Origin of the sequence: Nocardia sp. NPDC058518 (assembly GCF_042719655.1) — a bacterium.
Taxonomy (GTDB): Bacteria; Actinomycetota; Actinomycetes; order Mycobacteriales; family Mycobacteriaceae; genus Nocardia.
In genome coordinates, this window is the sequence record NZ_JBHXNJ010000003.1 from 53,090 (window position 1) to 108,202 (window position 55,113).

Genomic DNA, 55,113 nt, shown 5'->3' on the forward strand with positions numbered 1-55,113 from the left:
CCCACATTGGCGTTCGAGACTTTAGCTCCTCACCAAAAACGCACGCGGGGGGGCCAACCCGCCGCCCGCGCGAGCCTCTTACCGTCGAACCCCTACTCGCACTTGACGACCGGGATCGGGTCGTACTTCACCGTCCGCGTATGCCGCGACACCTGGGTGCCGGACTTGGCATCGGTGATCACCCTGGTGTCGGAGATGGTGAAGCCGGGCGCACCCTCGGAGGCGATGCAGTCCTTGCCCTTGGGCAATACGACCTCATTGGGCTCGGTCGGCTTCGACTTCTCACCCGTAATCGATTCCACGTTCACGGTCTTGGTGCCCCACAACCGAACGGTGATGTCGGATCCGGTGGCAACCGCCTGAATGTAGACACCGGTCGTACCGGTATTACGGAACGCCAGGTCGATCGCGCCGTCGAACACGGTCGCTTCCCGGGCGGCCGGGTAGCGCGAGATGTAATAGCTGTGCTCGGTGTGTCCGCCGTCTTCCATCCCGGCGAAGTAGGCCGCGTTGTAGAGCGTGGTGGCGAACTGGCTGATGCCGCCGCCGACCGCGGTACTCGGCCTGCCCTTGTCGATGATGCCCGACTCCACGTAGCCCTCCGCGGCGGTGCGCGGACCGGTGAACCCGTTGAGCGAGAACGTATCTCCCGGCTTGATCACGGCACCGTCGACCTTGGCGGCGACCGTGCGGATGTTCACCCCGGAGGGACCGCTGAAGCCGCCGGTGGTGAACTCGCCGATCTTCTCGTTGATCCCGAGCGCGCTCGCGGCCTCGGTGGTGAGCTTGGGCTCGATGCGCTGATACACCACCGGGCTGGTGCGCGGACCCGGCTGCGTGAGCAGGGCGGGTAGCTTCTCCAGCGTCTTGGGCCAGTCGACCTTCTCGCCGACCACGGCGGGCACGACGGTCGGCTTACCCGCACCGACGGTGAAGGTGGCGTCCTTGGGCTCTACCTCGGACTTCGCCAATTGCGGTGCGAGCAGGGCGATTACGGCGTCGTTATTCAGCTGGGGTGCCAGCCCACCGTTGCCGTCGGGCACGAAACCGAGCACCTCGGCGATCTGATCGGTGGTCAGCACGCCCTGAACGTCCTTGCCGGACACAGCGATCGGTGACGCGACAGCCGGTGTCGCGATGTCACGCAACGCCGCCTGCACGGCATCGGTCCGCACAGCTACGGGTGCGGCGACCACGGGCAGATCCAGTTCGCTGCTCGCGGCCCAGCGCTCGGTGATGGTGGCTCGCGCGCCGTCGGTGTCGAGCACCCGGCCCGGTACCGGCGCGACCGCGACGGGCCTGCCGTTCTCGAACCGCACCGTGCCTTCGACGGTCGGATTGTCGTGGACGCGGAAGTTCGCGAGCTGGGCGTCGAGAGCCGCGGTGTCGACGATGCTCGCCACCGGCACCTCGCGGGTGCCGAACAGGGAGATCAGCCGGCTCACCGGGTTCAGCGGCTGGCTGCCGACGGCGGCCCAGGTGCGGTCGTAGTCCACCGACAGACCGGCTGCGGCGGGCACCATGCTCGCCTGCACATCACCGATCTTCACGGGTAGCGGTCGTTCGGCCTTGGGTCCGAGCTCGGTGTGCAGCAGAGCGTCGGCTTCGGCCTGATCCATCCCGCCGATCTCGATACCGGCGACGACGACGCCGCGCGCCACCTCACCGGTGCTCAACGCGAGGTCGGCCAGGTAGGCGGCGGTGCCGACGGCCAGCACGGCGCCGACCGCGATCCCGATCCGCTTGACCAGCTGCTGGTTGTCCGGCGGGGTCGGCGGCGGTGTGCCTGCCGGGCCGGGGGTGGGTGACCAGCGATCGCGGGTCACGGTGTTCAAAGGCTGCGTGAGGGCGGTGGTGTCCGGATCGAAAGTGCGATTTGAATCGAGCAGCTTGCGTAATCCGACCTCGCCCCTTCGGTCGGCCGGTTGTCCGGCGGTCGACTCGCTGGGCACGGAGGTCCTTCCGTTAGGTTGGCCCCGATGTTTGCGGGGTCCGGCCCGAGGGTAACGCGCTTCGGCGCGCTCGGCAGCTCGGCAACCGGGTGAGAGGAAGCAGAAGGCTCCGCGTAGTTGCCGGGTCGGGGGTCTGGCAACTACACGGAGCCGATCTGTTTATCGTGCCCCGGAGCGGGGCGTTACAGCCCGTTCGGAAGAATTTCGGCGGGTGGGGCGACGCCGCCCTCCGGCGCGACGCGACCGCGCGAGACAATCGACGTGAGAATCGACACCACGGGGCCGGACAACGAGGAGAACTGATGCAGCTGGGAATGATCGGCCTCGGCCGGATGGGCGCCAATATCGTGCGCCGTATCGTGCGCGACGGGCACACCGCCGTCGGCTACGAGCGCCACCTGGGCCCCATTCCCGAGCTGGAAGCCGAGCTCGGCGACAAGTTCAGCGGCACGACCGACCTGGCCGAGTTCATCGGCAGGCTCGAGGTGCCCCGCGTGGTGTGGGTGATGATCCCCGCCGGTGCCACCGGTGCGGTGATCGAGAAGGTCGCCGAACTGCTCGAGCCGGGCGACATCATCATCGATGGTGGTAACAGCCGCTATCACGAGGACATCAAGCGCGCGAAGGCATTGGAGCCCAAGGGCATTCACTACCTCGACATCGGTACCTCGGGTGGCGTGTTCGGCCTACAGCGCGGCTACTGCCTGATGATCGGCGGGAACCAGGCCCAGGTCGACTACCTCGAGCCGCTGTTGGAGACCATCGCACCCGGCTACGAGTCGGCCCCGCGCACCCCTGGTCGTACCGGTGAGCCGTCGCAGGCGGAGAAGGGGTACCTGCTGTGCGGTCCGCACGGTGCGGGCCACTTCGTGAAGATGGTGCACAACGGCATCGAATACGGCGCGATGGGCGCCTACGCCGAGGGCCTGAACATCCTGAAGCACGCCAACGCGGGCTCGGAGTACCTGCACGGTGAGCACTCCGCCGAGGAGACGCCGATGGAGCACCCCGAGTACTACATGTACGACCTGGACATCCCGGCCATCACCGAGGTGTGGCGCCGTGGTTCGGTCGTCGCCTCCTGGCTCCTCGATCTCACCGCATCGGCCCTGGTCGCCGACCCCGACCTGGACTCCTACGGTGGCCGCGTCTCCGACTCGGGCGAAGGCCGCTGGACCGTCGACGCGGCCATCGACACCGCGGTCCCCGTCCCGATCCTCTCCGCCGCCCTCTACCAGCGCTTCTCCTCCCGCGGTCAGGCCCTGTACGCGGACAAGATGCTCTCGGCCATGAGAAAGGCCTTCGGCGGCCACAACGAGCTGCCGCAGAAGTAGCCCGCTGTACGCCCGCAACCGGCTTTCGTCGCGAGACGGAGGCCGGTTGTCGCGTTTTCGGGTGGATCGAAATCCTCGGATGTTACCCGTCCCGGAGAGTAAAACAACGATGTTCCACAAAATAGGAACACGTTCCTGTTTCTCAGGACAAGCGTCCAGTCCGACCTATACCTTGTGGTCAGAGGGGGGAATCCCACCTGATGAGGAATTCGCCCCGGCCGTCTCGGCTGGGGCTTTGGAGGAAAATCATGTTCCGGACTTCGCGTATCGCCGCGGGCGTCGCCACCACCGCTCTGGTCGTCGCCGGTGTCGGTGTCGGCCTTGGATCCGGCGTTGCCGCCGCCGATGCTGACTGTGCGGTGAGCAGTCACGCGCAGAAGAGAGATGCGAGCACCGTCGGCGTCACCCACGTCTACGACAAGGTCGCCAGCGCCGAGCAGATCGGCGTCGGCACGTCGGTCACCTACAAGGTGATCGTCGGGACCACCGGGATCGGCAACCCGTACGTCAACACCATCACCGACTTCCCGCCGGTCGGCTTCGGGGCGCCGACCAAGACCACCATCACCGCCTATCACGCGGTCGGCGGCCAGGTCACCGAGGACGTCACCGCCACGCCCAACGCGGGCGGCTGGAAGGTCACGAGCACCGGCTGGTTCGTCAACTCCGGCAACCCGGTCACCATGACCATCACCTACCCGGTGCCGAGCGGCATCAAGGCGGGCCAGATGGTCACCAGTGGTGGCGTCGGGGTGGCGGGCACCGTGGGTGTCAGCAATGAAATGCCCGGCCTCACCGCCTGTTTCACCGCGCGCGGCGCCAACGCGGGCGAGACCGTGATCGGCAGCCTCGGTGACAACGGGCTCGGTTCCGATGATGGCCAGCTGAGCTCAACCGGCTCGCTGAGCGACATCATCTCCGACGTGCTGCGCAATCTGATCGGTAGCTGATCGCGTAGCGCGTGGTGCGCCGGGACGTCTCTCGCGCTGCCGTCCCGGCGCACCATTTTCCCTGTAGCCCAAACTGTTTCGAACTCTGTGAGGACTCGTGTTCACCTGTATGCGGACGGTGCTGACCGCGCTCGCTGTCATCGCGCTGTCGGTCGCTTCGATCGGGACCGCCGGTGCCGACGGATCGAAACTGGACCGGATCGAACGGCCCGGCCAGCGGCAACAGACGCTGCACGTGTACTCCGCGTCGATGGACCGGGTGATCCCGCTGCAGGTCATCACCCCGCACGACACCAGCGAGCCACGGCCGACCCTGTATCTGCTCAACGGCGCGGGCGGCGGCGAGGACATCGCGAACTGGTACAACCAGACCGACATCGTGCAGTTCTTCGGCGACAAGAACGTCAACGTCGTCACGCCCGCGGCGGGCGCCTTCTCGTATTACACCGACTGGCAGCGTGACGATCCGAAGCTCGGCCGCAACAAGTGGCAGACCTTCCTCACCGAGGAACTCCCACCGATCATCGACGCCACCCTGAACACGACTGGCGTGAATGCCATCGCGGGCCTGTCGATGTCGGCTACCGCGGTGCTCAATCTGGCCATCGCCGCCCCGGATCGCTACCGCGCGGTCGGGGCCTACAGCGGTTGCGCCGCGGTCGACGACCCGATGGGCCGCGCCTACATCGACCTGGTCCTCGCCCGTGGCGGAGCCGACCCGGCCAATATGTGGGGCCCACCCGGCGACCCGGCCTGGCGCGCGAACGACGCCTATCTCAACGCGGAACGGCTGCGCGGCAAGGCAATCTATCTATCCAGCGCGAACGGCCTGCCCGGCCCCGCCGAAACTCTCCCGCCCGGTGCGACGCCGGGAAAGGTCATCGGCATGACCGACCAGATCCTCCTCGGCGGCGCCATCGAAGCCGCCGCCAACCTGTGCACCCAGCGCCTGGCCGCCCGCCTCGCGGAACTGAACATCCCCGCCCACACCGAATTTCGTTCGGCGGGCACCCATACCTGGCGGTACTGGGAACAAGACCTACACAAATCCTGGCCACTTCTCGCCGCGGCTATCGGTGCGAGCTGACATCCGAATAGCTTCTAACACTGGGCAATTCACGTAGTCAAGCCCCTGGAAGCTATGGATAACGCTCGGATCGAGGCACCCGATGTGGTTATTAGCTTTGCTCAGATTTACCCCCGAAAGGCTTGCTATGCATCGTCGAATGATCCGAGTCCTCGTCGCGACCGCGGCTGTCGCCGGTATCGCGGCGGGCGCGTCCCCTGCGCTCGCCGCCCCCGCCCAACCGGCCGTCGTCGCCGAATCGGGATCCGCCGGAACCGGTTCCGCTCTGGTCGACATTCCGCTCGGCTTCCTCAAGCTCATCATCTGCGGTCCGTGGGCGTCGCCGGAGCCGCATCCGAACGCGATGTGCCGCTGAGCGCTGACAACGAACGGCGGGTGGTCTCCGGATAACCGGAAACCACCCGCCGTCGCTGTGATCAGTGCGGACTAGCGCTCGATGATCGCCACCACACCCTGGCCGCCCGCGGCGCAGATGGAGACCAGCGCGCGGCCGGAGCCCTTCTCCGCCAGCATCTTCGCGGTCGAGGCGACGATGCGGCCGCCGGTCGCGGCGAACGGGTGGCCCGCGGCGAGCGAGGAACCGTTGACGTTGAGCTTGCTGCGGTCGATGGAGCCGAGCGCGGCGTCGAGGCCGAGGCGCTCCTTGCAGTAGGCGTCGGACTCCCACGCGGCCAGGGTGGCCAGCACCACGGAGGCGAAGGCCTCGTGGATCTCGTAGTAGTCGAAGTCCTGCAGGGTCAGGCCGTTGCGGGCCAGCAGGCGCGCGACCGCGTAGGTGGGCGCCATCAGCAGGCCGTCGGGGCCGTGGATGTAATCCACCGCGGCGACCTCGGAGTCCACCAGGTGCGCGAGCACCGGCAGTTTGTGCTCGGCGGCCCACTCGTCGGTGGACAGCAGCACCGCCGACGCGCCGTCGGTGAGCGGGGTCGAGTTGCCCGCGGTCATGGTGGCGTCGCCTGCCTTCACGCCGAACACCGGCTTCAGGGTCGACAGCTTCTCCACGGTCGAGCCGGGACGCAGGTTGTCGTCGCGGGTCAGGCCGAGGAACGGGGTGATCAGGTCGTCGAAGAAGCCACGGTCGTAGGCGGCCGCCATGTTCTTGTGCGAGAGGTAGGCCAGCTCGTCCTGCGCCTCGCGGGCGACACCGAATTCCTTGGCGGTGATGGCAGCGTGCTCACCCATCGACAGCCCGGTGCGCGGCTCGGCGTTCTTCGGGATCTCGATGCCGAGCATCGAGGGACGCAGCTGGCCGACCAGCTTGAGCTTGTCCTTGGTGGTCCTGGCGCGGTTGGCGGTGAGCATCCACTCGCGCATGTCCTCGCTCACACCGATCGGCGCGTCGGAGGTGGTGTCGGCGCCGCCGCCGATGCCGGACTCGATGCGGCCGAGGGCGATCGCGTCACCGACGGTGACGATCGACTGCAGGCCGGTGCCACAGGCGAGCTGCAGGTCGTGGGCCGGGGTGTAGGGCGAGAGCTTCGAGCCGAGCACGCTCTCGCGGACCAGGCTGTGCTCGCCGACGCGCTTGAGTACCGCGCCGCCGACGACCATGCCGAGCCGTTCGCCCTGCAGGCCGAACCGGCTGACCAGCCCGTCGATGGCGGCGGTGAACATGTCCTGGTTGGACGCCTTCGCGTACGCCTTGTCGGAGCGCGCGAACGGGATGCGGTTGCCGCCAACGATGGCAACCGGGCGCTGGGTCTTGGCGGCCTTGGCAGTGTTAGCTGCAGCCTTGGCCGTCGCCGAACGGGCTTTGCTTGTCACTCGAGTTCTCCATGGTCTCGTCGGTTCCGGGTAACGCCGGCCGTGGAATAGGCCCCCGTGCGGGTACAGCGTCGTATCGGTTTACATTAAACTTACTCCGGAGTAAGTTCGTTGTCGACACCGTACCCGCAAGTGTGCGCTCACACGGGGGACACTGGGCGGAGCACGGTCACACAACTCGTCGACCACAGAGAAGGTAGGAACAGTGGCAGCCAAGAGCAAGGGTGCACCGAACCTCTACGGATCTTTCATCCACTCCGCCCCCGGCGCGTTCCTCGCGAGCAAGCTGGGCCTCCCGCAGCCTGCTGAGCTGCGCCGCTACAAGGCGGGCGAGCCCGCCCTGCCGGGCCCGGTACTGCTCGGCGGCAAGGGTCGCCTGGCCGAGCCGGTCCGCGCGCTGCTGTCGGATTACACCGTCGCGGACTCGCTCGACTCGGGCACCAAGTACGGCGCGCTGGTATTCGACGCCACCGGCATCGACTCGATCGACAAGCTCGCGCAGCTGTTCGAGTTCTTCCAGCCCGCCATGCGCAACCTCGCCCCTTCGGGCCGTGTCGTGGTTCTCGGCACCACCCCCGAACTGGTCGGCTCGGTCGACGAGCAGATCGCCCAGCGCGCGCTCGAGGGCTTCACCCGTTCGGTCGCCAAGGAGCTGCTGCGCGGCGCCACCGGCCAGCTCGTCTACGTGCACCCCGAAGCGGGCGCCGCCGCGACCGGCCTCGAGTCGACCCTGCGCTTCCTGCTCTCGGGCAAGTCCGCCTTCGTCGACGGCCAGGTCATCCGGGTCGGTTCCGGCGACTCCGTCGCGCCGGCCAGCTGGGACAAGCCCCTCGCGGGCAAGGTCGCCGTGGTCACCGGTGCCGCGCGCGGTATCGGCGCCACCATCGCCGAGGTGTTCGCCCGTGACGGCGCCACCGTGATCGTCGCCGACATCCCCGCCGCGGGCGAGGCGCTGTCCGACACCGCGAACAAGATCGGCGCCACCGCGCTGGCCCTCGACGTCACCGCCGCCGACGCCGCCGAGCGGCTGGCCGAGTTCGCCGTCGAGCGTTTCGGCGGCATCGACATCGTCGTGCACAACGCCGGCATCACCCGCGACAAGCTGCTCGCCAACATGGACGAGGGTCGCTGGAGCTCGGTCATCAACGTGAATCTCGCCGCACCGCACCGGATCACCTCCGGCCTCGTCGCCAAGGGTGTGCTCAAGGAAGGCGGCCGCGTGATCGACGTGTCCTCCATCGCGGGCATCGCGGGCAACCGTGGCCAGACCAACTACGGCACCTCCAAGGCGGGCGTCATCGGCATGGTCGACGCCGAGTCCCCGCTGCTGACCGCGAAGGGCATCACCATCAACGCGGTGGCGCCTGGCTTCATCGAGACCGCGATGACCGCCGCGATCCCGGTCGGCACCCGTGAGGCGGGCCGCCTGATGAGCTCGCTGCTGCAGGGTGGCCAGACGATCGACGTCGCCGAGACCATCGCCTACTTCGCGAGCCCCGCGTCGAACGCGGTGAGCGGCAACGTGGTTCGCGTCTGCGGTCAGAGCCTGATCGGCGCCTGATGACCCAGACCATCACCCTCACCGAGGTTCCCAAGAACGGCGGCCTGTACGCCAAGGCGGCGCTGGGCGCCATCCCGCTGCCGTCTCCGCTGTCGGCTCGCAGGCCGACTCTGCCCGACCGTCGAGTAATCCTCGAAGGCGTGCGGGTCGACCCCGACCACCTGGCCGCCTACTGCCATGCCACCGGCCTGCGGTTCAGCGACACCCTGCCGCTGACGTACCCGTTCATCCTGGCGTTCCCGCTGGCGATGCAACTGGTGGTTGCACGGGATTTCCCGTTCAGCGCGATCGGTTCGGTGCACGCCGCGAACGTCATCGAACGCACCCGCGAGATCTCGGTCGCCGAGCCCCTCGATTTCTCCACCCACATCGAGAACCTCCGCGAACACCCGAAAGGCCTTCTGGTGGACGCGATCACGGAGATCCGCGTCGGCCGGGAACTCGTCTGGCGCCAGGTGACCACCTTCCTGCACCAGCAGCGCACCTCGCTCTCGGGCGGCCCGAAGCCGGTACCTCCCGCCGACGAGGTTCCGCCGCCCCCGCTGCGCGTGCAGCGCGTCGATCAGAAGATGATCAACCGCTACGCCGCCGCCTCCGGTGACCACAACCCGATCCACGTCTCCGGAATCGGCGCCAAGGCAATGGGTTTCCCGCAGCCCATCGCCCATGGCATGTGGTCCGCCGCCGCGATCCTCAGCACCATCGAGGGCCGCGTCCCCGAAAAGGCCACCTACGCGGTCAAATTCGGCAAGCCGATCTTCCTTCCGTCCTCGGTGAACATCTATGCCGACCAGGTCGGATCCGGCTGGGACCTCTCCATCCTGCACGCCAAAAAGGGCTACCCTCACCTCACCGCCACCTTGCGCTGAGGTCTCCACCGACAAGGTCCGCACACTCCAGGGGGGTGTGCGGGCCTTTGTCGTATTCGGGCATGGCACCACTGCGGATTATGTTCGGGGCCTTGCACTTTCGGGCCCGCCGATCGCAATCCCGACAGGTGTCGTTACGTAGAATTGCTGTGACTTTACTCATCGCCCCGAATAGGTTCGCTGTGCAATTGCCATCGAGTGTTCGCATCGCCATTCTGGTCTACCGTCCGGTGTTTTCTTCTGCTTGCTAAGAAATTGCTCGAGGTACGTTGGGCTGACTTTGTGGTGTTGCCAGGCTGCCAATATCAAGGGCTCGTGTTGCCGGGCAACTATCCGGCATCTGAACACTGTGATGGCCGAATTTCGAGCATTTCCGATCCTCTGAAACGCGTGTAGAACTTCTCTTGCCCAGCGATCGTTCGGTCGCTTCGGCGGCTTCACCTGATCCAGATCCGTGGCGAGAAGTGTTGTGGAGGAAGCGTTGTGAACAAGATCAGTCTTTCGAATCGGGGGATTCTTCGGGCGGTGGCTGTCGCGGGGGCGGTGCTCTCGCTAGCCGCGTGCGCCGGGACGGCCGGCGCGGACACCGGTAGTGGCGAGACCGGGAGCGGGGTAATCGACACGGGCAGTGGGATTCTCGGGGATCTTCTCGATGCCGGCAGCGGAATCCTCGGCGGTAGCGCGAGCGGCGGCTCTTCGGAGACCGTGCAGCCGTGCAACCGGTCGACCAAGTCGGGTGGGGCGGGCGTCACCAACACCACGCACCAGCTCGGCGTCACCGGACCCACCTCGTTCGTCCTCGCCTACGAAACCCTCAACATCCCCGACCGTATCCAGGTCTTCTACGAAGGCGGACAGGTGCTCGACACCGGCTACGTCGGCGACAACACCAACCAGGGCACCGGATCTCGGGTGGTTTCGCTGCCCGCAGGGTCATCGTCCACGGTGAGCGTCCGGGTCACGGGTCCGAACGACACCCAATGGGAGTACACGGTCAACTGCCCGTCGTAGCGATCCGTCCACCCGAGGAGTGGGGCCGCACGCTGGAAAAGGTGTGCGGCCCTGCGTGACAGCTATCCGGCAGGGAACCGGCAGCACATATCCAGGCAGCCGCTCCCTGGAGCGGGAAGCCATGAATGGCGATGCGCCGCAATCGGTTACACACGGGACTCTGTTACATGTTTTCCTGGTGATATCAATCATGGATTAAGCCGTGTATTAACTGGGTATACAGCAAGGTTCGGCACAAGCGTGCAGCTTCGCCCTCGGCCTTTCCCCACGGATGTCTCCATGTGGTGCGTGCGATTGATCGATTGTCCAGCGGTAATGATCTTGTTCGAGGCCGCGCCTTCGGTGCTGAACGAGGATCCTCGAGCAATCGATATGAGATCCCCGAAGCGGAGCTTGCCCAATTCCACGCCGATGGCAACCATGTGGCAATCGATCCGCGAATGCCCCGAATGTCTCGGGCTAGGGCAGCGCCGCTGACGCGTGTTAGAAACTTTCAGTCGGCAACAAAGTCGACAATCATGGTTAATACCAAGGGGTTTCACTTCATGAAGAAGATTCGCACGCTCAGCTTCGGCATCGTCATCGCAGCCGGGATGGCCATGTTCGGCACGGGCATCGCCGCCGCGGAGGAAACCCCGCCGGCAACCACCCCGCCGGCAGCCGGTGGCACCGAGGACGAGGCCACCACCGGTTCGGCCGCGGGTCTTGCCGCGCTGATCAAGGCGCTGACCACCGGTTCGGCCGCGGCCGAGGATCCGGCGGACACGGACGTCGACGCGGTCGCTGACGAAGTTCCGCCGGCAACCGGTGGCACGGAGGACGAGGCCACCACCGGTTCGGCCGACAGCCTTGCCGCGATCCTGAAGGCGCTGACCACCGGTTCGGCCGCGGCCGAGGAAGAGCCGGTCGAGACGACTCCGGCTGCCTGACCCATGACCCAACGACAAATGCCCCGCCATGAGCGGGGCATTTGTCGTTTGGCTCAGCTGTGCCTGGCCGCCCGAAGCCCGTTGACGTAAGCGGCGACAATCCGCAGATCCCCTTCGGATAACCCGGAGAGATCGACGATTCCCTCGGCAGGTTGCGGCCGAGCCGGCTCCGTTTCGACCGGGTCCAGACCGGCCTGTGTCAGCAGTGGCTCGGCATCGAGCCCGACTGCTTCCGCCATGGCCTGCAATGTTTCGGCCGTGGTGCTGGCCTGGACCTTCCGGCCGCGCTTGTACTGGGTTCCGTTCTCGACCTGCGTCCACAGACTCGTACTGATCCGTGCTGCTTTCGCGGCGCGGTCCATCGACATCTCGCGCTCCTTGCGAGCAAGCCGCAGGGTGGCGCTGACCTCGGACGGGACCACCGCGCTCCGTTGTCTCACCATGCATCGAGGGTAGCAGATTGTTTGCACTGATGCATGAAGTGCATGTAGTCACCAGCTGCGAAGTTGCGAATCCGACTGCGTCGCAGATTGTAAATCGTAACAGGGATGGATGAGATTGTTTGTGCGAACTGGTGACTGGGTAGGGCGGCCTGCCGACTCGGCTTGACAGGCTGGTTGCAACAACGTTGCATACAACGTGTGTCCGATTGTGGGTCCCAGTAGGAGCCACTCGTCGACACCGCCCCGGGCGCGCCACCCATTTTCGGCCGCGTAGCAGGGTACGACCGGGGCTCCGGCCCGCTATCGACCGAAGGAGCAAGTACATGGGCACAAACGATGCCGTGCCGGCGTCGAACCGCATACGTGAGGATTCATGCGGTGTGACCCCGTTGGACAGGTGGGCCGACGACCACCACCTGTACCTGGATCGAGAAGCCGCGCGGGATCTGGCCAGGATGCTCGGTGACATCCCCGACCTGGCAGAGGATCTATCGGATGCGCGCACGCGCCAGACCCGATTCGGCACGGTGGACTACCGCACGCGCAATGGCGCACGGGAACAACGACTTCCGTTCAATCCGGCGGCCGCTCGCGCGGCCGACCATCTCCAGTCGGTCTTGGTGGCCTGGGTTCGGTTGGTCTGCGAACAGCGCGGTGTCGATTACACCGGGGTCGCGAGCATCAGCGGCATGGCGGAGTGGTTGCAGCGCAACATCATCGCGCTGGCGATGACGGAAGGTGTGGAGACCGCACCCGCTGAGATCGCCGCGGCGATCGAGGCCGCAGAAGCGGTGGTGTGTCCGCCAGTCGATCTCGCTCCCGCCGACGCGGCTCTGGTCTTGCGCGCCAGGGCTGTTCGCCTTCATGCGGCCGCGATCGGCAAACTCGCCGAGGAGCTGGGTGACGGATTCCGGAACCTCACTACTCGGCGTGTGCGCACACTCCGCAAGGCCGGTCTGATCAGCCCGGTCCCAGGGCCCTGGTCGCCGGACTGGCCGGAGCTCTTCATCGTGGGTGAGGTTTTGGATGCGCACCGTGCCCTTCCGGCGCGGCAACGGGCGAAAGATGCATAGCGAACAGAGTGACCCAGCGGGGCGTCGGCAGATTGTTGCCGGCGCCCCGCTGGCGTTGTCGGCACCCGACCCGGCTGGATTCAGGCGCCCAAAGGGCTTAGGCCGCACGATATTCGGGCCGACTTCGCCGCCACCCGGTATCGGAATACCTACCGCTACCTGGGATTCAGCGTCGCCTGAAAGTGAGTGTTGACAAGTTGGGGCCGATGACGCAAACTAGTGCCAGCGGGATTCGTCGTGCCCAAAAGTAGTTAGGCACACCGCGATTCGATGCCAGCGAGCGCTGACTCCGCAGATCCTGACCGGGATCTGGGTTCACGTCAACGCTAGAATGGACGCGTGCTCTCGACCGAGAGTCTCGACATTTCGGCTGCTGGGTGAGGTTCTTCTTGTGTCAGATGCATTCGATGCATTTCCTCCCGACGATACCGGTAAGCCGATCGGGGAGAGGTCTACTCGTGAAGGCGGGCGGCCTCGAGTAGACGACTCGATACCAGGTAGAAGGAACCGCATCGGCCATGTCGACCTCTCCGACATCTGTGTAGAAGACCTCCAAGTCGTCGCTGGTGCGGTGGATCGTTGGCGTTCGCTCCGGCCGCCGACCACTGTGACGCGTCCTACCACTCGGTGACCTGACATACGGCATCTGACACCGTCTCCGGTGGTGGTGATGTGACGGGTTGTGGTCAGTTCCGAGTTGTGAGAGTTGTGTATTGCCATGGGTGATGAAGGTGAGTCGGATGCTTCGATGCCTGACCGACAAGATATCGCGGTGCAGCGCAACGGGTTCAATGCCCAAGAATCTGCGTTCAACCAAGGAATCCGGGTCGATTCGGCCGTGGTCTTCGACTTCGTGTCGTATTGGTCCGTAGCCGACCGCGCGGTCCTTATCCAAGCGGACCTGTCCGGTCACGTACGAAACGAAGTCATCGCACACGCCGTCGCCCACATCGAGATGGCCGAATCACGTGAACTGGCAGCAGCGCTCGACGGCGAGCGGTGGCGAGGCCGGATCGAGATGCAGGTCCACGATGTTGTCGCGCACCGTCTCATTCCTGTCGCCGACCTGCGTGACTCGCTGGAGGTCGGCGACAACCTCACCGATGTCGCGGCGCTCCTCGGGGTCACCGAGTTCCTGCTCGGTTGGCGATTGCAGCACCTGGCGAACGAGGAATTCGCGGTGATACCGGTGCACCTGCTGAACCGCCTGGGTTGGCTGCCCGGGATGCCATCGGAATACCCCTATCGGTGCTTGTGGCCGACATCCAGCTCGGGCGAGATGCTTCGCCAGCTGGCGCCCGGCCGACACCACCGGTAATCACAGTCCTACTGAGCCCTCGTTCCGTGAAAACGGCACGGGGGCTTTGTCGTTGGCGCTTTCCGCTGACTTCGAACTCATGCGGCAGGCCCCCGGACACGAACACTTCGATCCAGCGGGTTCAGAGCCCGCCGCATGCCCGCCCCTGACGCGCCCGTCTCCCACAGCTCGCTGTGGTCGAAAGGCGTTGTCGCAGCGCAGGGGCGCATCGGTCCCCCCCCGGGGGGGCCCGCCGCCACCACTCCCCGGCGCGCGGCCCTGGCCAGCCGGTCAAAGAGGACGACTCAGCGGAATGTTGACCCAGCTCGGCGCGCTGGGATCGAGGAGCAGATGCTGTGGACGCAGCTGGGTTTCGATCAGCAGTGCGGGTATCGGGAGGCCCTTGGGCATGTTCGACGCGTACACGTCGACCCTGAGCCGGTGCCCGGGTTGCAGGACAGCGTGGACGCCGGTCAGGCCGATGTCGAGGGTTGTCGCCTGGCCAGGGACGGTGGGCAGACGAGTTTCGAGGGTCAGGTACTGATAGGGGTCGATGTAGTCGCCGGTAGCCGACTTCCGGCTTCGGCCCTCGTCGATCGCCCGCAGCGAGGCGGTCAACTGCCCGGAGGTCATGACCTTCGAATTGCCATCGGGGGCAACATCATTGAGCGTGACGCTCCAGTAGCCGTCGGTGACGTCGTGGACGGTGTTCAGATGCACCGCCACGGGCCCGGAGACCAGGGTCGGCGCGTCGACGGCTTTGCTGGTGAATGTCAGCGCCGCGACCTCGGAGATCCTGGAGTCCTTCGCACACCCGTCGATGATCGCCAGCACTCCCGCCGTCGCCTGGGCCGCATCGCGCGAACACAGCGTCGAAAGGCCGGGAGCGACCGTGAGGTCGGCCTTTTCGACCGGAACTTCCGGTGTGAGGGAGCCGTCGTGTGCGACGATCCCGGTGGTGCCGCTGGGGACCGGAGACAGGTACTGCCGGGTGTGGGTCATGCCCGGCAGCGGGTAGTCGCCGCTGGTCCAGCCGCCGCCCTGCTGGAACAGCGTGGCGGGGCCGAACTCATCGATACCGTTGTCGATTCCCTTGAGCCACTTGTCGTACCAAGCGCGCTGCAACACATCCAGCCGGGGCGGCCCGCCGGGGCGGCCGGCGCCGGAGCCGACCGACACGTGGTAGCCGTCGTTCATGAAGATCTGCTTCTGCCCCGGCGGCAGCGGGATCTGCTCGTAGCTCTTCATCTGCGACTGGCCGAAGAGGTCGTGATATCCGCCGACGAGGAAGGTGGGCACCTTGATCTTGTCGGCCGACCGTTCGATGCCCGCGCGCAGATCGCTGTTCGGCGCCAAGTGCTCGGCGAGATGCGGTGGAATCGCGTCCACCGAGAACACGAAGACGGCCTGGATCAACTCCACCAGCCAGGTGGCGGGACTGGCCGCTCGATCGGCGAGCCATTTCCAGTCGAACGTGCCGTTGAAGATCGATGCCAGGTCGGGCAGCCACTTCCCGGCGTTGATCGCCGCCATCCAGGCCGGGGTGAACACCGGATTGACCGCACCGCCCGGGAGCGCGTACGAGCGCACCAGATCACTGGCTCCCACCGCGGGGAAGATCGCCTTCAAGGCGGGCGGATTCTGCTGAGCCGCTTGCAGCTGATTGATGCCCGAGTGCGAGATCCCGCTCATGCCGATATTGCCGTCCGACCACGGTTGGTTCGCGGCCCAGTCGATCATCTCGAGGGTGTCCTGAGTTTCGCGCTCGCCGAACATATCCCAGGTGCCCTGTGAGAAGCCGGTGCCCCGGATATCGGCGACGACATAGGTGTATCCGCTCTTGATCAGTTTGTCGTCGGCCGAGAACAGCCGGGCCGCCCCGCCGGAGGTCACACCGATCAGATCACCGATACCGGAGAACGGCGTCCCGGTGAGGTTGAACAGGTTGAACCGGTTCATCACTGTGGTGAACAGGTCGTAGAGGACCGGAATCGACAACGCCGAGGAGGCGAGCATCGACGCCAGTTTTGTATACGGCGTCATGTTGAGGATGGTCGGTGTCGGAGTTTCCACGATGCGACCGGAGGCATCCATCGGCCGGTAGACATTGGCCTTGATCACTGTGCCGTCGCTCATCGTGATCGGCACATCCCAATCGATATGGATGCCCGGATACAGCGGCGGGCCGTCTGCGGTCGCCGTCCATGCCACGCCCTGCGCGCCACCATCGGGTTGCGCCTGTGTAGCGGGCACTACCAGCGCCGACACGGCGATCGTGGTCGCGGCAACCACCGCCCCCGCCAACCACCTTCTGGAGAACAACCTCATCGAATCCCAACCAGCCCTTCGTTGAACGCTTCCACTCCAAGATAGGTACACACTCGTTCCCATCAGATCGGAACTGTAACGTACCTAACATTCGGCCGCAATGAGCGACACACGTCACAGCTCTTCGGGCGCGGGAACAGCGCATTGGGACACCGTGAGCAGGCCGACGATGGCCTCGATACGATGCGGGTATGAGTGTTGTCGCGCCGGCGTCCTCGGAACCGCTGCCACCGGGACCCAGCGCGATGAGCCGCGACGAGGTACTCGCCTCACAGCGCGGCCGAGTCGCCTGGGCGGCGTTGCAGGCGGTCTCGGAACTGGGCTACGGGCCGACGACCGTGAGCGAGATCGTCAAGCGCGCGAAGGTGTCTCGCCGTACCTTCTACGTTCTGCACCGCGACAAAGAGGACTGCTATGTCGCCGCGTTCGAGATGATCGTCGAGGTCGTGGACAACGCGCTCAACGCCAAGCTCGAGACCTTTCGCGACGCCGATTGGAAGGTACTGCTCCGCAAGTCGCTGGAGGAGTATCTGGCCCTGTTGTCCGCCGAACCGGATATCGCACGTGCCCTGCACGTCGAAGCACTCTCGGTGGGACCAGCACTGGCCAGACACCGCGTGGAAATGAAGAAGGTGTTCGCCAACCGGATGCTCGGCGCGCACCGCCGCGGTGTCGCACAGGGAGAACTGCACACCACTCCGCCCGAGGGCATCATGCTCTTGCTGATCGGCGGAATCGACGACCGGATCCGCGATTGCCTCAACGAAGACGGCCCGGAAGGTCTACCCGAACTGATCCCGGACCTCTACGCGGCATCCATCGCACTCATCCAGAATTCCCCCAGCAGCTGAGAACATGACGTGGCACAGCGGCCGGCAGGCGGAGGAGTGTTCAGGGGCACGAATTTGTTTTCGCGACAAACCATCTCGGGCACTTCGCGCTGGGTGCTAGCTAATCGATTGGCGATGCAGGAATTCGGTGACAGTGGTGACGTAATAGTCGGTGCGGCTGAGCAGTAGCTAGTCGCCGCCGTCGGAAAACACGCGGTATTCGGAGTCCTGGTGCATGGCCCGCAGTCGGCTGGTGTGCAGGTCGGTGATGTGCGGGCAGGGATCGGTCAATTCCTCTCTGCGCCGGACTGCACGCGGTAGCGTGACTGGTCGTCGCCGCTGCCATTCTGATCGAGTTCGCCCGGAGGTAGTCCTCATGCCCAGACCCGGACCACGTCGACCAGTGCTCGCATTGCGCATGTCCGACGACCAGATCGCAGCCCTGGATGACCAGGCCATCGCTGAGGAGCTGCTCACCAAACAGGGCGAGCCGAACCGATCCGAGCTGATCCGGATCATGGTCGAGTACGCGCGCGAGAACATGCCTGCATCCTGGCGACCGGAGGGCTGGACCTACCGCGGCTGATCCAACGCCACTGCGGCACAAGAAGTTCCGGGATGTACGGCTCCGCACCGGCGGCAACGATGCCTGGAAGCAACCGAAGCGAGGACAGTGGATGTCGCGGTCGTCAGCCGAGCCGTCCTACGCCTGGATAACCTCGATCCCCACCAATGCGTTGAGTGAGTCGCAGCTGGCCCAGGACTGGTTCTGCCCGTACTGCGCGGGGCCGTACTTCCAGTAGACGAACGGGACAGGCCATGCAACGCAAGTGAGCTTCACTTGATGCCAGGTCGGCAGCTCGCAATTGGCCATCCCGCCGGTGTTGAAGATGTTGTACACGTGACAGTTGGCCTGCCACACCGGCACGTCGGCCTGGGCTACGCCGCCGACACCGACGAGCGCAGCGGAAGCAGTGGCGGTAACAACGACGGCACTCGCAGCAAGTCTCTTCGCAGAAAGCATTCGAACCTCCTGAATCGATGTTGTCTGGAAGATCGCTGGGCGATCGAAGATGTTACTCAGGCCACCCATGACGCTTGCGTCCATTCGGCCATGCTGCGATCTGCGCGGCCGGAAGTGTCGAGAAAACCGGCGGGTGTCTATTCCGGCCGTTCCGGGTCGGCCCGCAATCCGCTGAGCAGGGTGACGATGACGGTTTCGACGTCGTCGGCGGTCCGGCCTGGGTCGTGTCCGGCAGCGATGACCAGGACCGCGTTGCAGTAGACGCTGAAGAGGATGTCAGCGGCGGCGGAGACGGGGACGGGTTTGGCTTCGCCGGTTCGCATGGCCTCGGTCAGGGTTGCCCGGATCAGTGGCAGCGACAATTCTTCGTCGAGTTCGCGCACACGGTCCCATCCGAGCACGCTGATCGCCTGCCTCAGCAGGGTCCTGGCGTCGTCATCGTCGACATAGCTCCGCAGAAAAGCGCGGGTGGCCTGTTCGACGCGTTGCCAGGCGGTGGCGTCGGACGGCATGGCAGCGACGGCGGTTTGCATGATCGACGCCTGGCTGGTGCGGAAGAGCTCGGCAAAGATCTCCTGCTTGTCCCGAAAGTGGTGGTACACGGCGCCGTTGCTGGATTGCGAGGCGCGGGCGATCTCGTCGATCGAGGTCGTCTCGAAACCCTTGCTGATGAACAGGGTCCGTGCCGCGTCCAGCACTGCCGTTCTGGTGAGGGCCGCACTGATGTCGCGGCGGCGGGGCTTGACGTCACTCATAGAGCCGACCATACTCGCAGACCATGACTCGGTAACAGAGCGCGACTCTGTCAATGATCGGACGAAGGTGTCTGGAGGCGGCATGGCATGCCTACACATTCGTCAGCGAGGACCAACCCGACACCCTCGCCCGTGAACTCGTCTCGTTCATCGCCGCCACCGGCGCGGCCCGGAACCCGAACCCGAAGAAAGGCACCCTGCGATGACCCCCACTACGCGAACACCCAGTGCGTCAAACGATTTCACCGACCACGAAGTGCCCGCCGAGGCCGCCGTGCGACTGCGTCGCGACGTCGAACAACTCGTCGGTTTGGACCGACGCACGATTGGCCGGGGTGAACGCGAATCCGCGCACTACCTCGCCGACCGGCTAGCCGAGATCGGCGCGAAGGACATCACTACTACGACATTCCGTACTCAATCATCCTGGGCACCAGCGCATCTGGCATATCTTGCGGTCGGGGCGGAACTGGCACTGCTGTCGCATCCTGCCGCGCGGGTGGCCGGAGCAGCGGTGGCTGCGGCCTACGAGCTGGAGGTCTCCGGTCGCCTGAATGTGGTGAAGCGATTGTTGCCTGCCCGCCGCGGAACTTCCGTGTGGGCCAGGATCCCCGCCGAGGGAACGCCCCGGCGAACCTTGGTGCTCGCCGCCCACCACGACGCCGCGCACATGGGCATGGTCTGGCATCCGCATGCGGTCGCAGGCAGCCGCTTGTTGGCGAAGTCGACCGGCCGCGCGCTCCCGAGCCACGCGATGCCATTGGCGGCGTTGGCGGCGGCAGCGATGCCTTCCCGAAAGGTTCGCGCCGCCGCCGGGGTGATCATGGCGACCAGTGCCGCATTGATGATCCAGTCGATGCGCAGCCCGACAGCGCCGGGCGCCAATGACAACGCTTCCGGTGTGGCGGCGGTCCTCGAGGTGGCACGCCGGCTGGTGCTCGACCCGCTGCCCGACACCACTGTCGTGATCGTGTTTCCTGGTGGCGAGGAAGCCGCCAACGGCGGCATCCGGGACTGGCTGCACAAGACACGACGACACCTCGACCCGGCAAACACGCTGGTCGTCAATCTCGATGCGGTCGGCAGTCACGGCCCGCTCGGCGTTGCCCGCCGCGAGGGGCTGACGAACCGCTCCCACGCCGGCGCCGTCGACCGGGCGCTGCAGGCCGCGGCCGAATTGAACATTCCGATCGACGAAATCGCCATCCCTAACGCGACAGACGCCGCCGTGATGACCGTCGCCGGCCTACCGACGGTGTCGCTGCTGTCAGTCGAGAACGGATGGATCAGTAACTTGCACCAACCCTCGGACACAGTCGACAACGTCGACTGGACCACCGTGCACAACGCAGCGCGACTGACCGGACACATCGCGCAGACGTGGGCGACAGAACACGGCCGGACCCGCATCGGGGGTCGCCCCGTCCACGGTGTCTGAGCATCGAACAACAACCGTCGCGTTCACCACCATTACGTCAGAAGGAGTCATCCAATGCCTGGCTACCGCGCCAACGAGGTCGCCGTCTTCGGAGCGACCGGCTACACCGGCAGACAGATAGTTCGCGAACTGCTCGGCGCGGGCCGTGACGTTGTCTGCGTCGGCCGCGACCGCGACAAGCTCACCGCCCTCACCGCCGCGTTGGGTCGGCCCGTTCCGATCGAGGTGGTGGAATTGACCGATCGTCCTCGGCTAGAGGCCATTTGCGCCACAGTGACCACCGTCGTCAACGCCGCGGGTTCGTTCGTCGAGACGTGCGAACCGATCGCTCGCGCCGCCATCGCCACGCGAACCCACTATGTCGACATCAGCGGCGAGCAGAGCTCGATCCGCTTCGCTTTCGACAACCTGCACGAACCCGCCGTCCGCGCCGGGATCGCGGTGATTCCCTCCGCAGCGTTCTATGCGGCGCTCGCCGACATGCTCGCGTCGATCACCGCCGCCGACTTCGACCACATCGACACGGTTGACATCGCCTACGACATCACCGGCTGGATCCCCAGTGGCGCCGCCTACACCAATTTCCTGCGCGGCATCGGCGAACCCATCACCCAGTTCGATCACGGCTTCATCGACGTCGCGACGCCCGCCTATGGCACGGCCGACTTCGGCCGACCGCAGGGAATACAGCGCACTTTCACCTACCCCGCACCGGAAGTCCTCACCCTCCCACGACACCTGAGCATCGACCGCATCCGGACATCGATGACGACGTCCACGTTCAAAACAAGAGTTCCGGACCGACTCGCGCCGACCTTGACCAGAGCGATCGGAAAAGGGTTGCGCAGCCCGGTCGCTCCACTTGTGAGAAAGGTTTTGAGCGCCACGACCGGCTCCTCACACGACAGGATCGATGACGATCCCACCCGCTTCCGGATCGCGATCACAATCCGGACCGACTCGATCGTGCGAACAGCAAACCTCGCCGCCGAGGGGATCTTTGACATCACCGCACCGATCGCTGCCAGAATCGCCGAGCTCACCCTCCAAGACTCATTCGAGGCAACCGGTGCGTTAGCCCCTGCGCAAGTAGTCGAACCGAACACCTTTCTCAACGGGCTAGCTGCGCAGGGCCTTTCGTACCACCTAGGCCCTGCGGAAGGCGGTTTCGTCTAGCGTGACCAGCAGGTCGGTCGCCGCGGAGTGGGGCACGAGCCCTTTGACAACGATTGTGCCGCCGATCCCCCGACCCGTGGCGCTGCCGTCGGCTAGTCGTCAGGAGATGCGCGGCGGTTGCGTTTGGTGACACCGCGCCGCTTCTTCGCGGAGATGCGACGTTCTTTCGCTCCACGCGAGGGCTTGGTCGCGCGGCGAACAGGTGGCGGGGCGGCCGCGGCGTCACGCAGTAACGAGGCCAGGCGTTCGCGGGCGGCCGCGCGGTTCTGCAACTGTGCGCGTTGCTCCGACGCGGCGATCGTGAGCACCCCGTTGACCAGGCGGGTGGCCAGGCGGTCGAGCATCCGGGTGCGCAGCCACTCCGGCACCGAGGGCGAGTTGGCGAGGTCGAACGACAGCTCTACCCGGCTGTCGGTGGTGTTGACGTGCTGTCCGCCCGGACCGGACGACCGGGAGAACCGCTCACGCAACTCGGACGCGGGTATCACCAGCACCCGAGTCACGGTCAGGTCCTCTGCCATGATCCGACGCCGCTCTTTCCCATTCGCGAGTCGACTTGGCCAGGTCGGTCCAGCTGCGACTGAATGCTGACCTTGTCGTTCATGATAGCGATGCTTGGAGACCTGTCCTAGCGGAGTTCGTCGGCAAGCTGTCGAGCCCGATCGCAGTTCTGCCCTTCGGTCAGGGTGCTGATAGGGGGGACATCGACGTACACCACCTTGTCGCCGAAACGCACCAGCACGCCGTTAGCGGGGTCGTCGTCGTCCTTGGTGACAGTGCAGAACGCTTCGTCGCCGTACCGGATGTCGTACAAGTAGAAGGCTCTCAGCGTTTGCGCCTCGTTGGGGTCGCGGGTGAGGGATTTTGCCCGCTCACGCTGAAAAACAGCTGGCGCATCGCTTCCGGTCTGCGTCCTCGCGTACACCATGCTGTTGCCCACGCGATCGCCGTCCTTCCATCCGCTGACATATCTAGCGCAGATGTCTCCTTCCGCCAGCACGTTGCTGTCCAGGTGCGGGGCCGAATCGCCGGAAGGCGAGGGCCGGTAATTGAACCCGTCAACCGTCGTTCCTGCGTCGAACACATCGATGACGTCCGCATTCGACAGCTTCTTGCACCCATCGCTGAAGTCGGAGATCCGGGGGATGTCACATGCAGTAGCTGCCATCGCCACAGCTATCGCGACCACCACTGCCGATGTCGCTGTTCGCAGCGTCATTACGCGGCCGGTGCGTTTGGAATCCATCGGTCCCCCTTGCGGCGCTTCGTGTTCGGCTAGCACCTAGAGCAAACCATCAGTTCCGGCGCCTTGCATCATCGTTCCACAGCGTTGTCGGCCACCCACCGAACGCGAGCCGTTGCTCGATACCGACCATGGAGCCGGGACCCTGCGGGAGCGGACTCGATCGAGAGACATGACCTAGGCGAACCGGGTAGTCAGCTCGGCGGCGATCTCGTAGTGGCGCACGAGGAACGAGCGTTCGTCGAGCTTTTTGCGCCGCAGCCAGCCGGTCACCTCGGCATTGCACTTGCTGGCGTTGCATGAGCCGCACGCGGGCACGACATTGCGGAGCGTGTAGCGACCGCCGCGCGAGATAGCCTGCACGCAGTCCTTCTGCAGCGAGGTGACCGGGGCGCCGCAATACGCGCACCCGCCCCACGACGTCTTGAGCGCGTCCCACTGCGCGTCGGTGAGGTCGTGGGTGACCTGAGCCATCCGCTTCTTGCGCTTGCGCGCGGCGCGAACCTGTTTGCTACCACCAGTCGGCACGAGGGGTGACAGTACGCGTCGCGATAGTCGACAGGTCGGAGGCGAGCACAGTTGGGCTCTACCCACTGGATTCGTCAATGCCAGGTGTGGTGGGTGTCGTACCACTGATCGCCGGCCGGCTCCCCGGCGAGATTCCAACTCCAGGACTGCACGGGTGTGATTCGTAGGTAGTAACCAGGTCCCACCATGCCTGTTCGCTCGACTGGCGGTTCGGCGCGACCGTAGACGCGCAGGCCGCGGGCGATGAACGGGTCGAGCGACAGCAGGTCATCGACGACCAGTGCCACCTCGCCGTTGCCCGCCGTGACATTGCGTGCCTTGCGCGTCCTGGGGAAGGTCGCACCACCGCCAACCCAGAAGTAGGTTCCGTCGAATTCGAACGCGACCGGGACGACGTCGGGCTGTCCGTCCGCGGTGCGGGTGGCGAGGCGAGCGAGCGGTTGTGACCGGAGGTAGCCGACTTCGGCATCGGTGAAGCTCATACCATCGGATTATCCCTAGAGCGTGTCTCATGTCGCCGATCGGGCCTTCGCCAGCTTCTTGTAGCAGGTCAACGTCGCCGCGAGGGTGAGGAAGGCGCAGAAGTGCATCAGGAACCAAACGCGACGACAATTTGTCGGTCGCGACCGAACATCATGCACCACACCAGATTCCGGTCAGATCGCGACAACCCACCTACGACATGGGACATCCGCTAAAGCGCATCATCGCCTGTTGACTATCGCTTGCGCCAACCGGGTCGTCGAGGGTGAGGTCGCCCCACAAGAAGCTCGCGAAGGATAGGTGGGCGGCGACAGGTTTCTCAACCTTGCAGGAGGCGTAGTTAGTCCGTCGACGAAGATCGCCTGACAAAAGTCAATCTTGTCCAGGCGGGTAAGTCGATCCAGACGAAATCGTGCCTCGAGTTCCTCGTCGATCAGCCGGCTCGATCAACTCGCACGACTCGTAGGCGCCTTCTGAGATGAGAAGGCTGAATCTTCCCTGGTCGTCGACGGGGTACTTGATCACACTGCCTAACCGGTCAGCCATGCAACGATAATTTCATAGAGTCCAGACCCGTGCGGATGAGTCCGCTGGCCGAGAAACCAGCCGCCGCGACATATCGTCCACATCAGAAGTGTTGCAGCACAACCGATCACGATGTTCCGCCGAAACGAACCACAACGACATGAGACACGCTCTCAACGGACCACGCATACCGAATCAGTTGGGTTCGCTCGGGACGTACCCCTCCTGAAGTGCAACAGGGCGTGCAGTCACGAACGTCCACTCATGCCGATGAGCGTGAAAACGTGTGCGTCGGTCCCGCCGCATACGATGCCGTCGTGAGTGATCAACTTTTGGCCGAAGCACATCGATTCCTCGACTGGGCCAGAGGAGAAGATGCCAACCTCGACGGGACCGATCCGAGCGTCTTTTTCGTTCAGGGAGTCGTCGAATCGATGGCCGAAGACCCCGACGAAGAACCTTCCCTCCGCGCGGTCAAGGTGTTGGCGTACTCGGTGTACCTAGCCGAACTACTTGCCAAGACATGTTCCGGTGTCCGGTGCGTCATCGATGGCGAAGGTATGCGTCTCGATGACGTCCGCGCAGTCAGTGACACCGGAGTCACACAGTTCACGCTGAACTGGATCTACAACTGCCTCGAGGATCCAGATGCAGACAACCTCGGGTTCAAGCTCGCCGGTGCGCTTCGTGACTTCGGCGAGCAGGACCGCGCCCACTACTTGACCGAGCTACTCGACTGCCGCGGTTGAAATCTCGACTCTCGGGTCAGGACTTTTCAAACGTCCGCTCATGCCGCTTGCAAGCCTGCTCGGACCGGCCAGGCCGCCGTCGGCCGAATGCAGTAATGCGCGCGCATGCAGAGCGTGATGTCCGAAGGCTGGCACTCATCGCTCGCGTGCCGCGTAATAGGGAATGCTGGTGTCGTGAGCGACCTACCGCGACGCTGGGATCCGATGACTTCGGTTCAGCGCGATCTCAACGATTCTGTCTACCACGGTGACAAGTGGCAGGACCGGCATTGGATGAACGTGCCAGGTCCCTTCTACACGGCGCAGACCGATACCTGTTGGACCGGAAGGATTCACGCGCCGCGCCACGTGCTCTACGGCGGTGAGTACTACAACGAGTTCGTCTATCGTCAGCCGAAGTCGCCCGCTGAGGTCGAATGCATGCTGGAGGCAGCGGACGCCGACCCGTTCGACGGTTACGCCTGTGATGGGGACTCGCGTTGGACTGCTGCGGCCGTTCGTGCGTGGTGGAGTGGTCGCGGCAGGGTCGCCGAGCACCTTGCGCAGTTGCTCACCGAGTACACGAGGGAGGGCGCTGACACCCCGGCAGGCGATGCGGCAGAGGGCGTCCGGGACTTTCTCACCTATCTGGCCACCGACGTCGAAACCGATCTGCGGGAGTATGTGTTCAGGTTGGAGAACGGTCGATACCCGGCCGCCGACGACGCGCTGCCGAACCTGTAACAAGGTCCTTCCAGGACATCCGCTTTTGCCGCTGGGCGCGCGGTCACGAACGTCCGCATCTGCCGATGAGCGCCCGTCTGGGCTGCGCCTCAGAAAGCCTCCACCGTTGCGGGATGGGCGAGCGCTGGATACATTGACGCCGTGATTCTTTCAACTGGGAAGGGCGTCGTGCGCCTCAGTCAGTGATCCCCCGCAGGGCCCAGACCCCCGACGCGCACCGTCGTGCGGGTGTTGGGTCGATCACCCGAGGTCGAAAGCGCTTGCAGCGCAACCGTTTGACAACAATCAGCGAGATCGGGTTCGATTATCAGCTAGGACCGCCCGGACCTACCGATGTCCACCAGATCATGCCCCGCATCGATACGATCCCTCTTACCGATCTCATCGACACCTTCGAAATCAGCGCCGACATGGAGCCTGTGGGCGGCGCTTACGGTGGCCTCGTACCCCTGTTCGTCCGGTTCGAGTCAGCGATGGAGCATTTTCACGGATCCTCTCCCCTCACCATGGGACAGAAGACTCCCGTACTTGCTTGCAGTTGCGGGGATTTGGGCTGCTGGCCGCTGCTAACGCGCATAACCTTGACCGGCGACCTTGTCGTGTGGGACCACTTCGAACAGCCGTATCGCACCACTCGTGACTGCGCCGCATTCGGCCCATTTCTGTTCGACCGCAATCAGTACGACAAAGCTGTCCAGGGCCTCGACGCCGCAATCGCCGCCCACGAATGACATGCTGAAATCGCCGTTGACCGGTGAGCAAGGTCCACCCCCCTGTCGAGTGTGATGTCATCGAAGTCAGGGGCAGCCACCTCGGATTTTCGCGGATGACTCCTCACCACAGATGCAAGAAGCTGCGGACATCGTCGTACCCGTCCAGGGCCCGACCGTCAACATCCGAAGGATCGGCTTCGGCACGCACCGCTAACACCTTCGCTAGTCCGAGGGCTTCGTCGCTGAGGTGTCCGAAACGACGAGCGGTGTGTCCCAGGCACAAACCGGCGAGGCCCAGCAACGGACTACCCGAAACCGCCCGCGTTCCGACTTGAATGCACCAGCGCTCGACGAACTCTGCTTCCTCGCAGTTCAATGCCGTCCCGACCAGGGCAGTCGCAGCCTCTGATTCGGCCGCTCGGTCACGCAAAGCCCGTTCCAACGTCTCGATGACCTCGGAATGAGTCATCGCAGGAGGATTCTCGAAACGTCGACCAGAGTGCACTTCGCGAGATTACGTGCATGATGCGCGACGTATCAGATCCAGCGTCGGTCACCGCTACGGACATCCTGTATTGCGCTTACCGCGTGGTCGCGAACGTCCTGCGTCTGCCGCAACCCGCGCGGTTCGGCCGGCCACCGAGGCTTGGCCCAACGCACGATAGTGCCGAATACCGCGCTGACAGTGCTGGCCACAGACCGCAGTGGCGGGTTAGATCCGTTGCGGCTCAAGGACATCATGAACGTGGTCTACGTTGCGTTCGGGCAACGTCGGATTCCGGCCGGTGGTCGCAGCGACTGTCAGACTGGCTGGATGAACCCTGATGCACGGGCACGGGCACTGTCCTCGTTGCGTGGTTTGGCGGTAGGCGACGCGTTCGGGGCATGTTTCGACGACGCGATCAATCACAGTGCGTTGCGGTCGCGAACCCTGTTGCCCGGGCCGTGGTTGTGGACCGACGATACGCAGATGGCGTGCTCGATCTTCGCTGTGCTCAGTGCCCACGGTCGAATCGAGCAGGAAGTGCTGGCCCGTTCCTTCGCCGAGCATTACGACATCTATCGCCGATACGGGCCCGGGACGAGCCGGATCCTGCGGCTCATGCGCCAAAAGGGTTATCACTGGCATGAACTCGCTCAACAGGCACGTGAGAGTCGGGGTTCCTGGGGCAATGGTGCGTCTATGCGGGTGGCGCCGCTGGGTGCGTGGTTCGCTGACGACCTGGACCGGGTTGTTGAAGAGGCGACAGCGTCGGCGGTGGTCACTCATACCCACCCCGATGCTGTAGCCGGTGCGGTCGCGGTGGCTGTCGCTGCTGCCTTGTTCTCGACGCAACCGCAGCAAAATCGTAGTCAGTTTCTCGAAACGGTCGCCGCCTGGACGCCTACCGGTCCGGTCCGAGACAAGATCACCGATGCCCAGGATGTTCGCGATGCTGTCACTGCGGCTGTGGAATTGGGAGTCGGACACGACACCTCCGCGCTCGATACCGTCCCGTTCTGTCTCTGGGTCGCGGCTCACCACGGGCATGATTTCGCCGACTCGTGCTGGACAGCCGCCTCCGCAGGTGGTGACAGTGACACCACGTGCGCGATCATCGGCGGAATTATCGGTGCCAGCCCCGTCCGCGAGGTAGTGCCGCCCGAATGGTTCGCGCGTTGCGAGCTGCTACCTGAATGGGCAACCGCGGCTATACCGCTCGCCTCAAAGCGCGCTGTAATGCCGCGGCCCGCGTGATCCCGAGGGCCGGGGCACCAGCCGACGAACGCACTCAACTGCCGAGTTCCGTGTGTACCCAGCGCCTGGCATGGTCTTGTGAATGGGTATTTGGACAGACCAATTCCTCGCCCCGTCCGAGGCATACCTGCCGGAGGCGGCAGGCTTCGCCGAGTTAGCGGCGAGCATGATTCGCTACCAGGTGGCGTGCGCGCCCTGGACGCTGGTCGCCGGAGACCTGTCCGCCAATGCCGAGCTGCCCAATGTCGGGATTCTCGGCGATATCCGATGGAGTATCCGCGACGGTTCGCTGACCGTGGGCGGCGTGCGGGCCACCGACACCACCGAACGCACCGGGTGGGAGGAGAAACAGGTGCCGCCGTGGGGTCAGGCACTGGAGGCGGGTCGGGTGCTGGCTACAGGGAGCGACTCGTCGGATATCGCGCTCGCACTCTCCACCGCCCCGTACGGGCGCGAGGACATCGCCATCGTCTTCGACCAGCTCGAGTTCGGCAATCCCGAAGTGCTGAACCACTTCTGGCGCGAGGACAGCCGAATCCAGTTGACTTGCTTCGCACTTGCCCGACCACAGTATCGACCGTTGTCCGCCAATACGCTCGCTGATTCGGACAACGGCCCGGTGCACCCGGTGCAGGCATTCGTGTCAGTCGGCTACAAGCTCGGCGACGGCGGCCATCCCTGCCCGGCAATCGAGGCTGTCGTAGTGCGAGTCCTAGGTCCAGGTCTGGTGGTAGGTCAGACGATCGGTTGAGAGCGAAAGGAACTGGTCGCCGCCGGGCGATCAGGCCATTGGACAAACCTTTCGCTGAGCATCCTTTACTGCCGCGAACCGCCCGTTCGGCGGACGAGACCGCTGAGACCCAGGACATCCCGTAACGCCGAGTTGAGTGCGTTTGTCTGGTTCTTGACCCACCGGCCGTTGTAGCCGCAGCCGTCCGTGGGCGAGTTCACTCATTCGGTTTCGAGCCCTGATGCCCGCGGCTCACCAGTCTCGCCCGGCGATCAGTTCCGCGGAATCCGCCTCCGTGAAGCCGTAAGCCGCGGCGATCAAGCAGAAATCGTCGGCGATCAATTCGCGCGCGACCGTCTCGATTTCGCTACCGGCCGCCTCGAACTCCGCCTGCAGGTCGTTGAATTCCGCCGTCGCGGCTTGGGTAAGCACGTACAGGGTCGCCAGATCCGATGGTCGTTCCGCCTCGATCGTCTCGCACAGCCGCAGCAATACCGCCCTGCACTGGTCGAGCACGGCATCGGGAAAGTAGGGGTCCTCGTACATCTCTTGCAGGAACGCATGCCCTTCGGTCTGATGGTTTGTGATCGGCATGGCGCTTCTCCGTCTCTCGGTGTGACGCGTCGATCATGCATGACACCACCGACAGCTGCGCCGTCACCGATGCTCTCTGACCCGCTGTCCGAACTGACCACGGAGCGTCAGCGACATGCACATACGGTACGAAGCGCATTATCGCCCCAGGATCGGCATAGCCGCGCTGAAACTATCGTGTCCTCGAACGCACAGAGATGCCACTGTGCGCGCTAAGCGAAGCAGCCATGCCGACGTGTCTGGTGGACGTTCCCGGACCTGAGTCCGGGCGAATTACGATCATCTTCGTGGCATCGGCCGAACATCCGCTTCTGCCGCTCACGGTTCGGTTCGGACCTGCCAAGCCTGCCGAGCCGGAGGTCGGTCAGTACGCACCACAATGTCGATGTGCGTGTATTCGCCTTGGCGACCTCATCGGTCATGATTGGCACATGTCCATGCTTACGATGTACTGGCCACGTGGTTCGGCCGGACAGTCACGCCCAGCAGAATTTCCGTACGACAGAGATTGGATCACTGTCGGCTGGTACGGAACTCGGCTGAAGTTGCCACCTCGCCGATTCCTGGCAGGTTGACTGCGTCGGCGCGGCATCGACTGGACGCCACTGCGTGAAGACGAGTTCCGCTGGTGGAATCCACCAGCGGACTGTCCCGGCCCGCTGCCACCCATAGGGACTGTGGTCGAGATCCATAGTGGCGCGTTGCGACGACTTGGATTGCACCCTCGCCAGCAGAGCGGGTTCGAGGTGGCCCAGCTAGGCATACCTGGGCCTTGGCCGAGTGAACGGTTGCCCTGGGGCCAGATCGAAGTCACCGCCGCCCACTGGTGCTGGCACGGAGTAGCGGACAAGCACGGCGGCGCATGGTCCTACGGAACAGGTTATGACTGGTGGGGGCTCTACTCCACGCCCTGCTCGGATCCGCCGACAGCGGCCGACGATGAATCCACGGAGTGGCCGTTCTCGATCTACCAATGATGCTGCCGCCAACGCACTGCATTGCCGCATGCCGCGCTGCTCGAACCGCAGGCCCGAAAATCAACGGCTCGACATGATCTCGGGCCGTTCGAGTGCACGGCAATCCCTATTACCGGTCAATTGTGTTCGCTTCTTGGGTCGTATCGCGGACTGGGGTGCTATGGAATGCCGGCCAGATGAGGTTGATCGGAAGTGATGGGTACGGCATAGAGCTGGGAGTTGCGGGTTACCAATTCCCAGATGCCGTTGACCCACAGCAGCGGCGCAGCTGGCTGGTCATCACCGGGACTGCGCACTCCCCGCAGGGAACATGGCCTTTTCGTTGGCAGGCGTTGACCCCGGAGGACGCCGTCGCCTTGGGGCAGTGGCTTCACCATGCGTCGGACATATCGACCGACAACGAATGCCGAAGTGCGCGAATTAGTTTCACGGAACCGAACTTGACTTTCTCCTACGTCACGGCCCAGGCGGCACTGATCGATCTGAGTATCGGTCTGGATTTGGAGTTCTCGCCGCCGTGGCGACGGCATGCCCGTGCGGGCGATCCGTTCGTCATCTCGTGTCGGGTCGATGCCGAGGTCATGTCGACCGCGGCGGACGATTGGACCGCCGAAATCGGCTCGTATCCACCTTGAGGGCCGCGCGATCATCGAGTACGAATACCCTTGGTGAATGGATTCGGATCCCCTAGTGGCGATTGAACTTTCGGAGGCCGAGCGTGAAGTACTGCGGCGCGGGTTAGGTGAATGGTTCGGCCCGGCTCGCTGTACCGAGGCGTTGGCGATCGCGATGGACTTCCTGAGCGTGGCCGACCTGCGTGAGCAGGAGCGGCGGATACGTTCGGCGCTGGCGGCCAACGAACCGCTGAGCGGTCGAGACTGGCGGCGAGCGTTGGTGGCCACCGAGTTCGTTTTCGCCAGTGATGTTTTCGGGTCAGGAGTGGAGTGGTCGACTACCACGGGCTTGAGGGACGAGGAGACCATCCATATTCTTCGCCGTTTGCAGCGCAAGTTGGCTCGTGCCGTGCCCGAGGCGCTCTACAGCCATCGCCGAGCTGAGTGACCGCCTGACCTTGGACACAGCTCCGGCGCTCGCACACAGTCTGCCTCGACACCGAGTGTGCGAGGGTGGAGGACATGACGGTAGAACGGTTCGAGGTCCAGCGGCATGTCTCCGCGTCACCTTCGGAGATCTTCACGCTGCTGTGCTCCCCCGAAGGGCATGTAGCCATCGACAGTTCGGGCATGCTGCAATCGGCGGAGGGAAAGCCTGTCGCGGGTGTCGGCGACGAGTTCATCGTGCACATGGACCGCGAGTCGCTCAATGACCTGCCGATGGGCAAATACGATGTGACAGTGATCATTACCGAGTTCGAGCAGGACAAGCGGCTCGAATGGACGATCTCGGGCACCATCAAGCCGCCGATCGAGCACCGGTACGGCTATCGCCTGGAGGCCGACGAGACCGGCACACTGGTCACCTCGTACTACGACTGGAGCAAGATCGCGCCGCGCTACCGCGAGGCCGCTATCTTCCCGATCATTCCCGAGTCGGCACTACGAGCCACCCTCGGCATACTCGCCCGTACCGTCCAGAGATAGTTCATGGCTGCGTCGCGGTCCATTCGCGGATCGCGGCGACGAACTCCTCGGGCGCGTCGGATTCCACATAGGTGCCTGCGCCTTCGACGATGACGGTCTCGTGGTCGGTGAACGTCGCTTCCAGGCGCTCACGTTCCTGGGGGCGGAAGGCGATGTCGGCGTCGCCCCACACGATCAGTGTCGGCAGGTGGGCGAGGTCGGTGAGGCCGGCCTCGACTTCGGCGAAGAAGTCCCGGCTGGCGAGGACCCGGCCGGGGAGTACCGCGGAGGCCTGGCGCCGCCCGGGGGTGTCCAGCGCCCGGCGGTAGTGGGTCATCTCGGCTGCTGTCGGCTTCCGCCTGCGGTGACCGGTGGGGATGAACGTGTTGACGAGGACGTTGAATCGCCGGATCAGGAAGCGGCTCGGGAGTCCGCCGATGATGCGGGAGAAAGCCTCGAAGTGGAGGACGCCGTTGACCGGCCACGCCCAGGTGTTGGCGAGCACCAGCCGATCGAAGACGCCCGGCCGCCGCTGCGCGACCGCAAGGCCGATCAGGCCGCCCCAGTCCTGCCCGACCAGTGTGACCTCGTCGAGGGCGAGCGTGTCGACGAACCCGGTGACCACGTCCGCGTGCTCCTCGGGCAGGTGACGGTAGCCCGGCTTCGGCGTCGACAGCCCGAAGCCCGGGTAGTCGAGGGCGACGCACCGGAAGTCGTCGCGCAGCGCGCGGATCACGTCGCGCCAGAGGAATGACCAGGTCGGGTTGCCGTGCAGGAACAGGAGTGTGGGACCTGACCCCTCGTCGATGTAGTGCACGGTGTGCCCGTCGATATCGACGAATCTGCTCTCGAACGGGAACAGATCGTCGTCGACCCAGCCGGGCCGCACACTCTTGGTGATATCGGCCATGGTGGCCCCCTCTGAGCTCGGCATCGAAGGTATGCTTGAGCATGTCACGCGCACTTGAGAATTTCAAGCGATTGTAGGAAATGATGCGTAGCTACAGCCAGTACTGCGGGCTCGCCCGATCTCTCGAAGTCGTCGGCGACCGGTGGAACCTGCTCATCGTCCGCCAGCTCCTGATCGCCCCCGCCCGCTACCGCGACCTGATCGACGGCCTTCCCGGCATCGCGACCAACCTGCTCGCCGACCGGCTCCGCGACCTCGAGGCCGCCGGCGTGGTCGAGCGGCGACTGGCCGGCGAGGGAAGCATCGTCGAGTACGCCCTCACGCCGTGGGGCGCCGAGCTGCGCCAGCCGATCGACAGCCTGATCCGCTGGTCCACCCCGTTGATGGTCCGCGGCCCAGCCGACGATGATTCCTTCCGCCCCGGGTGGCTCGCCCTCGCCGTCCCCGCACTGCTCGACACCCGGGTCGAGGTCCGCCCCTCGGCGACGGTCGGCCTCGAGATCGGCGGCCCGCCCCTCCAGCTCCGCGCGACGCACTCCGGCTTCGAGGTCGGCCCACACGACGGCCACGACCTCGAGGCGACCGTCCGCGCCGACCCCGCTTACATCCTCGGCCTCGCCGCGGGCGCCCTCCCCCTCAGCGACGCCCTCGTCCTCGGATTAGTCGAGATCGACGGCGACGAGTCCGTCGTCCGCACCGTCTTCGCCGCCTGACCGGGCCGCTCCGCACAGTGGCAGCATCTGTTGTCGCCCAACGCATACCGGATCGTGCGCGGGATCGGTCCGAGCCGGCGGGTGCCGTCCAGGCGTGCTGCGGTGTGATGATCGAAGTCGCACGGAATGGGCAGTCGCCGTAAGAGCCACGGGTTCAACAACGTTCACCGCGTGGCAAGATCGGCGAATGTGGAAGGACCCGATCCGAGAACTCTATGAGGATGCGGAATTCGGACCGGAAGCTTCCGGCACGGAGATAGACCAGGCCGAGGGGCGTTTGGGGCAGGCCGTGCCGAACGAGTTGCGAGATCTGCTGCGGCACACGAACGGTGTGCAGGCCGAGTGGGGATCCGGGCTGGTGTGGTCGGTCGAGGAGATCATCGATCAGAACACCCAGTTCCGTCGTGATGCCGAATTCGCGGAGCTGTACATGTCCTTCGACCAGCTGATGTTCTTCGGCGACAACGGCGGTGGTGACCAGTTCGCCTACGTCCGACTGCCATCGGGACACAACACCGGCGTGTATGTATGGGATCACGAAACCGATGACCGCAAGTGGGTTGCCGGTTCGTTGACCGACTACTTGCAACGGCGAGCAGGCGCCGAGGGCGACAGCTGGTACAAGTGACCGCGCCGCCACCCTCGAGCGCCCACGATGCCCGGCTACTCGGCGCCGCGACCGGCGAAGTCGAACGACCCGCCGTCGATGCCCCAGGAGATGATCCGTTCGGGATGAATTCGGATGATCGTGCGTTCCTGGTGCGGGAACGGTGGTTCCTCGTCATCGAGCACCTCGGCCTTCCCGCGTACCTCGATCCCGCGAATCACGTAGGGCTCCAAGGAAACCTGTTGGTCGATAACGAACGACACCCGGCTGCCCGCCTCCACATTGCGATACTTTCGACTGGCCCGCATCCGCATGCCCCCGATATCGATCGTGCCGTCGGCGTTCACCCGATAGTTGGTCGGGTTGTTCTGCACAACGCCCTCTGGTGACACCGTGGCCAGTCGGCCGATCCCGGCCTCCGCGAGGAACTGCTGTTCATTGATGGTGAAGGTCATGACGATTACTCCTCGGTGAATTCGATTTCAGGTGCGCCCCGCACCGCGTGCTCGGAGATCAGAACAGGATCAGCGCGGCGCACAGGCCTGCGATGGCGATGAACTGCAGGGTGACCCGGTACTTCAGAATGCTGTCCCACTTGTCCTGCAGCGCACGGGCATCGGCCGGAATGATGCCGGTCTGGGCAGCGGCGGTCTGCTGGGTATTGATCGGTTTCGCGATGCGAACGTAGAAGGCGAGCCAGGTGAGCAGTGCCGCCACCGTGATCCCTGCCGCGACAGCGGCACCGATCCGGCCGGCCGCGATCGCGATCACCAGGGTGAGCACCGCGGTGACCACACCGCCCACCCCGAAGACCGGCATGCGTTTGTCGCCGTAGTAATGGCCCCAGCCCGCACTCACGGTCACGGTCGCGTCATCGAGCTTGCGGTACACGGACCGCATGATCACGGCCCCGCAGACATCGGTGCCATAGACGATGGCGTTGGCGAGAACGGCGACGGCGGCGATGATCTGGCCGGTGACAATGAGCATTTCGGCTTCCCTTCCTACTATCTAGCATCGCTAGAAACTGGAGCAACGGTAACACTTGCCCATCGGCCTGTCTAGCGCTGCTAGATTTCAGATCGCCGCCGTGGCGGACCCTCATGCCTCGCCGTAGAGCTGACGGAAGTCTTCGAGGGTGCCCGTGTAGTACTCGTAGTCGTCGACGAGGTGTGCCCGGGTGATCCTGTCGGGCTGCTCGCACGCGAACTGTTCGACGAGATCGGACCAGAATGCCTCGGCAGGCAGCCTGTCCGCGCCTTCGGGCAGATCCGGCCGAAGCACGACGTGAGCACGCGAAAACCTGCTTGCGGCAGGACTCAGGGGTGCCACACAATGGGCGACCGAGGCCAGGACCTGTGGAAATCCCGAATCGTCGAGACGCATGCACACGCGGCGGCGCTGGGGCGCGGCGACTGGATGGGCGAAATTGGGCGAATGGGTGGTTCATGTTCGATGTGATCATTGCCGGGTGTGGGCCGACCGGTGCGATGCTGGCCGCCGAACTACGGCTGCACGATGTGCGGGTGCTCGTTCTCGAGAAGGAACCCGAGCCCGTGGCGTCGTTCGTGCGCATCGTCAGCCTGCATATTCGCAGCCTCGAACTGATGGCGATGCGCGGACTGCTCGATCGCATTCTCGAACGCGGACGACAGCGTCCGGTCGGCGGCGTCTTCGCCGCGATCGCCAAACCCACGCCCGAGGGCTTGGATTCCGCGTACGCCTATCAGCTGGGTATCCCGCAGCCGATCATCAATCATCTGCTCGAAGAACATGCGATCGACCTGGGTGCACAGGTCCGGAGCGGTTGTGCGGTGGCCGGTTTCGAGCAGGACGACGAGGGTGTGACAGTCGAGCTCGCCGACGGGGAGCGGCTGCGGTCGCGGTACCTCGTCGGCTGTGACGGCGCGCGCAGCACGGTGCGCAAGCTGCTCGGCGTCGGCTTCCCCGGCGAACCCTCGCGGACCGAGACACTGATGGGCGAGATGGAAGTGGGTGTGCCGCAGGAGGAGGTCGCCGCCAAGGTGACCGAGATCGGCGACAAGCGATTCAGCCTCAGGCCCTTCGGCGAAGGGGTCTACAGCGTCGTGATCCCCGCCGCGGGAGTCAGCGAGGATCGCACGGAACCACCCGCCCTCGAGGATTTCGCACAACAGTTGCGCGCTGTCGCCGGAACCGATTTCGGCGTGCACTCCCCCCGCTGGCTGTCCCGCTTCGGCGATGCCACCCGGCTGGCCGAGCGCTATCGGGTCGGTCGGGTGCTGCTGGCAGGCGATGCGGCGCACATCCACCCGCCCGCAGGCGGTCAGGGCATGAATCTGGGCATTCAGGACGCAGTCAACCTCGGCTGGAAACTCGCCGCACAGATCCACGGCTGGGCGCCGGAAACATTGCTGGACACCTACCAAGCCGAACGTCATCCGGTCGCCGCGGACGTCCTGGACAACACTCGCGCCCAGGTGGAACTGTCGTCCACCGAACCGGGCCCGCAGGCCGTGCGCAGGCTGCTCACCGACCTGATGGACATCGATGAGGTGAATCGCTCTCTGATCGAGAAGATCACCGCGATCGACATCCGCTACGACTTCGGCGCGGGCCCCGCCCTGCTCGGCCGCCGCCTGCCCGACCTCGACCTGAAACAGGGCCGCCTCTACAAGCACCTATATCAGGGCCGCGGCCTGGTACTCGACCGCACCGAACGCCTGACCGTCGACGGCTGGTCCGACCGGGTCGACCTCATCACCGATCCCACTGCGGCACTCGATGTTCCAACGCTGCTGCTGCGCCCCGACGGCCACATCGCCTGGATCGGCGAGCACCAGCAAGACCTGAACACCCACCTCTCCCAGTGGTTCGGCGAGCCCACCAACTGATTTCACCGGTGCAACAGGCGCGGACGATGACCACGCTCAGCGCATCCTCAGGCATGTCGACAATCAGCGCATGGTCGATCGCGACGCCAGCCTCGTCCAGCGCGACCGTTGTCCACGGTTGCCGGAAGCGGGAATCTCGACCCGTCCACACCGAGCACGCTGATCCTCAAGTGCGCTCAGCACCGTTCGGCCACACCACATCGACCTGAAGTCCCCGCTCACGCGCCGAAACGACGACCGTCCCGGTACCGGCGCGCCGGCCTTCCTTCCCGTCCCACACTGCGATCATCCGATCGGCCTCGCCGATGAGGACCTCGTTGGCGGCCTCGTACGCATCGTGGCCAGCGGTGTCGAAGTCCATCACCCGAACCGTCGTCGCCCGGTCGACCAGCGCGTCGAACTGCGCCAGGTGGTCCGGCGGCACCTTCGCCTCGCGGTAGTCGCGCGAGGGCAACACCACCTCGAGGTGTCCACCCGCGTCGAGGATCGCTTCGGCGAAGATGCTGTCGGCGCCGCGGGCGAGACAGGAAATGCCGACCAGATTCGGCGTGTCGGCGATCAGGTCGGCGATCGCCTCGCGAACGATCGGGACCGTGTCGGCGGCGAGGTTCATGTGCCCGGTGATGCTGATTCGCATTGCGCCATGATGCCGGATCGATCAAACAGTTGAGCGGATCCGCGGATAGCCGGGCTCTACTCCGGTCCGGCCAGGCTCTCGACGTATTCCGCACCCCACTGGTTCAACTCGGTGACGAAGCCGCGCAACGCTTTCCCGGTCGGTGTGAGCGAATACTCCACCCGTGGTGGGACTTCGGGGAATGCGTGTCTGCTGACGATGCCGTCTTGTTCCAGCTCGCGCAGCTGGCGGGTGAGGACCCGTGGGGTCACCTCGCCGACCTTGCGGCGCAATTCGCCGTAGCGCAGGGGCTCGTCGAGGAGGTATTTGACGATCGTCATCTTCCAGGCGCCGCCGAGTACGGCGATGCTCACTTCGACGGGGCAGCTACGCATCGCTCGCACGATCGGTGCCCGGACTTCGACCTCGGTAGTCATACGCTCGATGGTATCCAATTCGTCCATATGGACAAGATTGTGCATACTGTCGATCCCGACCGGTGGTTGATAGAAACGAGCGTAAGGACGTCGAGCAACGCGAAGGATTCCGGTGAGTATTTCCGAAGTCGATATCGACCAGCGCGCGATCGGGCGGGCGCCCCGTTTTCACCCGGCGTGGACGATCGTGGCCGTGACTGCTCTCGCGCTAGTCGCGGCGGGAAGCTTCGCCACGATCGCGGGCCTGATCACCGAACCGCTGGTCGAGACGAAGGGGTGGAGTCGCACCGGGATCGGTGCCGCGGTGGCGGTGAACATGGTCCTCTACGGGGCGGTCGGGCCGTTCGCGGCGGCCATGATGGACCGCTACGGCATCCGCCGCGTCACGTCGTACGCGCTGATCACGCTGATCGCGAGTTCGGTTCTCACCGCGCTCTTCACCCCGTCGGTGTTCTGGTTCGTGCTGTGGTTCGGCTTCGCCATCGGTGTCGGGACCGGGTCGATCACCACGGTGTTCGCCGCGACTGTGGCGAACCGGTGGTTCTACCGCAAGATCGGTCTCGCCACCGGATTGCTCACCGCGGCAAGCGTATTCGGACAGTTCGCGATGCTGCCCCTGCTGTCGGTGCTACTCGGGCGCGCCGACTGGCGCGCGCCCGTTCTCGTGTGCGGCGCCCTGGCCACGGTGGCGCTACTCGCCGTCCTGCTCTTCCTGCGCGAAAGCCCCGCCGCGGTCGGCACCGTCCGGTACGGCGCGGATCCGGGCAGCGAAACGGTCGGCGCGGATCGCCGGATCAACCCGTTCGCCCGCACCATCACCGCCATGCGCAGCGCCTTGCGTGATACCCGATTCTGGGTCCTGGCCTCGATGTTCGCGCTGTGCGGGGCGACCACGAACGGGCTGATGTGGAGCCACTTCACGCCCGCCGCCCACGATCACGGGATGGCCGCCACCGCCGCGTCGGGCCTGCTGGCCATCATCGGTGTCGCCAACATTCTCGGCACAGTCTCGGCGGGCTGGCTCACCGACCGGATCGAACCGCGCCTGCTACTGGCCGTGTTCTTCCTCGGCCGTGGCGTGTCGCTCGCCCTCCTTCCGGTTCTGTTCACCAGCGGGTTGTCCCCCGACCTTGTCGTCTTCGCCGTGGTATTCGGCATCCTCGACGTCGCGACAGTGCCACCGACACTGACCCTGTGCCGCCACTACTTCGGCGCCGACAGCGCCCTCACCTTCGGCTGGATCAGCGTCTTCCACCAACTCGGCGCGGGCGCGATGGCCCTCACCGGCGGCCTGATCCGCGACATCAACGGCTCCTACACTCCCCTCTGGATCACCGCCGCCCTCGCCTGCCTCACCGCCGCCGCCCTCGGAACCACCGGCTCCCGAATCAGATGAGTCATGGCGTTCATGACCTCACTCGCCGCGGTCGTCGAAACCATCGGCCCCGTTCGATCAGATAAGGGCCCGGTGCTTGCTGATACGGCTGCGCACATCGCGCATCATCGCATTGGTGCCGGCGAACCTGATGAACTTCGGGATGAAGCGGTTGACGAAGCCGACGAACTGGAACAGGTGCTCGAATCGGCGCTGATCCGCCGTGCTCCATTCGATCGCCATCTGCTCACGGAAATGCGGTGGCAAAAAGCCCGCCGTCAAGAACCGCAGGAGGCTGCCGAACACCACCCGGATGGACCAGTGGATCATCCGCAGGTGCAGCAGATCGTCTATATAGGCGCGGAATCCGTCGTCGCACACCACCTGCTTGCACGCCTCCAGCCAGTACTCATCGAACTCGGCCCGCGTCTTGGGCCACATGTCGGGGTGTACCTGCAGGGTGGTGCCGAAGGTATCCGAGCCCTCGAAGAACGCCTCGAGTTCGTCGTCGGTCATCTTGCCGCACAGCAGTTGATGGGTGTCCTCGAAACCGATGTAGATCGCCGCGGCCACGTACATCTGCAAGTTCCGGTCGAAGGCGTTGTACTTCACCTTCGAATCCGGGCGCGACCTGACCTGGCGGTGCGCGACATTGACCGCCTCACGCATCGCCGACTTGTCCTCGTCGGTGCCCAGAACAGCCACCGCGAGGTAGGCGGAGGTGGTCCGCAACCGCTTCCACGGATGCACCATGAGCGCACCGGATTCGACCGGACTCTCCATCACACCCGCCGCGACTCCCTGGTGGGCGAACTGCATCGCCACGTTCGCGGCGGCACCCGCGAACATCCAGAAGTCCAGGGCATCGGCCAACCGGGCGGGCCGTTTGCGTGGAGACCGGTGGGTGTCGGGAATATGGAGGCGAACCCGATCGAGCGTCAGCGCACGCTCGGCCGCAGCGGGTTCCACCGCCGGGGTGGCCGACCGACGCCACGCGGGTCCGGCACCTTCGTCGACGTAGGAATCACTGTGTGGGTCGACGTAATTGGGTTCGCCAGGCCTGATTGCCGTGCTCATCGTCATCCTTTCCCGGAGATGTACCGCGCGACCGAGCAGCCGAGGCGATGCACAGCAGCCCGGCGTACCTCGCGAGCGCGGTTCGGTGCCAAGCGGACCTCGACACCCTCGATATGTTACTGCCCATTCCTCACATAGAGAGATATTTTCAGGAACCAGACGATCGGTTTCACAGGTGATTGACAGCCCTACTCGCGATCACTAAGTTGATATCCATTCATCAATGGTTGCGGAGCGGGCATGCTCTGCGGCGCCGTGGTGGACAGGACCGCCGCCGACAGGCGGCATTCCGGGAGTTCACTCCCGGAGCACAAGGCTCGCGGCACGGGATGTCCAGGCCCTTTGCCCCCACTGCCGCGAGTCTTGTGGCCCACCCCAGATGGAAGGAGTCCGCCCGCGATGAAGTCCGCGGCATCCCAGACCGGATCTTCGGCAGGTCCACTCCTGCGCAGGCATCTGGGTGATCGACGTTTTCTGCTGATGCTGCCGCGAGCAGTCGGACTGCAGATCCTGCACCCGTCGATCGCACCCGCACTGGTCGAGCACGCGTCGACTCGCCTGTGGGAGCACAAGAAGCGCGCCGTTCTGCAGATGATCTACCTGGCTTGCGCCGGCCGCGACACCGCCTCCGCGATACGTTTCGCCCACGAACACGTCAAGGGAACCGACGACCTCGGCCGTCGCTATCACGCCCTCAACCCCGACGTCTTCCTCTTCCAGCACGCCACCTACGTCGAGACCCTCATGACGGCGGCCGACGTGTTCGGCCCACCGTTGTCGGAGCAGGCCCGCGTACAGCTCTACCAGCAATGTTGTGATTGGTACCGCGGCTACGGAATCAGCGATCGGAATCTAGCGCCCACCTGGCCCGAGTTCACCGAGTACTTCGCCGACGCGTGCACGCGGAATCTCCGAAAGAGCCCGGCGGCAACAGAACTGGCCGATCAGGTCCTGCGCCCCGACGCCTGGATCGTCCGGCGCCTGCCCACCGCGGCGGTACGGGCAATGCAGCACGAGCGTGCCGCGCACCTTCTCGGTGTGCGACAGCGCGATTCGGATGACGCCGCATTGCGTGCCGTTGCCGCGATGACCCGAGCAGGGTTCGCGACGGTTCCGCGTCGAGTCCGCTTCGTGAGCCAGGCCGGGCTCTGACACTCGATCTGCGACACACCGCGACGACCCCGCCCGCCGACCTCATGTCGTGTCCGGCGGGCGGGGCGTCCACCGACGCGTTCTCAGAGACGTTCGATGATCGTGGCGTTGGCCAGTCCACCTGCCTCGCACATGGTCTGGAGCCCGTAACGACCGCCGGTCTGTTCGAGATGGTTGACCATCGTCGCGAGCAACCGGGTTCCGGAGCCCCCGAGCGGGTGCCCGAGCGCGATCGCGCCGCCACGCGGATTCACCTTGGCCGGGTCGGCGCCGAGCTCGTGTTGCCAGACGAGCGGAACCGGGGCGAACGCCTCGTTCACCTCGAAGGTATCGATGTCGTCCACAGTCAGGGAGACCCGGTCGAGCGCCTTGCGCGTCGCCGGGACCACGGCGGTGAGCATGAGCGTCGGATCGTCGCCGACAACAGCGAAGGAGTGGAAGCGGGCGCGGGGGGTCAACCCCAGCTTCGCCGCCATCGCCTCGCTCATGATGAGCGCCGCCGACGCACCGTCGGTGAGCGGCGAGGAGTTGCCCGCGGTCACCGACCAGTTGATCTCCGGAAACCGGTCGAGGAGAGCGGGATCGGTGAAGGCAGGGCGCAGGCCTGCCAAACCTTCAACAGTAGTGCCGGTGCGGATCGTCTCGTCGGCATCGAGGTCTCCAGCGGCAACGAGCTCGGCATCGAACCCGCCAGATGCCGCGGTGGCAGCGGCCAGTCGATGCGAGCGGGCCGCGAACTCGTCGAGGACCGCGCGGTCCAGTTTCCAGCGGGCAGCGATGATCTCGGCCGCGATCCCCTGCCCGATCAGGCCGGCCGGATAGCGAGCGGCGAGTGGGCCACGCAGCGAGTCTTTGCCCTGGGTGTTGGAGAACATCGGCGTGCGGCTCATCGACTCGACGCCGCAGGCAATCGCCACGTCGTACGCACCGGCGAGCACACCCTGGGCGGCGAAATGCACGGCTTGCTGGCTCGAACCACACTGTCGATCAACCGTGGTGGCAGGTACCGACTCCGGGAAGCCCGCCGCCAGCACCGCGGTCCTGGTGATGTTGTTGGCCTGTTCACCGCTCTGGGTGACGCAGCCGCCGATCACGTCGTCGACGAGGACCGGATCGATCCCGGTGCGCGCGACCAATTCTGCCAGCACACCGGCCAGCAGGGTGGCCGGATGCACCGACGACAGCCCTCCGCCGGACTTACCTCGACCCGACGGTGTACGAACCACATCGATGATGACAGCTGACATCATGAACCTCCTGCACGGTCGCCGGCCACGCGGCGACATCCATCACGTAAGTTAATGCCCATTCTTATCACTTGCCATCAGATGGTAGCCAACTAAACGGTTTCCATGGTCCCGCATTGCCGATTTATGTTACTGTCGATTCCGCAGCATCACGAGTTGGGGGCATGATGCGCGGGCCGCATCGGCACCGGCACGCACCCCTCAGCGGCGTCCGGTGCCGTTGCGATGACCCCTCCCCTCGCAACAGCCCGCGCCGACTCGCAGGCGGGCGACCGGCGAGAAGGGCGCCGCGGGCGCGACCTGCGACGGCACTCGATTCGGCGCCCTATAGGCAATCCCGAATCTATGAGATATGTTACCGGTAATTCTCATCACAGTGATGAGAATGAGTAGTAACTTGATCTTCGATGTCGGCCTCTCGATCAGCAGAAGTCTCAGTACTTCTCGCACGACTCAGGGGAACTCGCTCGCTCTTCGGGACCACTCCCAGAAGAACGATCGACAACAACATCGCTCCGCCAACGACGGCGGCCAGCAGGCCTGACGTCGTCCAAGGTCCCGAGGAAGGACACCGGTACCACCATGTTGCGACGGCTGGACAGGTTTCTCAGCTATGAGATGAAGGTGTCCGAATTTCTCGGCACTCTCATCATCATCGGCATCCCCTACGGACTGGTGGGGGTCATCTGGACATTCACCCACACCAGCCACCTGCGTGACCTCCACGGGGCCGACCTGATCATCTCGTTCCTCGGATCGATCGTGTGCTGGCCCGTACTCGTCTTCGCGAATGTGACGATGACCTGATGATGGCGCTGGTATGGGTCATCGACATCATCGTGATCATCGTCAAGATCCTCGGCGGGCGGACACAGGTCAATCCTGTTCTCCGAGTGGGCATGTGGATCGCGCTGCTCTGCGTCATCGCCCTGTGTCTGGCGGTCGTCGGCGCACTCGTCGTCCTCCTCGAACACTGGCTGAGCTCGCTCTGAGCAGCCGGGAACACATTCCCCCGCAGCAAGAAAGGATCGGTGCAGCGTGACGCCGCAACCGGCCACCGAACCGTCCGAGATCGGACGACTCGTCGACAGTGCCACCGGGCTCTGGCGACGGCATCCCCAACAGTCGATCGAGACCCTCGGCAGGCAGGTCCTACTCGGTCGGGCAACGATCGCGCAGTTGTTCCTGTCTCTGGTGCAACGGCGGTTTCCGTTCCAGGAGTTCATCAAACAGTGCGCGTTCATGGCCAACGTCTCCGCGTTGCCCACCGTGTTCGTCGCGATTCCGGTCGCGGTGGTGGTCTCGATCCAGGTCGGCGCGCTGGTCAACCAAGTCGGCGCCACCACCTTCATCGGCGCGGTCGCCGGGCTCGGCATCATCCGCCAGGGCGCACCACTGGTCACCTCGCTGATGATCGCCGGCGCGGTCGGCTCGGCCATCTGCGCCGATCTGGGCTCCCGCACGATCAGGGAGGAGATCGACGCGATGAAGGTGATGGGCGTCGACCCGGTGCGCCGACTGGTCGCCCCACGACTGGCCGCCGCGGTACTGGTGAGCATGCTGCTGTGCGGGTTCATCGTGTTCGTCGGCTTCGCGACCGCCTACTTGTTCAACGTCTACGCCCAGCAGGGCACGCCGGGATCGTTCATCAGCTCGTTCGCCTCGTTCGCGGTGGCAAACGACCTGATGGTCGCGCTGTTCAAGGCGGCGATCTTCGGTGCACTCACCGCGATCATCGCCTGCGACGTCGGACTGCACACCAAAGGCGGTCCCGGCGGCGTCGCGAACTCGGTGAACTCGGCGGTGGTCACCTCGGCCCTGATGCTGTTCGCCACCAACATCATCGTCACCCAGCTGTACAACAGCTTCTTCCCCGCGAAGGTGGTGTGAGATGGCCGCCGAGTACATCCCGCCCGCACTGCGGCCGGTCCGCGCAATCAGCGCGACGGCCAAGATTCCCGTCCAAGCCAATCAGCGCCTCGGCCACCAGGCCATCGTGTTCTTCCAGGCCCTGCTCGCTATCCCGTTCACGCTGCGTCACTACCGCAAGGAAGTCGCCCGTCTGGTCGCCGACGTCGGCTGGGGCAACGGCTCGGTCATCGTCGGCGGCGGCACGGTGGGCGTGGTCGTCGTGCTGTGCGCGTTCGGCGGCATCACCGTCGGAGTCGAGTCCTACACCGCGTTGAACCTGCTCACCATGGGACCGCTGACCGGCGCTATCTCCGGCTTCGCCACCACCCGTGAGATCGCGCCGATCCTGGGCACGCTCGCCTTCGCCATCCAGTCCGGTTGCCGATTCACCGCGCAGCTCGGCTCGATGCGGATCTCCGAAGAGATCGACGCGCTGGAGTCCATCGCGATCCGCCCGCTGCCCTACCTGGTGACCACCCGGATGATCGCGGCCACGATCACCATCATTCCCCTGTACACACTCGGCCTCGCGGTCGCCTACATAGCGACCAAGCTGTCGGTGCTGTTCCTTGGCGGAACGACCGCAGGCACCTACGACCACTACTTCTTCCAGTTCCTGATCGGCGGGGACGTGTTCTTCTCGATCTTCAAAGTGGTGGTGTTCGTCCTCATCGCGGCGTTCATCCAGTGCTACTACGGCTTCGTCGCCTCCGGCGGACCCGAAGGCGTCGGCGTCGCGGCGGGCCGGGCCATCAAGATGGTCATCGTCGTCATGGTCTTCACCAATCTGTTTCTCACGCTTGCGATCTGGGGCATCGACCCCGGATTCCGGATCTCGGGATAGGTCGATCGAATGATTCTCGATCTCAGCGGCCGCGGCCCCAAACCCCTGCAGCTCACGCTCGCGGGACTGGCGGTGATCACCGCGTTCGCGGTCGCGCTGTATCTGCTCGCACTGCGCTACAACGGCGAGTTCGAGGACACGGTGGTAGTCGGTGCCGACCTCACCAGCACCGGCGACGGGCTACCCCAGCGCGCCGACGTGAAGTACCGCGGCATGCTCGTCGGCGCGGTCGGCTCGGTGGAGATGGTCGCCAAGGGCGAACGCCAGCACGCCACCTTGGAACTGAAGCCGGGTCTGGCACAGACGATTCCCAACACGGTCACCGTGCGCGTCATACCCGACAACATCTTCGGCGTCTCCTCGCTCCAGCTCGTGGACAACGGGGGGACCGCCGAGGGGCTGCGCGAGGGTGCGACCATCCGCGAGGACACCAGCGAGGCCACGATCCAGCTGCAGACCACGCTCAACACCCTGCGCGACGTGCTCGACACCATCCAGCCCGAGAAGCTCGGCCGAGTGCTGGCCACCCTGTCCGCAGCGCTCGATCCGAGCAGCCGCGTACCGGGTTCCACGGTGGAGCGTCTCGACACCTGGCTGACCACCATCCACCAGATCCCCGAAATCGGCCACCTGCTCGGCAACTTCGGTCAGGCGGCGACAGCATTGAGCCAGTCGGCACCGGAACTGGTAGGGGTACTGGCCGATTCGGTGACCTCTGCGCGCACGCTCAACGAGCACCGCACCCAAATGGTGGAGCTGCTCACACAGGGCAACTCCACCGTCGAATCCGTCAATGCCCTGTTCGCCGCCAATCCCGATTCGGGCAAGGAATTGGCCTCGGGCCTGGACCAGCTGCTCGGTGGCATCGCCAAGGATCCCGGCGCGCTGCAGTCGACGGCGGCCAACCTCAACAACTCGTTCCGCAAGTTGCAGCAGGTGTTCAACTTCGGCCCGCGCAACCAGATGACCTGGCGCATGGACGTGACGTTCACACCGTTCCAGCAGTACACCGCGAAGGACTGCCCACACTACGGCGACATGGCCGGTCCCCGGTGCGGTGGGCCGACCGTGCCCGAAGTCGCACCGCCGCAAGAGTATCCGGCCCAGATGCTGCCGAAGCGGCTCGAGTCCGCCGGACCCGCACCGGTGCTGACGATTCCCGGCCTGCCCGCGCTGCCGAGCATCACCGTGCCGACTGTTCCCGGCCTGCCGACGATCCCGGGTCTGCCGGCCATTCCTGGACTGCCCGCCATTCCGGGGATCACGGCACCCGCCGCATCCCACGACCCCGCGCCCGCCGCCATCCCGGCGGCGCAGCCTCGGCTGAGCGGCATCGCCGCGGTGTCGGCACTGGTCGGCGGTAAGCCGACGTTCAGTCAGTTGCTGCTGCTCGGGTCGATCCTGGGCAACATTGCCATCGTCCCCGACACCGAAGGTGGTGTCCAACAGTGAAATCCACCAAAGCACTGCTCGGGTTCAGCTTCTTCGCTGTATTGGCGACGTTGCTCACCTACACGATCTGGTCGACCCTGCAACGCAGCGTCCCCGGCCACACGACGAGCTACTCAGCGGTCTTCACCGATGTCCTCGGATTGCGCATCGGCGACGACGTCCGGATGGCGGGCGTACGGGTCGGCCGGATCGACAAGATCGATTTCACGGACAACTACCTCGCCAGGGTCGACTTCCAGATCGAGGCGCGCCAGCACCTGACCGATACCACCAAAGCCCTGGTGCGATACCAGAATCTGATCGGTCAGCGCTACCTGGCGCTGGCGCCGGGCACCGGCGAGGGCACCGTTGTCCCCGCCGGCTCGCAGATCCCGCTCGAGCGGACCGAGCCCTCGTTCGATGTCTCGGCGCTGCTGTCCGGATTCGAACCACTGTTCAGTGTGCTCCAGCCCGACCAGATCAATTCGCTGTCGGAAACTCTCATCCAGGCACTGCAGGGCAACGAGGTGTCGTTGGCTGCGCTGATCACCCAGGCCGCCCAGTTGGCCAGCACCTTCGGCGAACGCGATCAGATCATCGGCGATGTGCTGAGCAATCTCAGCTCGGTGATGGCCGGTCTGGCCAACCGCAGCGATGAGCTGGAGACCCTGATCACGCAGACTCGCAGTTTGATGGACGGGCTCTACACCGAGGGCGAATCGTTGAAGAGTTCGGTCGAACGGGTGGCGGGAGCGACGAACGGTTTGGTCTCACTCATCGAACAGGTCAAGCCCGGCCTGGCCGACGCGCAACGCAACGCGACGACAGGCGTGATGATGCTGCTCTACAACGGCGCCGCCCTCGATCGCGCTGCGGTCGAATTCCCGGACTTCCTCAACGGCGTCGCCCGGTTCACCCAATACGGGACATACGGCAATGCCTACATCTGCCGCCTGGACGTCTCCCTGTGGGGCGTTCTCCTGCCCGAGGGCTTGTTCTCCCAGGTCGGCGGCACCTCACAATCGGAAGTGTGCCGATGATCAAACCACGCGTCCCAGCATTCCTGCGGCACAACCAGCACCTGCGGCTCGGCCTGATCGCGGCCCTCGCGGTGCTGGTATTGCTCGGCGGTTCGAATCTGCTCAATCAGGTCCGACTCGGCGACAAGACCGTTCACGCCGAATTCGCCCAGGCCGCCGGACTGCGGCCGGGCGCGACAGTCGATGTCTCCGGCATCGAAGTCGGTGAGGTCAAGGCGGTGAAGCTGATCAACGACCGGGTGGAGGTCGCGCTGCGGATCCGCAAGGACATCCGCCTCGGCGCCAACGCCCACGCGGCGATCAAGATGTCGACCATCCTCGGCAGGCTGCACATCGTGCTGCGCCCCGGTGACGGAAAAGAGCTCCCCGACAACAGGATCCGGCTCGACAACACCGAAGTGCCGTACAACCTGAGCAAGGTCATCCAGGACCCGAAGTACACCTCCTCGTTCGAGCGGATCGAACGGATCGACCCGGCGAAACTGCGCACCGCGCTCGATGTGTTCAGCGCCCAGCTGGGCGATTCACCCGCCATGGCGGTGCAGGCCCTCGACAGCATCGGCTCGCTCGCCCAGGTGATCAACAGTAGGCGCGACGAGGTCGACACCCTGCTCGAGAGCATGGATCAGGTCTCCCAGCTGGTCTCGGACAACCGCAACAGTGTGTTGGTGCTGCTCACCAGAGGCGAAGCGATCGGGGCGGCCGTGCAGAAGCGCCAGACCCTGCTCACCCAGCTGCTCGACAACGTCGCCGACATGTCGAGGCTTCTGCAGGACATGGGCATCGAGAACAACGGTGAACTCGGACCGCTGATCGCCAACCTCAACACGATGGCCGACGGCCTGACCAAGAACAAGGAGAACCTGGACCGGATCTACGAGTACGCCCCGGTCACGTTGCGCCAGTTCAACAATCTGCTCGGCAACGGTCCCTACGGCGAGATCTGGGCACCGTGGATCCTTCCGGACAACTGGCTGTGCTTCGCGCAGGCCGTACAGGGGTGCAACTGATGAGGACGAAACGCACGAGCAAGCTGGCGGCGGTCTGCTTCGCCGCAACGCTCGCCTCGGGCTGCGCCCTGCTGCCCGACAGCCTGACCGGCCTCGGTAATCAGGTGCTGGGCGAGCAGAAGCGCATCAGCGCCGACTTCGAAAACGTGGCCGGGCTGTATGCGGGCAACGAGGTCTCGGTGCTCGGCGTGCCGGTCGGTGTCGTCGATTCGGTGACACCGCGCGGCAGCTACGTCGAAGTGGTGATGTCGGTCGACCGCGACGTGCGCATCCCCGCGGATGCGATGGCGGCGCTGGTGTCGCCACAGCTGATCACCAACCGCCATGTCGAGCTCGCCCCGGCCTATACCGGCTCAGGGCCCGAGCTCGCCGACGGTGCCCATCTTCCGCTGACTCGCACCAGGACACCGGTCGAGCTGGACCGGATCCTGGCCAACTTCGATCAGCTGGGCGAGGCGCTGAAGGGCGACAGCCAGAACGGGCCCATGGCGAGCCGGGTGCTCTTTCCCCTGCTCGACGGCAACGGTGACCGGTTGCGCGAGACGCTCGACGAACTGTCGGCCGCCTTCGAGCTGACTTTCGCCAACAAGGATCAGATCGCCAATACCATCATCGAACTCGGCGAGATCACCCAGATCGTCGCCGACAACGATCAGACCGTCCGTGATTTCAGCGGTCGCATCACCGAGCTGGTGGCGTTGTTCGGGCAGCAGTCCCCCGGTCTGCAGGCGGTACTGACCCAGCTCGACGACTTCATCACCAATACCTCCTCGGTGGTCGGCCAGAACCAGGATCAGCTCGCGGGCGCGCTCACCAAGTTCGTCGCGATCGCCGCCCAGATGCGGGCCAATGCCCGCAATCTGACCGAGATCATCGACGTCGGCCCGCTGATGTTCCAGAACTTCGACAATGCGATCAGCCGCGAGCACCAGGCTCTGCGCCTGCACGGTCTGCTCGACAAGATCGTGCTCGACAGCGAGGTGGTCTCGCTGTTCTGCGAGCGCGTCCAGATGCGTCTGGACGGCTGCCGCACCGGCAAGATCTCCGATATGGGCCCGGACTTCGGGCTGACCGCCGCGCTGTTGGGACTGACGAAATGACTCTGCGCACAACGTTGGCCGCGGCCTTCTGCGCCGCCGCCGTGGCCGCATCGAGCAGCGGCTGCTCGATGACCGTGGCCGAACTGCCGATGCCCGAACCGGGCATCGGTGGGCCCGGCTATACCTTGCACGCCACTTTCCGGGACGCGCTCAATCTGCCCGATCGCGCCCACGTCAAGATCGGCGGCACCGACATCGGTGTCGTCACCGGAATTTCGACGACCTCGTTCCTCGCCGATGTCGAGATGCTGATCCGCACCGACATCCAACTGCCGCAGGGCACCACCGTGGAGCTGCGCCAGGCGACCCCGCTCGGTGACATCTTCGTCGCCATGACTCTGCCGAGCGCCGAGGCCGCCGGGCCGCCGCTGCGTGAGGGCGCGACCATCGGCGCCGAGCACACCGCATCGGCCGCCTCGGTCGAGCAGTTGATGATGTCGGTGTCGATGCTGATCAACGGCGGCGGACTCAATCAGGCAGCCGAAGTCACCTCCGAACTCAATTCCATCTTCGCGGGCAAGGCGCCTCAACTGCAGCACCTGATCGGGGAAATGACCTCGGTCATCGCCGCGCTCAACGCACGCACCGGCGACCTAGACGCGACGCTCACCGGGTTGTCGGTGCTGACCGGCGAATTGGCTCGGCGCAAAACCGAACTCGGCGCCGCGGCCGACAGCTTCCCGCAACTGATCGGGCTGTTCGCCGAGAACAACCAGGCCATAGTCGACCTGATCAACAAGGTGGCGGTGACCATGGACGCACTCGGCGACTTCAGCGCCACGAACGGGCCGCAGTTCGTCAGCCTGTTCCAGAGCATCCAGAATCTGATGTCCGGGTTCGCGCAGATGGGCGATGACCTCACCGGCACGCTCGAGGGCTTCCACCAGGTCTACCCCTCGGTCATGGACAGTATGCAGGGGCCGACCCTGGCCGTCGGAGCGATCCTGTCCTACCTCGATATCGGTGCGATCACCGATCCGGCAGGCAGTCGCTGGCCCGACGGCACCGATGTGCCTGCGTTCATCGGCAGCATCACCGACGTGATCGCCAAGGTGACCGGCCGCCTCAACAGCACGCCGCAGGCGCCGACCCAAGAGGGGCCCCGATGAATTCACCGTTGTGGGAGTGGCTGGTTCGCCGTCGCGTGGCGGTCGCCAATGCCGGTTTGGTCGTCGTCCTGCTGCTGGGCAGCCTGTACCTGGGCGGCGCCGTCCTGCGGATCGACCCGACGAGTACGCGCTACGTCGTCACCGTCGAACTGGCCATCTCGGGTGGACTCACCGTGGGCAGCGATGTGACCTTCCGTGGCGTTCGGGTGGGGCGGGTCGATGACGTGCGAGTCGCCGGTGACGGGGTCGCGGCCGTGGCCGAGATCGAGGAGGGCACCCGGATTCCGGTCGGCGGCACGGTCGCTGTCGCCCGCTTGTCGGCCGCGGGTGAGCAGTACCTGGATTTCCGCCCCGAGACCGATAGCGGACCGTATCTGCGCGACGGCTCCGTCGTCGCCCGGGCGGACACCGCCGTGCCCGTGCAGGTGCAGTCAGTGCTGGCGAACGTGTCAGGCCTGGTCAGTGGTTTGAACCCCGACCGCCTCAATGTCATCGTCAACGAGCTCGACAAAGCGCTCGCGGGCGGACCGGACGGCTTGCGCAACATGATCTCCGGGATCAGTCGCGCGATGGCGGGTCTCACCGATCTGCTGCCACAGACCGAGCATTTGCTGCGCAATCTCGAGGTCATCGCCGCGACGACCGCGCACGCGCAACCCGACCTCGGCACCCTCACCAACGCGGGTAGCGCCCTGTTCCAGCAGTTCTCCGCCGCCGATGCCGAATTGCGGCACCTGCTCCAGGAGGGGCCGGGCCAGCTGGCCACTCTCGGGGGCTTCATCTCCCGCACCCACGACCCGATCACGGACCTGGTGACGAACTTCGTCGCGATCACCCGGGCGGCCAAATTGCGTCAACCCGCGATCGAGCTGCTGTTTCCCACGTTGAGCCGCTTCTCCGAGGCGGTCGGGGTCCCCGCCCACGACAATGCCTTCTTCACGCTCGTCGATCCGTGGCCGCGACCGACCTGCGACTACGACACTGTTCCGATCCTGCCCACCCGGGCCACCGCCGATACCAGGGTGCGGCTCTACAACTACTGCGTCACCGACAATCCCGCGCTGCAGATCCGTGGGTCGGCCAACGCACCACGACCCGCAGGACCCGACAACGGTGCGGGACCGCCGCCCGGCGTGACCGGTGACGAACTGTCCCAGCCCTCGGTGCCCGCACCAAGATAAGGAGCACGAAAAGCGATGACCAACGACGAAACACCCACCAGCACAACACCATCAGAAGGATCGGCGGACATGGTCGCTGCGACGACCTCCGCCGAGTCCAGGTGGTGGGCGATGGATCGCAAGACCCTCGGCCTGCGCGGCGCCACCGCGATCGTCCTCGGTATCTCGGTGGCGACCTCGGTGTTCCTGTTCGTGGAGAACAAGAACAGCACCGAGCTCCTCGAGGCCCAACAGCAGGCCCGCGAGGCCGCGTGCCACTACGCGCCGGCACTGGCCGAATACGACAGCAAGAGCCTCGACACCTACTTCGAGGCTGTCCTCGCGGGTGCGACGGGTGACTGGAAGAAGCAGTTCGAATCCACCAGCACCGAGCTGCGCGACGCTCTCACCCAGGGTGAGGTCATCTCGAAGGTCACCGACACCCAGTGCGCGCTGCGCTCCGGCGACGAGAATTCCGCCGAGGCGATCGTGGTGATCGGGACGACCATCTCCAGCCTGGGCACCGAGCACAAGGCCAAGCCGAGTCAGCTGTCGATGGTGTTCAACTTGCACAATGACGACGGCCGCTGGCTCGTCGAGAAGGTGAACTCCCCGTTGACCTCGCCTCCCGCCCAATGACCCCGGTCCGGCGGATCGACCTCGCGCCACCAGGCGATAGCATGACAGGCAAGATCATCGGGAACTCACTGTCCCCGCGCGGAACAAAGGGTAAGACGACGAGCAGCCAGGCAGACGAATCCCCCGCGGATGCGCCGACTCGCCAAGTCAGGCGCAGGCCGAAGAATCGTCGTGCCCAGATCGCGGCAGAATCGGCCGCCGCCTTCGGCGCGCACGGATACCACGGTGTCAGCATGGACGACATCGCGCGACGCCTCGATATCAGTTCCACCGCGCTGTATCGGCACTTTCCGAGCAAATACGCGCTGTTCCGGGAGGAACTTCTGCGATTGTCCGGGATTGCGGTAGGCGCGGTCGAGCTACCCGGCGAGGCCGTCGACTGGACGCCACGCCAGCGCGTCGATCATGTGCTCGACGCCGTCATCGGCTTGACCATCGCCAATCGGCCGACCGTGGCGCTGGCCCGCTGGGAGCGCCGCTATCTCGAGCCGGTCGATCTCGAGGAGTTCACCGATCAATTCGCCGCGGCCATCACCACGCTGCGCAAGCTGATCGGCGAGGTAAGACCCGAGTTGAACGGTCGAGACCGGGCGGTGCGCGCAGTCTCGATCTTCGCTGTGGTCAGCAGCATCGGCGACCACCACGCCACCGTACCGGCGAAGGCTCTCGCCCGGCTGCTCCATACGACCAGCTGGACGTTGATCGACGCTGATCTCAGCGGACCGGACCGCACGAAGCCTGCCGGTTCGAAGGGCGCGCAACCGCAGCCGTTCAAGCATGATCTGCTGCTGGGCAAGGCCGTCGAGCTGTTCCACGAACGCGGCTATCCGAATGTCAGCATGGAGGATATCGCCGCCGCCGCGGATCTGTCGGCCGCATCGGCGGTGTACCGCTACTACCGCAGCAAGAGCGATCTGTTGGTAGCCGCGTTCCGGCGCGCCGCCGACCGGGTATCGGGAGCGATCGCGCCCGCGATGGCCGCCGCGGACACTCCTGCCGAAGCGCTCGGCACACTGATCCAGCTCTATGTCTCCGGTTCGTTCGCCGAGCGCGCGCTGACCTTCGTCTACTACGCCGAGTTCAGCCATGTCGACCAACCCGATCAGGTGACCCTGCGCCATCTACAGCAGTTGATCATCACCGAATGGGCGAAGTTGGTGGTGGAGGCAAGGCCGGAGCTGTCCATCGGCGAGGCCCGAATCCTCGTGCACGCGGCCTTCAGCCTCGTGGTCGACCTCGGGCGCACCTTCGGCGACCATGGAATCAGTCCGCAGGAGACTGTGATCCGTTTGCTGGAGACTATTCTGCTCGGTCAGCCCCTGCCGCGGTAGGCACCGAGCGACCTGCGCCGTCAATAAAGGGGGGGGGGGGGGGCGCGCGCGCGGGCGGGCGCCCCGCGCCCCCGGCGGGGGAGAGGACCGGGCTGTCTGGCTGTTTGGGGGGGGGGGGGGGGGTCGG

At 65.0% G+C, this 55,113-nt stretch carries 60 protein-coding genes; 40 read left to right on the top strand and 20 right to left on the bottom strand.

The window, feature by feature from the left end; genetic code table 11:
• Positions 1-92: 92 nt before the first annotated feature.
• Positions 93-1,952, bottom strand: coding sequence for a VanW family protein (locus tag ACFWPX_RS07270; RefSeq protein ID WP_378920411.1), 1,860 nt, complete (start codon positions 1,950-1,952; stop codon positions 93-95).
• Between the two features lie 302 nt (positions 1,953-2,254).
• On the opposite strand from ACFWPX_RS07270, the gene gnd reads away from it, so the two are divergent.
• The 4 genes from gnd (at position 2,255) to ACFWPX_RS07290 (ending at position 5,678) form a co-directional block, all read left to right on the top strand.
• Positions 2,255-3,286, top strand: coding sequence for a phosphogluconate dehydrogenase (NAD(+)-dependent, decarboxylating) (gene gnd, locus ACFWPX_RS07275; protein ID WP_378926615.1), 1,032 nt, complete (start codon positions 2,255-2,257; stop codon positions 3,284-3,286).
• Between the two features lie 248 nt (positions 3,287-3,534).
• Positions 3,535-4,236 carry a hypothetical protein gene (locus ACFWPX_RS07280; protein WP_378920407.1) on the top strand — a complete coding sequence of 234 codons (702 nt, stop codon included), beginning with the start codon at positions 3,535-3,537 and terminating at the stop codon, positions 4,234-4,236.
• 109 nt (positions 4,237-4,345) lie between these two features.
• Entirely contained in the window at positions 4,346-5,323 is a 978-nt protein-coding gene (locus ACFWPX_RS07285) for an alpha/beta hydrolase (RefSeq protein ID WP_378926616.1), read from the top strand.
• Positions 5,324-5,462: 139 nt separating this feature from the next.
• Positions 5,463-5,678, top strand: coding sequence for a hypothetical protein (locus ACFWPX_RS07290; protein WP_378926618.1), 216 nt, complete (start codon positions 5,463-5,465; stop codon positions 5,676-5,678).
• A gap of 71 nt (positions 5,679-5,749) precedes the next feature.
• Here the strand turns inward: ACFWPX_RS07290 and ACFWPX_RS07295 are convergent, their stop codons facing one another.
• Positions 5,750-7,087, bottom strand: a complete 1,338-nt coding sequence (locus ACFWPX_RS07295; protein ID WP_378920401.1) for an acetyl-CoA C-acetyltransferase — start codon at positions 7,085-7,087, stop codon at positions 5,750-5,752.
• A 205-nt stretch (positions 7,088-7,292) separates the two neighbouring features.
• Between ACFWPX_RS07295 and ACFWPX_RS07300 the strand changes: the two genes are divergently transcribed.
• The 4 genes from ACFWPX_RS07300 (at position 7,293) to ACFWPX_RS07315 (ending at position 11,457) form a co-directional block, all read left to right on the top strand.
• Complete coding sequence (locus ACFWPX_RS07300; protein ID WP_378920399.1) at positions 7,293-8,648, top strand: 3-oxoacyl-ACP reductase; 1,356 nt, start codon at positions 7,293-7,295, stop codon at positions 8,646-8,648.
• Entirely contained in the window at positions 8,648-9,517 is an 870-nt protein-coding gene (locus tag ACFWPX_RS07305) for a MaoC family dehydratase (RefSeq protein WP_378926620.1), read from the top strand. The genes ACFWPX_RS07300 and ACFWPX_RS07305 overlap by 1 nt, the downstream gene beginning before the upstream one ends.
• A 525-nt stretch (positions 9,518-10,042) precedes the next feature.
• On the top strand, positions 10,043-10,528 hold the full coding sequence (locus ACFWPX_RS07310) for a hypothetical protein (RefSeq protein WP_378926621.1): 486 nt from the start codon (positions 10,043-10,045) through the stop codon (positions 10,526-10,528).
• Between the two features lie 545 nt (positions 10,529-11,073).
• Positions 11,074-11,457, top strand: coding sequence for a hypothetical protein (locus ACFWPX_RS07315; protein WP_378920389.1), 384 nt, complete (start codon positions 11,074-11,076; stop codon positions 11,455-11,457).
• A 53-nt stretch (positions 11,458-11,510) separates the two neighbouring features.
• Here ACFWPX_RS07315 and ACFWPX_RS07320 read toward each other — a convergent pair whose 3' ends face one another.
• The gene (locus ACFWPX_RS07320) at positions 11,511-11,900 is read right to left on the bottom strand and encodes a helix-turn-helix transcriptional regulator (RefSeq protein ID WP_378920387.1); all 390 of its coding nucleotides are present in this window, start codon (positions 11,898-11,900) and stop codon (positions 11,511-11,513) included.
• 380 nt (positions 11,901-12,280) lie between these two features.
• Here ACFWPX_RS07320 and ACFWPX_RS07325 point away from each other — a divergent pair, with 380 nt between their 5' ends.
• Complete coding sequence (locus ACFWPX_RS07325; RefSeq protein ID WP_378926622.1) at positions 12,281-12,973, top strand: hypothetical protein; 693 nt, start codon at positions 12,281-12,283, stop codon at positions 12,971-12,973.
• A gap of 748 nt (positions 12,974-13,721) precedes the next feature.
• On the top strand, positions 13,722-14,291 hold the full coding sequence (locus ACFWPX_RS07330) for an ImmA/IrrE family metallo-endopeptidase (protein WP_378926623.1): 570 nt from the start codon (positions 13,722-13,724) through the stop codon (positions 14,289-14,291).
• A 270-nt stretch (positions 14,292-14,561) separates the two neighbouring features.
• Here ACFWPX_RS07330 and ACFWPX_RS07335 read toward each other — a convergent pair whose 3' ends face one another.
• A complete protein-coding gene (locus ACFWPX_RS07335) occupies positions 14,562-16,562 on the bottom strand; it encodes a CocE/NonD family hydrolase (RefSeq protein WP_378926624.1) in 2,001 nt (666 codons plus the stop codon).
• Between the two features lie 227 nt (positions 16,563-16,789).
• On the opposite strand from ACFWPX_RS07335, the gene ACFWPX_RS07340 reads away from it, so the two are divergent.
• Both ACFWPX_RS07340 and ACFWPX_RS07345 read left to right on the top strand, forming a co-directional pair.
• Positions 16,790-17,449, top strand: a complete 660-nt coding sequence (locus ACFWPX_RS07340) for a TetR/AcrR family transcriptional regulator (protein WP_378926625.1) — start codon at positions 16,790-16,792, stop codon at positions 17,447-17,449.
• A 355-nt stretch (positions 17,450-17,804) separates the two neighbouring features.
• Complete coding sequence (locus ACFWPX_RS07345) at positions 17,805-18,014, top strand: hypothetical protein (protein WP_378914385.1); 210 nt, start codon at positions 17,805-17,807, stop codon at positions 18,012-18,014.
• Positions 18,015-18,131: 117 nt separating this feature from the next.
• Here ACFWPX_RS07345 and ACFWPX_RS07350 read toward each other — a convergent pair whose 3' ends face one another.
• On the bottom strand, positions 18,132-18,536 hold the full coding sequence (locus ACFWPX_RS07350) for a hypothetical protein (RefSeq protein ID WP_378914384.1): 405 nt from the start codon (positions 18,534-18,536) through the stop codon (positions 18,132-18,134).
• Between the two features lie 53 nt (positions 18,537-18,589).
• On the bottom strand, positions 18,590-19,207 hold the full coding sequence (locus tag ACFWPX_RS07355; protein ID WP_378926627.1) for a TetR/AcrR family transcriptional regulator: 618 nt from the start codon (positions 19,205-19,207) through the stop codon (positions 18,590-18,592).
• A gap of 53 nt (positions 19,208-19,260) precedes the next feature.
• Between ACFWPX_RS07355 and ACFWPX_RS07360 the strand changes: the two genes are divergently transcribed.
• From ACFWPX_RS07360 to ACFWPX_RS07370, 3 genes are read left to right on the top strand one after another with little or no spacing between them, the layout of a single operon-like run.
• A complete protein-coding gene (locus ACFWPX_RS07360; RefSeq protein WP_378926628.1) occupies positions 19,261-19,413 on the top strand; it encodes a hypothetical protein in 153 nt (50 codons plus the stop codon).
• Positions 19,410-20,645, top strand: coding sequence for a M20/M25/M40 family metallo-hydrolase (locus ACFWPX_RS07365; protein WP_378926629.1), 1,236 nt, complete (start codon positions 19,410-19,412; stop codon positions 20,643-20,645). Before ACFWPX_RS07360 ends, ACFWPX_RS07365 begins: the two co-directional genes overlap by 4 nt.
• Positions 20,646-20,699: 54 nt before the next feature.
• Positions 20,700-21,821 carry a saccharopine dehydrogenase NADP-binding domain-containing protein gene (locus tag ACFWPX_RS07370; RefSeq protein ID WP_378926631.1) on the top strand — a complete coding sequence of 374 codons (1,122 nt, stop codon included), beginning with the start codon at positions 20,700-20,702 and terminating at the stop codon, positions 21,819-21,821.
• A 92-nt stretch (positions 21,822-21,913) separates the two neighbouring features.
• On the opposite strand, the gene arfB is transcribed toward ACFWPX_RS07370, so the two are convergent.
• The 4 genes from arfB to ACFWPX_RS07390 all read right to left on the bottom strand — a co-directional run bounded on the left by arfB (position 21,914) and on the right by ACFWPX_RS07390 (position 24,074).
• The gene (gene arfB, locus ACFWPX_RS07375; RefSeq protein WP_328402264.1) at positions 21,914-22,342 is read right to left on the bottom strand and encodes an alternative ribosome rescue aminoacyl-tRNA hydrolase ArfB; all 429 of its coding nucleotides are present in this window, start codon (positions 22,340-22,342) and stop codon (positions 21,914-21,916) included.
• 107 nt (positions 22,343-22,449) lie between these two features.
• On the bottom strand, positions 22,450-23,067 hold the full coding sequence (locus tag ACFWPX_RS07380; RefSeq protein ID WP_378926633.1) for a hypothetical protein: 618 nt from the start codon (positions 23,065-23,067) through the stop codon (positions 22,450-22,452).
• Between the two features lie 174 nt (positions 23,068-23,241).
• Positions 23,242-23,592, bottom strand: a complete 351-nt coding sequence (locus ACFWPX_RS07385) for an HNH endonuclease (RefSeq protein WP_378926634.1) — start codon at positions 23,590-23,592, stop codon at positions 23,242-23,244.
• Between the two features lie 74 nt (positions 23,593-23,666).
• Positions 23,667-24,074 carry a PPOX class F420-dependent oxidoreductase gene (locus ACFWPX_RS07390; protein ID WP_378926635.1) on the bottom strand — a complete coding sequence of 136 codons (408 nt, stop codon included), beginning with the start codon at positions 24,072-24,074 and terminating at the stop codon, positions 23,667-23,669.
• Between the two features lie 843 nt (positions 24,075-24,917).
• Between ACFWPX_RS07390 and ACFWPX_RS07395 the strand changes: the two genes are divergently transcribed.
• From ACFWPX_RS07395 to ACFWPX_RS07405, 3 genes are all read left to right on the top strand, one after another.
• Positions 24,918-25,349: a hypothetical protein gene (locus ACFWPX_RS07395; protein WP_378926636.1), complete on the top strand. Its 432-nt coding sequence runs from the start codon at positions 24,918-24,920 to the stop codon at positions 25,347-25,349.
• Positions 25,350-25,553: 204 nt separating this feature from the next.
• Complete coding sequence (locus tag ACFWPX_RS07400; RefSeq protein WP_378926638.1) at positions 25,554-26,072, top strand: ferredoxin; 519 nt, start codon at positions 25,554-25,556, stop codon at positions 26,070-26,072.
• A gap of 260 nt (positions 26,073-26,332) precedes the next feature.
• Positions 26,333-26,803, top strand: coding sequence for a hypothetical protein (locus ACFWPX_RS07405; protein ID WP_378926640.1), 471 nt, complete (start codon positions 26,333-26,335; stop codon positions 26,801-26,803).
• A gap of 103 nt (positions 26,804-26,906) precedes the next feature.
• Here ACFWPX_RS07405 and ACFWPX_RS07410 read toward each other — a convergent pair whose 3' ends face one another.
• Entirely contained in the window at positions 26,907-27,254 is a 348-nt protein-coding gene (locus ACFWPX_RS07410; protein WP_378926641.1) for a hypothetical protein, read from the bottom strand.
• A gap of 216 nt (positions 27,255-27,470) precedes the next feature.
• On the opposite strand from ACFWPX_RS07410, the gene ACFWPX_RS07415 reads away from it, so the two are divergent.
• Both ACFWPX_RS07415 and ACFWPX_RS07420 read left to right on the top strand, forming a co-directional pair.
• Positions 27,471-28,523 carry an ADP-ribosylglycohydrolase family protein gene (locus ACFWPX_RS07415; RefSeq protein ID WP_378926642.1) on the top strand — a complete coding sequence of 351 codons (1,053 nt, stop codon included), beginning with the start codon at positions 27,471-27,473 and terminating at the stop codon, positions 28,521-28,523.
• Between the two features lie 82 nt (positions 28,524-28,605).
• Positions 28,606-29,274 (top strand): hypothetical protein, encoded by a 669-nt coding sequence (locus ACFWPX_RS07420; RefSeq protein WP_378926643.1) that lies wholly within the window; start codon positions 28,606-28,608, stop codon positions 29,272-29,274.
• A 231-nt stretch (positions 29,275-29,505) separates the two neighbouring features.
• On the opposite strand, the gene ACFWPX_RS07425 is transcribed toward ACFWPX_RS07420, so the two are convergent.
• Positions 29,506-29,847 carry a DUF5713 family protein gene (locus ACFWPX_RS07425; protein ID WP_378926644.1) on the bottom strand — a complete coding sequence of 114 codons (342 nt, stop codon included), beginning with the start codon at positions 29,845-29,847 and terminating at the stop codon, positions 29,506-29,508.
• A 1,153-nt stretch (positions 29,848-31,000) separates the two neighbouring features.
• On the opposite strand from ACFWPX_RS07425, the gene ACFWPX_RS07430 reads away from it, so the two are divergent.
• The 3 genes from ACFWPX_RS07430 to ACFWPX_RS07440 all read left to right on the top strand — a co-directional run bounded on the left by ACFWPX_RS07430 (position 31,001) and on the right by ACFWPX_RS07440 (position 32,425).
• Positions 31,001-31,459, top strand: coding sequence for a hypothetical protein (locus tag ACFWPX_RS07430; protein ID WP_378926646.1), 459 nt, complete (start codon positions 31,001-31,003; stop codon positions 31,457-31,459).
• A 37-nt stretch (positions 31,460-31,496) separates the two neighbouring features.
• Positions 31,497-31,886 (top strand): hypothetical protein, encoded by a 390-nt coding sequence (locus ACFWPX_RS07435; protein WP_378926647.1) that lies wholly within the window; start codon positions 31,497-31,499, stop codon positions 31,884-31,886.
• Positions 31,887-31,960: 74 nt separating this feature from the next.
• Complete coding sequence (locus ACFWPX_RS07440; RefSeq protein ID WP_378926649.1) at positions 31,961-32,425, top strand: polyketide cyclase; 465 nt, start codon at positions 31,961-31,963, stop codon at positions 32,423-32,425.
• 1 nt (position 32,426) lies between these two features.
• On the opposite strand, the gene ACFWPX_RS07445 is transcribed toward ACFWPX_RS07440, so the two are convergent.
• Positions 32,427-33,338, bottom strand: coding sequence for an alpha/beta fold hydrolase (locus ACFWPX_RS07445; RefSeq protein ID WP_378926650.1), 912 nt, complete (start codon positions 33,336-33,338; stop codon positions 32,427-32,429).
• Positions 33,339-33,397: 59 nt separating this feature from the next.
• Here ACFWPX_RS07445 and ACFWPX_RS07450 point away from each other — a divergent pair, with 59 nt between their 5' ends.
• Positions 33,398-34,027 (top strand): winged helix-turn-helix transcriptional regulator, encoded by a 630-nt coding sequence (locus ACFWPX_RS07450; RefSeq protein WP_378926651.1) that lies wholly within the window; start codon positions 33,398-33,400, stop codon positions 34,025-34,027.
• 187 nt (positions 34,028-34,214) lie between these two features.
• Positions 34,215-34,655: an SMI1/KNR4 family protein gene (locus tag ACFWPX_RS07455; RefSeq protein WP_378926652.1), complete on the top strand. Its 441-nt coding sequence runs from the start codon at positions 34,215-34,217 to the stop codon at positions 34,653-34,655.
• Between the two features lie 35 nt (positions 34,656-34,690).
• Here ACFWPX_RS07455 and ACFWPX_RS07460 read toward each other — a convergent pair whose 3' ends face one another.
• From ACFWPX_RS07460 to ACFWPX_RS07470, 3 genes are all read right to left on the bottom strand, one after another.
• On the bottom strand, positions 34,691-35,089 hold the full coding sequence (locus ACFWPX_RS07460) for a PPOX class F420-dependent oxidoreductase (protein ID WP_378926653.1): 399 nt from the start codon (positions 35,087-35,089) through the stop codon (positions 34,691-34,693).
• A 58-nt stretch (positions 35,090-35,147) separates the two neighbouring features.
• The gene (locus tag ACFWPX_RS07465; protein WP_378914367.1) at positions 35,148-35,624 is read right to left on the bottom strand and encodes a DUF1772 domain-containing protein; all 477 of its coding nucleotides are present in this window, start codon (positions 35,622-35,624) and stop codon (positions 35,148-35,150) included.
• A gap of 111 nt (positions 35,625-35,735) precedes the next feature.
• Positions 35,736-35,918: a hypothetical protein gene (locus ACFWPX_RS07470; protein ID WP_378926654.1), complete on the bottom strand. Its 183-nt coding sequence runs from the start codon at positions 35,916-35,918 to the stop codon at positions 35,736-35,738.
• Between the two features lie 164 nt (positions 35,919-36,082).
• On the opposite strand from ACFWPX_RS07470, the gene ACFWPX_RS07475 reads away from it, so the two are divergent.
• Complete coding sequence (locus ACFWPX_RS07475) at positions 36,083-37,507, top strand: FAD-dependent monooxygenase (protein ID WP_378926655.1); 1,425 nt, start codon at positions 36,083-36,085, stop codon at positions 37,505-37,507.
• Between the two features lie 166 nt (positions 37,508-37,673).
• Here ACFWPX_RS07475 and ACFWPX_RS07480 read toward each other — a convergent pair whose 3' ends face one another.
• Positions 37,674-38,144, bottom strand: a complete 471-nt coding sequence (locus tag ACFWPX_RS07480; protein ID WP_378926658.1) for a hypothetical protein — start codon at positions 38,142-38,144, stop codon at positions 37,674-37,676.
• Between the two features lie 56 nt (positions 38,145-38,200).
• Complete coding sequence (locus tag ACFWPX_RS07485; RefSeq protein ID WP_378926659.1) at positions 38,201-38,560, bottom strand: winged helix-turn-helix transcriptional regulator; 360 nt, start codon at positions 38,558-38,560, stop codon at positions 38,201-38,203.
• 112 nt (positions 38,561-38,672) lie between these two features.
• Here ACFWPX_RS07485 and ACFWPX_RS07490 point away from each other — a divergent pair, with 112 nt between their 5' ends.
• Positions 38,673-39,956 carry an MFS transporter gene (locus ACFWPX_RS07490; protein WP_378926660.1) on the top strand — a complete coding sequence of 428 codons (1,284 nt, stop codon included), beginning with the start codon at positions 38,673-38,675 and terminating at the stop codon, positions 39,954-39,956.
• A 57-nt stretch (positions 39,957-40,013) separates the two neighbouring features.
• On the opposite strand, the gene ACFWPX_RS07495 is transcribed toward ACFWPX_RS07490, so the two are convergent.
• Positions 40,014-41,012, bottom strand: a complete 999-nt coding sequence (locus ACFWPX_RS07495; protein ID WP_378926662.1) for an oxygenase MpaB family protein — start codon at positions 41,010-41,012, stop codon at positions 40,014-40,016.
• A gap of 399 nt (positions 41,013-41,411) precedes the next feature.
• Here ACFWPX_RS07495 and ACFWPX_RS07500 point away from each other — a divergent pair, with 399 nt between their 5' ends.
• Entirely contained in the window at positions 41,412-42,164 is a 753-nt protein-coding gene (locus ACFWPX_RS07500; protein WP_378926663.1) for an oxygenase MpaB family protein, read from the top strand.
• 83 nt (positions 42,165-42,247) lie between these two features.
• On the opposite strand, the gene ACFWPX_RS07505 is transcribed toward ACFWPX_RS07500, so the two are convergent.
• Entirely contained in the window at positions 42,248-43,414 is a 1,167-nt protein-coding gene (locus ACFWPX_RS07505) for a thiolase family protein (protein WP_378914359.1), read from the bottom strand.
• Between the two features lie 579 nt (positions 43,415-43,993).
• On the opposite strand from ACFWPX_RS07505, the gene ACFWPX_RS07510 reads away from it, so the two are divergent.
• From ACFWPX_RS07510 to ACFWPX_RS07565, 12 genes are all read left to right on the top strand, one after another.
• On the top strand, positions 43,994-44,218 hold the full coding sequence (locus ACFWPX_RS07510) for a hypothetical protein (protein WP_378914358.1): 225 nt from the start codon (positions 43,994-43,996) through the stop codon (positions 44,216-44,218).
• On the top strand, positions 44,218-44,403 hold the full coding sequence (locus ACFWPX_RS07515) for a hypothetical protein (protein ID WP_378914357.1): 186 nt from the start codon (positions 44,218-44,220) through the stop codon (positions 44,401-44,403). The genes ACFWPX_RS07510 and ACFWPX_RS07515 overlap by 1 nt, the downstream gene beginning before the upstream one ends.
• Positions 44,404-44,449: 46 nt before the next feature.
• Complete coding sequence (locus tag ACFWPX_RS07520) at positions 44,450-45,301, top strand: MlaE family ABC transporter permease (RefSeq protein WP_378914356.1); 852 nt, start codon at positions 44,450-44,452, stop codon at positions 45,299-45,301.
• Position 45,302: 1 nt separating this feature from the next.
• On the top strand, positions 45,303-46,166 hold the full coding sequence (locus tag ACFWPX_RS07525; protein ID WP_378926664.1) for an ABC transporter permease: 864 nt from the start codon (positions 45,303-45,305) through the stop codon (positions 46,164-46,166).
• A 9-nt stretch (positions 46,167-46,175) separates the two neighbouring features.
• Positions 46,176-47,618: an MCE family protein gene (locus ACFWPX_RS07530; RefSeq protein WP_378926665.1), complete on the top strand. Its 1,443-nt coding sequence runs from the start codon at positions 46,176-46,178 to the stop codon at positions 47,616-47,618.
• Positions 47,615-48,637, top strand: a complete 1,023-nt coding sequence (locus ACFWPX_RS07535) for an MCE family protein (protein ID WP_378926667.1) — start codon at positions 47,615-47,617, stop codon at positions 48,635-48,637. Before ACFWPX_RS07530 ends, ACFWPX_RS07535 begins: the two co-directional genes overlap by 4 nt.
• Positions 48,634-49,647: an MlaD family protein gene (locus tag ACFWPX_RS07540; RefSeq protein WP_378926668.1), complete on the top strand. Its 1,014-nt coding sequence runs from the start codon at positions 48,634-48,636 to the stop codon at positions 49,645-49,647. The genes ACFWPX_RS07535 and ACFWPX_RS07540 overlap by 4 nt, the downstream gene beginning before the upstream one ends.
• Positions 49,647-50,747 carry an MCE family protein gene (locus ACFWPX_RS07545; RefSeq protein ID WP_378926669.1) on the top strand — a complete coding sequence of 367 codons (1,101 nt, stop codon included), beginning with the start codon at positions 49,647-49,649 and terminating at the stop codon, positions 50,745-50,747. The genes ACFWPX_RS07540 and ACFWPX_RS07545 overlap by 1 nt, the downstream gene beginning before the upstream one ends.
• Entirely contained in the window at positions 50,744-51,856 is a 1,113-nt protein-coding gene (locus ACFWPX_RS07550; protein WP_378926670.1) for an MCE family protein, read from the top strand. Before ACFWPX_RS07545 ends, ACFWPX_RS07550 begins: the two co-directional genes overlap by 4 nt.
• Positions 51,853-53,037, top strand: coding sequence for an MCE family protein (locus tag ACFWPX_RS07555; protein ID WP_378926672.1), 1,185 nt, complete (start codon positions 51,853-51,855; stop codon positions 53,035-53,037). The genes ACFWPX_RS07550 and ACFWPX_RS07555 overlap by 4 nt, the downstream gene beginning before the upstream one ends.
• 69 nt (positions 53,038-53,106) lie before the next feature.
• Complete coding sequence (locus tag ACFWPX_RS07560) at positions 53,107-53,655, top strand: hypothetical protein (protein ID WP_378926673.1); 549 nt, start codon at positions 53,107-53,109, stop codon at positions 53,653-53,655.
• Between the two features lie 41 nt (positions 53,656-53,696).
• Positions 53,697-54,986, top strand: a complete 1,290-nt coding sequence (locus ACFWPX_RS07565; protein WP_378914347.1) for a TetR/AcrR family transcriptional regulator — start codon at positions 53,697-53,699, stop codon at positions 54,984-54,986.
• Positions 54,987-55,113 lie beyond the last annotated feature (127 nt).

Excerpts from the sequence above, each read along its gene's own strand:
- gnd (WP_378926615.1), top strand. The coding sequence starts at position 2,255 with ATGCAGCTGGGAATGATCGGCCTCGGCCGGATGGGCGCCAATATCGTG.
- ACFWPX_RS07280 (WP_378920407.1), top strand. The coding sequence starts at position 3,535 with ATGTTCCGGACTTCGCGTATCGCCGCGGGCGTCGCCACCACCGCTCTG.
- ACFWPX_RS07285 (WP_378926616.1), top strand. The coding sequence starts at position 4,346 with ATGCGGACGGTGCTGACCGCGCTCGCTGTCATCGCGCTGTCGGTCGCT.
- ACFWPX_RS07290 (WP_378926618.1), top strand. The coding sequence starts at position 5,463 with ATGATCCGAGTCCTCGTCGCGACCGCGGCTGTCGCCGGTATCGCGGCG.
- ACFWPX_RS07305 (WP_378926620.1), top strand. The coding sequence starts at position 8,648 with ATGACCCAGACCATCACCCTCACCGAGGTTCCCAAGAACGGCGGCCTG.
- ACFWPX_RS07315 (WP_378920389.1), top strand. The coding sequence starts at position 11,074 with ATGAAGAAGATTCGCACGCTCAGCTTCGGCATCGTCATCGCAGCCGGG.
- ACFWPX_RS07320 (WP_378920387.1), bottom strand. The coding sequence starts at position 11,900 with ATGGTGAGACAACGGAGCGCGGTGGTCCCGTCCGAGGTCAGCGCCACC.
- ACFWPX_RS07330 (WP_378926623.1), top strand. The coding sequence starts at position 13,722 with ATGCCTGACCGACAAGATATCGCGGTGCAGCGCAACGGGTTCAATGCC.
- ACFWPX_RS07340 (WP_378926625.1), top strand. The coding sequence starts at position 16,790 with ATGAGTGTTGTCGCGCCGGCGTCCTCGGAACCGCTGCCACCGGGACCC.
- ACFWPX_RS07345 (WP_378914385.1), top strand. The coding sequence starts at position 17,805 with ATGCCCAGACCCGGACCACGTCGACCAGTGCTCGCATTGCGCATGTCC.
- ACFWPX_RS07350 (WP_378914384.1), bottom strand. The coding sequence starts at position 18,536 with ATGGACGCAAGCGTCATGGGTGGCCTGAGTAACATCTTCGATCGCCCA.
- ACFWPX_RS07355 (WP_378926627.1), bottom strand. The coding sequence starts at position 19,207 with ATGAGTGACGTCAAGCCCCGCCGCCGCGACATCAGTGCGGCCCTCACC.
- ACFWPX_RS07360 (WP_378926628.1), top strand. The coding sequence starts at position 19,261 with ATGATCGGACGAAGGTGTCTGGAGGCGGCATGGCATGCCTACACATTC.
- ACFWPX_RS07365 (WP_378926629.1), top strand. The coding sequence starts at position 19,410 with ATGACCCCCACTACGCGAACACCCAGTGCGTCAAACGATTTCACCGAC.
- ACFWPX_RS07370 (WP_378926631.1), top strand. The coding sequence starts at position 20,700 with ATGCCTGGCTACCGCGCCAACGAGGTCGCCGTCTTCGGAGCGACCGGC.
- arfB (WP_328402264.1), bottom strand. The coding sequence starts at position 22,342 with ATGGCAGAGGACCTGACCGTGACTCGGGTGCTGGTGATACCCGCGTCC.
- ACFWPX_RS07380 (WP_378926633.1), bottom strand. The coding sequence starts at position 23,067 with ATGGATTCCAAACGCACCGGCCGCGTAATGACGCTGCGAACAGCGACA.
- ACFWPX_RS07390 (WP_378926635.1), bottom strand. The coding sequence starts at position 24,074 with ATGAGCTTCACCGATGCCGAAGTCGGCTACCTCCGGTCACAACCGCTC.
- ACFWPX_RS07400 (WP_378926638.1), top strand. The coding sequence starts at position 25,554 with ATGACTTCGGTTCAGCGCGATCTCAACGATTCTGTCTACCACGGTGAC.
- ACFWPX_RS07410 (WP_378926641.1), bottom strand. The coding sequence starts at position 27,254 with ATGACTCATTCCGAGGTCATCGAGACGTTGGAACGGGCTTTGCGTGAC.
- ACFWPX_RS07420 (WP_378926643.1), top strand. The coding sequence starts at position 28,606 with ATGGGTATTTGGACAGACCAATTCCTCGCCCCGTCCGAGGCATACCTG.
- ACFWPX_RS07425 (WP_378926644.1), bottom strand. The coding sequence starts at position 29,847 with ATGCCGATCACAAACCATCAGACCGAAGGGCATGCGTTCCTGCAAGAG.
- ACFWPX_RS07430 (WP_378926646.1), top strand. The coding sequence starts at position 31,001 with ATGAGGTTGATCGGAAGTGATGGGTACGGCATAGAGCTGGGAGTTGCG.
- ACFWPX_RS07435 (WP_378926647.1), top strand. The coding sequence starts at position 31,497 with ATGGATTCGGATCCCCTAGTGGCGATTGAACTTTCGGAGGCCGAGCGT.
- ACFWPX_RS07440 (WP_378926649.1), top strand. The coding sequence starts at position 31,961 with ATGACGGTAGAACGGTTCGAGGTCCAGCGGCATGTCTCCGCGTCACCT.
- ACFWPX_RS07445 (WP_378926650.1), bottom strand. The coding sequence starts at position 33,338 with ATGCCGAGCTCAGAGGGGGCCACCATGGCCGATATCACCAAGAGTGTG.
- ACFWPX_RS07450 (WP_378926651.1), top strand. The coding sequence starts at position 33,398 with ATGCGTAGCTACAGCCAGTACTGCGGGCTCGCCCGATCTCTCGAAGTC.
- ACFWPX_RS07455 (WP_378926652.1), top strand. The coding sequence starts at position 34,215 with ATGTGGAAGGACCCGATCCGAGAACTCTATGAGGATGCGGAATTCGGA.
- ACFWPX_RS07460 (WP_378926653.1), bottom strand. The coding sequence starts at position 35,089 with ATGACCTTCACCATCAATGAACAGCAGTTCCTCGCGGAGGCCGGGATC.
- ACFWPX_RS07465 (WP_378914367.1), bottom strand. The coding sequence starts at position 35,624 with ATGCTCATTGTCACCGGCCAGATCATCGCCGCCGTCGCCGTTCTCGCC.
- ACFWPX_RS07475 (WP_378926655.1), top strand. The coding sequence starts at position 36,083 with ATGTTCGATGTGATCATTGCCGGGTGTGGGCCGACCGGTGCGATGCTG.
- ACFWPX_RS07480 (WP_378926658.1), bottom strand. The coding sequence starts at position 38,144 with ATGCGAATCAGCATCACCGGGCACATGAACCTCGCCGCCGACACGGTC.
- ACFWPX_RS07485 (WP_378926659.1), bottom strand. The coding sequence starts at position 38,560 with ATGACTACCGAGGTCGAAGTCCGGGCACCGATCGTGCGAGCGATGCGT.
- ACFWPX_RS07495 (WP_378926662.1), bottom strand. The coding sequence starts at position 41,012 with ATGAGCACGGCAATCAGGCCTGGCGAACCCAATTACGTCGACCCACAC.
- ACFWPX_RS07500 (WP_378926663.1), top strand. The coding sequence starts at position 41,412 with ATGAAGTCCGCGGCATCCCAGACCGGATCTTCGGCAGGTCCACTCCTG.
- ACFWPX_RS07505 (WP_378914359.1), bottom strand. The coding sequence starts at position 43,414 with ATGATGTCAGCTGTCATCATCGATGTGGTTCGTACACCGTCGGGTCGA.
- ACFWPX_RS07510 (WP_378914358.1), top strand. The coding sequence starts at position 43,994 with ATGTTGCGACGGCTGGACAGGTTTCTCAGCTATGAGATGAAGGTGTCC.
- ACFWPX_RS07515 (WP_378914357.1), top strand. The coding sequence starts at position 44,218 with ATGATGGCGCTGGTATGGGTCATCGACATCATCGTGATCATCGTCAAG.
- ACFWPX_RS07525 (WP_378926664.1), top strand. The coding sequence starts at position 45,303 with ATGGCCGCCGAGTACATCCCGCCCGCACTGCGGCCGGTCCGCGCAATC.
- ACFWPX_RS07530 (WP_378926665.1), top strand. The coding sequence starts at position 46,176 with ATGATTCTCGATCTCAGCGGCCGCGGCCCCAAACCCCTGCAGCTCACG.
- ACFWPX_RS07540 (WP_378926668.1), top strand. The coding sequence starts at position 48,634 with ATGATCAAACCACGCGTCCCAGCATTCCTGCGGCACAACCAGCACCTG.
- ACFWPX_RS07545 (WP_378926669.1), top strand. The coding sequence starts at position 49,647 with ATGAGGACGAAACGCACGAGCAAGCTGGCGGCGGTCTGCTTCGCCGCA.
- ACFWPX_RS07550 (WP_378926670.1), top strand. The coding sequence starts at position 50,744 with ATGACTCTGCGCACAACGTTGGCCGCGGCCTTCTGCGCCGCCGCCGTG.
- ACFWPX_RS07555 (WP_378926672.1), top strand. The coding sequence starts at position 51,853 with ATGAATTCACCGTTGTGGGAGTGGCTGGTTCGCCGTCGCGTGGCGGTC.
- ACFWPX_RS07560 (WP_378926673.1), top strand. The coding sequence starts at position 53,107 with ATGGTCGCTGCGACGACCTCCGCCGAGTCCAGGTGGTGGGCGATGGAT.
- ACFWPX_RS07565 (WP_378914347.1), top strand. The coding sequence starts at position 53,697 with ATGACAGGCAAGATCATCGGGAACTCACTGTCCCCGCGCGGAACAAAG.